This is a genomic window from Microbacterium stercoris, from assembly GCF_017592545.1.
Classification (GTDB): Bacteria; Actinomycetota; Actinomycetes; order Actinomycetales; family Microbacteriaceae; genus Microbacterium; species Microbacterium stercoris.
Genome location: NZ_JAGFOA010000006.1, coordinates 168,949 through 224,986, shown reverse-complemented (window position 1 = coordinate 224,986; position 56,038 = coordinate 168,949). Strand labels below are relative to the sequence as shown.

General features: G+C 69.3%; 56 protein-coding genes (2 of these 56 running past the window's edge). 8 read left to right on the top strand and 48 right to left on the bottom strand.

Annotated features, from left to right (window positions below):
* Window positions 1-376 carry the 3' end of a 5'-3' exonuclease gene (locus J5V96_RS14780; protein WP_208504734.1) on the top strand. It extends 557 nt beyond the left edge of the window, so the window shows 376 of its 933 coding nt (coding positions 558-933); the start codon falls outside the window, past its left edge; it ends in the stop codon at window positions 374-376.
* 6 nt (window positions 377-382) lie between these two features.
* Here J5V96_RS14780 and J5V96_RS14775 read toward each other — a convergent pair whose 3' ends face one another.
* Genes J5V96_RS14775 through trpD form a run of 3 tightly spaced genes read right to left on the bottom strand, consistent with a single transcriptional unit; the run spans window position 383 to window position 3,691 of the window.
* Entirely contained in the window at window positions 383-1,627 is a 1,245-nt protein-coding gene (locus J5V96_RS14775; protein WP_208504732.1) for an MFS transporter, read from the bottom strand.
* Window positions 1,624-2,616: a PHP domain-containing protein gene (locus J5V96_RS14770; protein ID WP_208504730.1), complete on the bottom strand. Its 993-nt coding sequence runs from the start codon at window positions 2,614-2,616 to the stop codon at window positions 1,624-1,626. Before J5V96_RS14770 ends, J5V96_RS14775 begins: the two co-directional genes overlap by 4 nt.
* Before the next feature lie 4 nt (window positions 2,617-2,620).
* The gene (gene trpD / locus J5V96_RS14765; protein ID WP_208504728.1) at window positions 2,621-3,691 is read right to left on the bottom strand and encodes an anthranilate phosphoribosyltransferase; all 1,071 of its coding nucleotides are present in this window, start codon (window positions 3,689-3,691) and stop codon (window positions 2,621-2,623) included.
* Between the two features lie 129 nt (window positions 3,692-3,820).
* On the opposite strand from trpD, the gene ctaE reads away from it, so the two are divergent.
* The 4 genes from ctaE to qcrB are packed head-to-tail and all read left to right on the top strand — an operon-like array spanning window position 3,821 to window position 8,062.
* Window positions 3,821-4,450: an aa3-type cytochrome oxidase subunit III gene (gene ctaE / locus J5V96_RS14760; protein ID WP_208504726.1), complete on the top strand. Its 630-nt coding sequence runs from the start codon at window positions 3,821-3,823 to the stop codon at window positions 4,448-4,450.
* A gap of 21 nt (window positions 4,451-4,471) precedes the next feature.
* Window positions 4,472-5,272 carry a cytochrome bc1 complex diheme cytochrome c subunit gene (gene qcrC, locus J5V96_RS14755; protein WP_208504724.1) on the top strand — a complete coding sequence of 267 codons (801 nt, stop codon included), beginning with the start codon at window positions 4,472-4,474 and terminating at the stop codon, window positions 5,270-5,272.
* A gap of 43 nt (window positions 5,273-5,315) precedes the next feature.
* Window positions 5,316-6,389: a cytochrome bc1 complex Rieske iron-sulfur subunit gene (gene qcrA / locus J5V96_RS14750; protein WP_208504722.1), complete on the top strand. Its 1,074-nt coding sequence runs from the start codon at window positions 5,316-5,318 to the stop codon at window positions 6,387-6,389.
* Window positions 6,389-8,062: a cytochrome bc1 complex cytochrome b subunit gene (qcrB, locus tag J5V96_RS14745; protein WP_208504714.1), complete on the top strand. Its 1,674-nt coding sequence runs from the start codon at window positions 6,389-6,391 to the stop codon at window positions 8,060-8,062. Before qcrA ends, qcrB begins: the two co-directional genes overlap by 1 nt.
* A gap of 77 nt (window positions 8,063-8,139) precedes the next feature.
* On the opposite strand, the gene J5V96_RS14740 is transcribed toward qcrB, so the two are convergent.
* The 9 genes from J5V96_RS14740 to J5V96_RS17435 form a co-directional block, all read right to left on the bottom strand.
* Window positions 8,140-8,586, bottom strand: coding sequence for a hypothetical protein (locus tag J5V96_RS14740; RefSeq protein WP_208504712.1), 447 nt, complete (start codon window positions 8,584-8,586; stop codon window positions 8,140-8,142).
* A 124-nt stretch (window positions 8,587-8,710) separates the two neighbouring features.
* On the bottom strand, window positions 8,711-9,571 hold the full coding sequence (locus J5V96_RS14735) for a hypothetical protein (RefSeq protein ID WP_208504710.1): 861 nt from the start codon (window positions 9,569-9,571) through the stop codon (window positions 8,711-8,713).
* Window positions 9,572-9,627: 56 nt separating this feature from the next.
* A complete protein-coding gene (locus tag J5V96_RS14730; RefSeq protein ID WP_208504708.1) occupies window positions 9,628-10,017 on the bottom strand; it encodes a cupredoxin domain-containing protein in 390 nt (129 codons plus the stop codon).
* A 25-nt stretch (window positions 10,018-10,042) separates the two neighbouring features.
* A complete protein-coding gene (locus J5V96_RS14725; RefSeq protein WP_208504706.1) occupies window positions 10,043-10,420 on the bottom strand; it encodes a cupredoxin domain-containing protein in 378 nt (125 codons plus the stop codon).
* A gap of 11 nt (window positions 10,421-10,431) precedes the next feature.
* A complete protein-coding gene (locus J5V96_RS14720; RefSeq protein ID WP_208504704.1) occupies window positions 10,432-12,045 on the bottom strand; it encodes a multicopper oxidase family protein in 1,614 nt (537 codons plus the stop codon).
* A complete protein-coding gene (locus J5V96_RS14715) occupies window positions 12,042-13,355 on the bottom strand; it encodes a hypothetical protein (protein WP_208504701.1) in 1,314 nt (437 codons plus the stop codon). Before J5V96_RS14715 ends, J5V96_RS14720 begins: the two co-directional genes overlap by 4 nt.
* A complete protein-coding gene (locus J5V96_RS14710; protein WP_208504699.1) occupies window positions 13,352-14,032 on the bottom strand; it encodes a methylamine dehydrogenase light chain in 681 nt (226 codons plus the stop codon). The genes J5V96_RS14715 and J5V96_RS14710 overlap by 4 nt, the downstream gene beginning before the upstream one ends.
* Window positions 14,033-14,088: 56 nt before the next feature.
* Entirely contained in the window at window positions 14,089-14,727 is a 639-nt protein-coding gene (locus J5V96_RS14705; protein ID WP_208504697.1) for a redoxin domain-containing protein, read from the bottom strand.
* A gap of 57 nt (window positions 14,728-14,784) precedes the next feature.
* Window positions 14,785-15,381, bottom strand: a complete 597-nt coding sequence (locus tag J5V96_RS17435; RefSeq protein ID WP_208504695.1) for a MauE/DoxX family redox-associated membrane protein — start codon at window positions 15,379-15,381, stop codon at window positions 14,785-14,787.
* 297 nt (window positions 15,382-15,678) lie between these two features.
* On the opposite strand from J5V96_RS17435, the gene J5V96_RS14695 reads away from it, so the two are divergent.
* Window positions 15,679-17,067, top strand: a complete 1,389-nt coding sequence (locus J5V96_RS14695) for an APC family permease (RefSeq protein WP_208504693.1) — start codon at window positions 15,679-15,681, stop codon at window positions 17,065-17,067.
* Window positions 17,064-17,780, top strand: coding sequence for a helix-turn-helix domain-containing protein (locus J5V96_RS14690; RefSeq protein ID WP_208504691.1), 717 nt, complete (start codon window positions 17,064-17,066; stop codon window positions 17,778-17,780). The genes J5V96_RS14695 and J5V96_RS14690 overlap by 4 nt, the downstream gene beginning before the upstream one ends.
* Window positions 17,781-17,842: 62 nt before the next feature.
* Here the strand turns inward: J5V96_RS14690 and ctaF are convergent, their stop codons facing one another.
* The 5 genes from ctaF to J5V96_RS14665 form a co-directional block, all read right to left on the bottom strand.
* Window positions 17,843-18,262: an aa3-type cytochrome oxidase subunit IV gene (gene ctaF, locus J5V96_RS14685; RefSeq protein ID WP_208504689.1), complete on the bottom strand. Its 420-nt coding sequence runs from the start codon at window positions 18,260-18,262 to the stop codon at window positions 17,843-17,845.
* The gene (ctaD, locus tag J5V96_RS14680) at window positions 18,262-20,007 is read right to left on the bottom strand and encodes an aa3-type cytochrome oxidase subunit I (protein ID WP_208504687.1); all 1,746 of its coding nucleotides are present in this window, start codon (window positions 20,005-20,007) and stop codon (window positions 18,262-18,264) included. The genes ctaF and ctaD overlap by 1 nt, the downstream gene beginning before the upstream one ends.
* Window positions 20,008-20,009: 2 nt before the next feature.
* Window positions 20,010-20,936: an aa3-type cytochrome oxidase subunit II gene (gene ctaC, locus J5V96_RS14675; protein WP_208504685.1), complete on the bottom strand. Its 927-nt coding sequence runs from the start codon at window positions 20,934-20,936 to the stop codon at window positions 20,010-20,012.
* Between the two features lie 192 nt (window positions 20,937-21,128).
* On the bottom strand, window positions 21,129-21,500 hold the full coding sequence (gene erpA / locus J5V96_RS14670) for an iron-sulfur cluster insertion protein ErpA (protein ID WP_208504683.1): 372 nt from the start codon (window positions 21,498-21,500) through the stop codon (window positions 21,129-21,131).
* Between the two features lie 83 nt (window positions 21,501-21,583).
* Window positions 21,584-22,993 (bottom strand): dipeptidase, encoded by a 1,410-nt coding sequence (locus J5V96_RS14665; RefSeq protein WP_208504681.1) that lies wholly within the window; start codon window positions 22,991-22,993, stop codon window positions 21,584-21,586.
* 92 nt (window positions 22,994-23,085) lie between these two features.
* On the opposite strand from J5V96_RS14665, the gene J5V96_RS14660 reads away from it, so the two are divergent.
* Window positions 23,086-23,664 carry a DUF3043 domain-containing protein gene (locus tag J5V96_RS14660; RefSeq protein ID WP_208504679.1) on the top strand — a complete coding sequence of 193 codons (579 nt, stop codon included), beginning with the start codon at window positions 23,086-23,088 and terminating at the stop codon, window positions 23,662-23,664.
* A 94-nt stretch (window positions 23,665-23,758) separates the two neighbouring features.
* Here J5V96_RS14660 and J5V96_RS14655 read toward each other — a convergent pair whose 3' ends face one another.
* From J5V96_RS14655 to J5V96_RS14505, 31 genes are all read right to left on the bottom strand, one after another.
* Complete coding sequence (locus tag J5V96_RS14655) at window positions 23,759-24,802, bottom strand: quinone-dependent dihydroorotate dehydrogenase (RefSeq protein ID WP_208504677.1); 1,044 nt, start codon at window positions 24,800-24,802, stop codon at window positions 23,759-23,761.
* Between the two features lie 42 nt (window positions 24,803-24,844).
* On the bottom strand, window positions 24,845-25,339 hold the full coding sequence (gene nrdR / locus J5V96_RS14650) for a transcriptional regulator NrdR (protein WP_208504675.1): 495 nt from the start codon (window positions 25,337-25,339) through the stop codon (window positions 24,845-24,847).
* A gap of 11 nt (window positions 25,340-25,350) precedes the next feature.
* On the bottom strand, window positions 25,351-26,655 hold the full coding sequence (gene hisD, locus J5V96_RS14645; protein WP_208504674.1) for a histidinol dehydrogenase: 1,305 nt from the start codon (window positions 26,653-26,655) through the stop codon (window positions 25,351-25,353).
* 46 nt (window positions 26,656-26,701) lie between these two features.
* On the bottom strand, window positions 26,702-28,237 hold the full coding sequence (locus J5V96_RS17125; protein WP_307793671.1) for a hypothetical protein: 1,536 nt from the start codon (window positions 28,235-28,237) through the stop codon (window positions 26,702-26,704).
* A 94-nt stretch (window positions 28,238-28,331) separates the two neighbouring features.
* Window positions 28,332-31,844 carry a DNA polymerase III subunit alpha gene (dnaE, locus tag J5V96_RS14635; RefSeq protein WP_208504672.1) on the bottom strand — a complete coding sequence of 1,171 codons (3,513 nt, stop codon included), beginning with the start codon at window positions 31,842-31,844 and terminating at the stop codon, window positions 28,332-28,334.
* A gap of 77 nt (window positions 31,845-31,921) precedes the next feature.
* Window positions 31,922-32,542, bottom strand: a complete 621-nt coding sequence (locus J5V96_RS14630) for a cyclodeaminase/cyclohydrolase family protein (RefSeq protein ID WP_208504669.1) — start codon at window positions 32,540-32,542, stop codon at window positions 31,922-31,924.
* 49 nt (window positions 32,543-32,591) lie between these two features.
* Entirely contained in the window at window positions 32,592-33,164 is a 573-nt protein-coding gene (locus J5V96_RS14625) for a GNAT family N-acetyltransferase (RefSeq protein ID WP_208504667.1), read from the bottom strand.
* Between the two features lie 37 nt (window positions 33,165-33,201).
* A complete protein-coding gene (locus tag J5V96_RS14620) occupies window positions 33,202-34,122 on the bottom strand; it encodes an RluA family pseudouridine synthase (protein ID WP_208504665.1) in 921 nt (306 codons plus the stop codon).
* A complete protein-coding gene (locus J5V96_RS14615; protein WP_208504663.1) occupies window positions 34,122-34,682 on the bottom strand; it encodes a signal peptidase II in 561 nt (186 codons plus the stop codon). Before J5V96_RS14615 ends, J5V96_RS14620 begins: the two co-directional genes overlap by 1 nt.
* A gap of 7 nt (window positions 34,683-34,689) precedes the next feature.
* Complete coding sequence (locus J5V96_RS14610; protein ID WP_208504661.1) at window positions 34,690-35,322, bottom strand: DivIVA domain-containing protein; 633 nt, start codon at window positions 35,320-35,322, stop codon at window positions 34,690-34,692.
* Between the two features lie 102 nt (window positions 35,323-35,424).
* Window positions 35,425-35,727, bottom strand: a complete 303-nt coding sequence (locus J5V96_RS14605; RefSeq protein WP_208504658.1) for a YggT family protein — start codon at window positions 35,725-35,727, stop codon at window positions 35,425-35,427.
* 19 nt (window positions 35,728-35,746) lie between these two features.
* The gene (locus tag J5V96_RS14600; protein WP_208504656.1) at window positions 35,747-36,223 is read right to left on the bottom strand and encodes a cell division protein SepF; all 477 of its coding nucleotides are present in this window, start codon (window positions 36,221-36,223) and stop codon (window positions 35,747-35,749) included.
* A 34-nt stretch (window positions 36,224-36,257) separates the two neighbouring features.
* Window positions 36,258-36,944, bottom strand: a complete 687-nt coding sequence (locus J5V96_RS14595; RefSeq protein ID WP_208504654.1) for a YggS family pyridoxal phosphate-dependent enzyme — start codon at window positions 36,942-36,944, stop codon at window positions 36,258-36,260.
* Between the two features lie 4 nt (window positions 36,945-36,948).
* A complete protein-coding gene (gene ftsZ, locus J5V96_RS14590; RefSeq protein WP_208504652.1) occupies window positions 36,949-38,115 on the bottom strand; it encodes a cell division protein FtsZ in 1,167 nt (388 codons plus the stop codon).
* A 184-nt stretch (window positions 38,116-38,299) separates the two neighbouring features.
* Entirely contained in the window at window positions 38,300-39,256 is a 957-nt protein-coding gene (locus tag J5V96_RS14585; RefSeq protein ID WP_208504650.1) for a cell division protein FtsQ/DivIB, read from the bottom strand.
* Complete coding sequence (gene murC, locus J5V96_RS14580) at window positions 39,256-40,662, bottom strand: UDP-N-acetylmuramate--L-alanine ligase (RefSeq protein ID WP_208504648.1); 1,407 nt, start codon at window positions 40,660-40,662, stop codon at window positions 39,256-39,258. Before murC ends, J5V96_RS14585 begins: the two co-directional genes overlap by 1 nt.
* A gap of 50 nt (window positions 40,663-40,712) precedes the next feature.
* Window positions 40,713-41,786 (bottom strand): UDP-N-acetylglucosamine--N-acetylmuramyl-(pentapeptide) pyrophosphoryl-undecaprenol N-acetylglucosamine transferase, encoded by a 1,074-nt coding sequence (locus J5V96_RS14575; RefSeq protein WP_208504646.1) that lies wholly within the window; start codon window positions 41,784-41,786, stop codon window positions 40,713-40,715.
* Window positions 41,783-43,111, bottom strand: coding sequence for a putative lipid II flippase FtsW (gene ftsW / locus J5V96_RS14570; protein WP_208504644.1), 1,329 nt, complete (start codon window positions 43,109-43,111; stop codon window positions 41,783-41,785). Before ftsW ends, J5V96_RS14575 begins: the two co-directional genes overlap by 4 nt.
* Window positions 43,059-44,606, bottom strand: a complete 1,548-nt coding sequence (murD, locus tag J5V96_RS14565; RefSeq protein WP_372439947.1) for a UDP-N-acetylmuramoyl-L-alanine--D-glutamate ligase — start codon at window positions 44,604-44,606, stop codon at window positions 43,059-43,061. Before murD ends, ftsW begins: the two co-directional genes overlap by 53 nt.
* 14 nt (window positions 44,607-44,620) lie before the next feature.
* On the bottom strand, window positions 44,621-45,733 hold the full coding sequence (mraY, locus tag J5V96_RS14560) for a phospho-N-acetylmuramoyl-pentapeptide-transferase (RefSeq protein WP_208504640.1): 1,113 nt from the start codon (window positions 45,731-45,733) through the stop codon (window positions 44,621-44,623).
* Entirely contained in the window at window positions 45,730-47,142 is a 1,413-nt protein-coding gene (locus tag J5V96_RS14555; protein ID WP_208504637.1) for a UDP-N-acetylmuramoyl-tripeptide--D-alanyl-D-alanine ligase, read from the bottom strand. The genes mraY and J5V96_RS14555 overlap by 4 nt, the downstream gene beginning before the upstream one ends.
* Window positions 47,143-47,194: 52 nt before the next feature.
* On the bottom strand, window positions 47,195-48,982 hold the full coding sequence (locus J5V96_RS14550) for a peptidoglycan D,D-transpeptidase FtsI family protein (RefSeq protein ID WP_208504636.1): 1,788 nt from the start codon (window positions 48,980-48,982) through the stop codon (window positions 47,195-47,197).
* Window positions 48,983-49,040: 58 nt separating this feature from the next.
* Window positions 49,041-49,646 (bottom strand): cell division protein FtsL, encoded by a 606-nt coding sequence (gene ftsL, locus J5V96_RS14545; RefSeq protein ID WP_236014828.1) that lies wholly within the window; start codon window positions 49,644-49,646, stop codon window positions 49,041-49,043.
* Window positions 49,643-50,596, bottom strand: coding sequence for a 16S rRNA (cytosine(1402)-N(4))-methyltransferase RsmH (rsmH, locus tag J5V96_RS14540; protein WP_208504860.1), 954 nt, complete (start codon window positions 50,594-50,596; stop codon window positions 49,643-49,645). The genes ftsL and rsmH overlap by 4 nt, the downstream gene beginning before the upstream one ends.
* A 122-nt stretch (window positions 50,597-50,718) precedes the next feature.
* Window positions 50,719-51,150, bottom strand: coding sequence for a division/cell wall cluster transcriptional repressor MraZ (gene mraZ, locus J5V96_RS14535; RefSeq protein ID WP_208504634.1), 432 nt, complete (start codon window positions 51,148-51,150; stop codon window positions 50,719-50,721).
* 241 nt (window positions 51,151-51,391) lie between these two features.
* Window positions 51,392-52,288 (bottom strand): prenyltransferase, encoded by an 897-nt coding sequence (locus J5V96_RS14530; RefSeq protein ID WP_208504632.1) that lies wholly within the window; start codon window positions 52,286-52,288, stop codon window positions 51,392-51,394.
* Complete coding sequence (locus J5V96_RS14525; protein WP_208504630.1) at window positions 52,249-52,572, bottom strand: lycopene cyclase domain-containing protein; 324 nt, start codon at window positions 52,570-52,572, stop codon at window positions 52,249-52,251. Before J5V96_RS14525 ends, J5V96_RS14530 begins: the two co-directional genes overlap by 40 nt.
* Window positions 52,569-52,898, bottom strand: coding sequence for a lycopene cyclase domain-containing protein (locus tag J5V96_RS14520; RefSeq protein ID WP_208504628.1), 330 nt, complete (start codon window positions 52,896-52,898; stop codon window positions 52,569-52,571). Before J5V96_RS14520 ends, J5V96_RS14525 begins: the two co-directional genes overlap by 4 nt.
* Window positions 52,895-54,439: a phytoene desaturase family protein gene (gene crtI, locus J5V96_RS14515; protein ID WP_208504626.1), complete on the bottom strand. Its 1,545-nt coding sequence runs from the start codon at window positions 54,437-54,439 to the stop codon at window positions 52,895-52,897. Before crtI ends, J5V96_RS14520 begins: the two co-directional genes overlap by 4 nt.
* Window positions 54,436-55,308, bottom strand: a complete 873-nt coding sequence (locus J5V96_RS14510; RefSeq protein WP_208504624.1) for a phytoene/squalene synthase family protein — start codon at window positions 55,306-55,308, stop codon at window positions 54,436-54,438. Before J5V96_RS14510 ends, crtI begins: the two co-directional genes overlap by 4 nt.
* Window positions 55,305-56,038: the 3' portion of a polyprenyl synthetase family protein gene (locus J5V96_RS14505; protein WP_208504622.1), read on the bottom strand. The gene runs 316 nt beyond the window's last position; the window shows 734 of its 1,050 coding nt (coding positions 317-1,050); its start codon lies off the right edge, out of view; the stop codon is at window positions 55,305-55,307. Before J5V96_RS14505 ends, J5V96_RS14510 begins: the two co-directional genes overlap by 4 nt.

Genomic DNA, 56,038 nt, shown 5'->3' with positions numbered 1-56,038 from the left:
GCAATACGCCGACTTCGCCACCATGCGCGGTGACGCCTCAGACGGTCTTCCGGGCGTCAAGGGCGTCGGCGAGAAGAGCGCCGCCAGCCTCCTCGCCGCCCACGGCGACCTGGCGGGCATCCGCGCCGCCGCCGTTGCCGGAGAGGGGATGTCCGCAGGCGTACGGGCCAAGTTCGCCGAGGCGGCCGATTACCTCGACGTGGCGCCGAAGGTGGTCGCCGTCGCGACCGATCTCGCCCTCGGGGAGATCGCCGACGCGATCCCCGCACTCGATGAGGCCGCGGTCGACCGCGCGCGCGAGTTCGCCGAGCGCTGGAACCTCGGCAGCGCCATGGAGCGCGCCCTCACCGCTCTGGCGAGCGCTTCGCACGGCTGATCCCGGTCAGCGCCGGACGCGCGCCACCGCCGTCATCAGGCAGATGGTGAACCCCAGCGCAAGCGACAGCGTGATGGTCAGCGGCGCGGTCCACGCGCCGGTCGCGTCGTGCACCGCACCCAGCACGGGTCCGCTCGCCGCACCCACCAGGTAGGCGGCGCCCTGCACCAGCGCCGACATCGCGGCGGCCTCGGCGTCCGACCGGGCGATGCCCACCATCACGGTGAAGATCACCACGAAGCCGCCCGCGTGCGCGACACCTCCGAGCGACACCCACAGCGGGAAGAGCTCCGGTGCGAGCAGCATGCCCGTCGACAGTGCGATCCAGCAGGCCGCCACCACGCCGGCGGGCACCGCCAGCGGCAGCCACCGCGCCAGGGCCGGCACGATGAACGCCCCGACGATCGCGACACCCTGGAAGATCGACGCCAGCGCCCCCGCCCCGGCGGGCCCGGATCCGGTCATGTCGCCGAGCATCGCCGGAAGCCAGGTCGACATCCCGTAGTAGCCCGCCGACTGGCAGCCGAACGCGGCCACCAGCAGCCACACGGTCGGATTGCGGACGACGTCGCCGCGGCGGCCCATCACCGGAACCGGACCCGTCAGCATCACCGCCTCGGATCGCACCACGCCGCCGGACGCGCGCTCGTCCCAGCGCACGCCGGGGATCCGGTCACGCCACAGGTGAAGCGCCCAGAGCCCGATCCCGAGCAGCGTGAGCACGCCCCACAGCAGCAGCGCGACAGACCAGCCGGTGGCCTCCGCGATACCCGCGGTGGTGAGCGTCGTCAGCAGGGACCCGCCGTTCAGCGCAGCCGTGTATGCCGCCGTCACCGTCGCGACGCGCGGCGCCGGCACATCGCGGCCGATGATCACCGGGATGACCACGTTGCCGATCGTGATGCTCGCGCCGATCACGATCATCCCGGTGATCATCCATCCGAAGCCGGGGACGGCCCGGATGAGCGTGCCGACGGCGACGCCGATGAGACAGGCCAGCAGCGCCAGCTCGGCACCGGCACGCCGGATCGCGATTGCCGCGAGCGGTGTGATGGCCGCGAACATCAGTACGGGGAACGTGGTCAGCAGCGAGGCCGTCGCCCCGTCGAGCTCGTAGTCGCGGGCGATGTCCCTCAGCACCGGTGTGACTGACAGGATCGGCCCACGCAGGCTGAGCGCGGCCACGAGAACACCCGACACGACCAGCCATGGGAGCGCCCGGCCCGCCGCTGCGGTTCCCGCTCGCGTCATGCTCCCCACGCCCAGGCGCGCAGCCGAGCGAGGGGCCAGGTGGTGACGATGCGCTCGACCGGCACGCCGAGCCGCTCGGCCCGCTCGGCGCCGTGGTCGATCAGCGAGAGCTGCCCCGGCGCGTGAGCATCGCTGTCGATCGCGAAGAGGCATCCGATCTCCATCGCCAGCGCGATGAGCTCGTCCGGCGGATCCATGCGCTCGGGGCGGGAGTTGATCTCGACGGCCACGCCGTGTTCTGCGCACGCCTTGAACACCGCTCGGGGGTCGAAGGTCGACTGCGGGCGCGTGCCGCGCGATCCGGAGACGAGCTGGCCCGTCACGTGCCCGAGCACCGTCACGTGCGGGTTCGACACGGCTGCCACCAGTCGCCGCGTCATCGCCGCCGACTCCATACGCAGCTCGGAATGGGCCGATGCCACGACGATGTCGAGTTCATCCAGCAGGGCCGGCTCCTGGTCGAGCGAGCCGTCGCTGAGGATGTCGACCTCGATGCCGCTGAGCAGCGAGAAGTCGTTGAACTCGAACTGCGGCACGATCTCCAGCTGCTGCCGCAGTCGCTCGGGTGAGAGCCCGCGTGCGACCTTCAATCGCGGCGAGTGATCGGTGAGCGCGAGGTACTCGTGCCCCAGCGCCCGGGCTGCGGCGACCATCTGGTCGATCGGCGTTGTGCCGTCCGACCACTCGCTGTGGGAGTGCAGGTCGCCGCGCAGCAGCCCTCGCAACTCGGACTTCCTCTCGTCGCCCAGGCGCTCGCGCAGATCCCGCAGGTAGTCGGGGACCTGCCCCGCCAGCGCCTGCTCGATCACGGCGAACGTCGAATCGCCGATGCCCTTCGCCCTCCGCAGGCGGTCCGGATCCGTCCGGGCATCCTCGTCGAGCACCGCCACCGCCGCAGCGGCCGTGCGGAAGGCCTTCGCCTTGAACTTCGACGCGCGCTCGCGCTCGAGGAGGAATGCGATCTCGTTCAGCGCCTCGATCGGATCCATGGCATCAGGCCCCGGCCGTGGCGCCCAGCTCGCGGGAGGCCGAGATCCAGGCCTCGAGCTTCGCCGTCGCACGACCGTCGTCGATCGCGGCCGCCGCGTCGCCGAGTGCCTCGACGAGGCGCTCGACCATACCGCGCTGCATCTGCATCGGATCCTGCGCGAGACGATAGGCCACCATGCCCGCCGCGGCGTTCAGAAGCACGATGTCGCGCACGGGGCCCTGCTCACCCGAGAGCGTGCGGCGCAGCACGTCCGCGTTGTGGTCCGGGTCGCCGCCGAGCAGATCGTCCATCTTCGATGCGGGCAGACCCACATCGCGCGGATGGATGTCGAACTCGTGCACGTCTCCGCGCGAGACCTCCCAGATGCGGCTGTAGCCGGTGGTGGTGAGCTCGTCGAGACCGTCCTCGCCCCGGAACACCAGCGCCGTCGCGCCGCGCGTGCGGAACACACCCGTGATGAGCGGCACCACATCGGGATTGGCCACACCGACCGCATTGGCCTCGGCGCGGGCCGGGTTCACGAGGGGCCCGAGGAAGTTGAAGACCGTGGGCACGCCGAGCTCGGCGCGCACGGTGCCGGCGTGGCGGAAGCCCGGGTGGAACGCCGCCGCCCACGCGAACGTGATGCCGGCGCGGTCGAGCACCTCGGCAACCGCGCCGGACGGGAGGCGCAGATCGATGCCCAGAGCGCTGAGCACGTCGGACGAGCCCGACTTCGAGCTCGCCGCCTTGTTGCCGTGCTTGACGACCGGGACTCCCGTCGCGGCGATGACGATCGACGCGGTGGAGGAGATGTTGACGGTGCCGAAGCGATCGCCGCCGGTGCCGACGATATCGAGCACGTTCGGGTCGACATCGAGCGGAACGGCCGCATCGAGGATCGCGTCGCGGAACCCGATGACCTCTTCGACCGACTCGCCCTTGGCGCGCAGGGCGAGCAGGAAGCCGCCCAGCTGCGCCGGCGTCGCACGGCCCTCCATCACCTCGCGCATGGCCCAGGTGGCTTCCGACACGCTGAGATTCGTGCGAGAGAGAAGAGTCGTGAGCACATCCGCCCAGGTGGGTTCCGCCATACGAGCGATCCTAGTCAGGCGGATTCACGGGGCTTTCATCACCCCCGCTCAGCCGGATCCGAGCGAGACAATTTCGACGCGGTGTCGAAGTTGCCGAAAACCCGCCGCGAGATCGGCAATAATGGTCGGGTGACTGCACCAGCTACGTTCGCCCCGGCTCCCAGAACAGTGAAGCGACCCGACACCGTCGCCGTCGGCACGATCGTCTGGCTCGGCAGCGAGGTCATGTTCTTCGCGGGCCTGTTCGCCATCTACTTCACGCTCCGCAGCACGTCGCCGGAGCTGTGGGCTGAGCGAAGCGCCCTCCTGAACGTGCCCTTCGCGCTGGTCAACACGATCATCCTGGTGCTGTCGAGTGTGACCTGCCAGCTCGGCGTCTTCTCGGCCGAGGGCGTGCGCTTCAAGAACGCCTTCGTGCAGCGCCTCATCGACTGGGGCGTTGTGCCGTGGTTCTGGGTGTCCTTCGCCCTGGGCGCGTTCTTCGTCTCCGGCCAGGTGTGGGAGTACACCACCCTGGTGTCGGAGGGCATGCCGATCAGCTCCGACTCGTACGCGTCGGCCTTCTACCTCACGACGGGCTTCCACGCCCTGCACGTGACCGGTGGCCTGGTCGCGTTCCTCCTCACGATCGGCCGTTTCTACGCGGTCAAGCGCGCCCGTCACAAGGAAGCCGTCACCGCCATCGTCGTGTCCTACTACTGGCACTTCGTCGATGTCGTGTGGATCGCGCTGTTCTTTGTCATCTACTTCCTCAAGTAAGAGCGGAGCTACATCACCCTTATGGCACGAGAGAAGAAGAGCCGCTCCAACGGCCGACGCTCCCCCCTTGCCGCCGCTGCCCTCATCGGCATCGGCCTGCTCATCTCCGGCGGCGTGTACGCCGGCGCGACGGCCGCGGTGGCAGCCACCAGCGAGACCAAGGTGCAGACCGCGCTGACGGCGGAGGACGGCGAGAAGCTGTTCCAGGCCAACTGCGCCACCTGCCATGGCATGAACCTCGAGGGCACCCCGAACGGTCCGTCACTCGACGGCGTGGGCGAGCTCGCGGTGCACTTCCAGATGGCCACCGGCCGCATGCCGATGCAGCGTCAGGATGTCCAGGCTCCGCAGAAGCCCGTCCAGTTCACGGAGGAGCAGATCCTCGCGATCGGCGAGTTCGTGCAGGACTCGGCTCCCGGCCCTGAGTTCCCCGACGAGCACTACCTGGACGGCGAAGGCGACATCGCTCGAGGCGCCGAGCTCTTCCGCATCAACTGCGCGATGTGCCACAACGTGGCCGCCGCCGGTGGCGCGCTCACCGAGGGCAAGTACGCCCCGGACATCCAGGACACCAGCGCGCTGCACATGTACGCGGCGATGGTCACCGGTCCCCAGAACATGCCCGTGTTCAGCGACATGAACCTCACCCCCGAGGACAAGCGCGACATCATCTCGGCACTGCTCTACCAGCAGGAGCAGCCCGCGACCGGCGGATTCACCATCGGCTCGCTCGGCCCCGTGTCGGAAGGTCTCTTCGTGTGGATCTTCGGCATCGGCGCGCTGATCGCGATCACCGTGTGGATCACGGCGAAGTCGAACTGAGCCGCTGAGCATGACCAACGAAGAAGACGTGACGAGGAACCCCATGGCTCACGACACCGACGCGCACGAGGTGGAGGCCTACAAGGCCCACCCCGGCCTGGCCGTCTCGGTCGCCGACCCGGTGCAGAACCCCGGTCTGCCGCCGCACCGCACCCGCATCACCGACAAGGACCCCCGTGCCGAGCGCATGGCGAACCGCGTGGTCTACACGCTGTTCTACGTGTCGGTCGCTGCGAGCCTGTGGGCCGTCGCCGCCTACATGCTGTTCCCGATCGAGGACGGATCCGCCTCGTCGATCCGCTACAACAACCTCTGGATCGGTCTCGGCATCGCCGCCGCCCTCCTCGCCATCGGCGTGGGCGCGATCCACTGGTCCAAGGCGCTGATGAGCGACAAGGAGTACGTCGAGGAGCGTCACGGCACTCGAGGCTCCGAGGAGACGCGCACCGCCGTCGTCGACTCGCTGCGTCTCGCCAACGAGGAGTCGGGCTTCGGTCGTCGCAAGATGATCCGCAACTCGCTCTTCGCGGCAGTCGGCGCGTCGATCCTCCCCGGCATCACGCTGTTCCGCGGCCTGGCCCCGCATTCCACGCCCGACAACCCCATCGCGGGCGACCCGGTGGCGCTGCTCAACCAGACTCTGTGGGACAAGGATGTGCGCCTGGTGCGCGACCCCACAGGCGTCCCGATCAAGGCCTCGGACGTCACCATCGGCTCGGCGTTCCACGTCATCCCCGAGAACCTCCTCGAGCTCGGCCACAACGAGGGCATGCTCAATGAGAAGGCCAAGGCGATCGTCCTCCTCATGCGTCTGCTCCCCGAGCAGCTCAAGGAGGAAGAGGACCGCAAGTCCTGGTCGTACGACGGCATCGTCGCCTACTCCAAGGTCTGCACCCACGTCGGCTGCCCCGTCGCCCTGTACGAGCAGCAGACGCACCACCTGCTGTGCCCCTGCCACCAGTCGCAGTTCGACGTGACGGAGCACGCCAAGGTCATCTTCGGCCCGGCGGCCCGCCCGCTGCCGCAGCTGCCGATCACCGTCGACGCTGAGGGCTACCTCATCGCCCAGAGCGACTTCCACGAACCCGTCGGCCCGAGCTTCTGGGAGCGTCATTGATGAGCACCACTACTGCCCCTGAGAAGACCGAGGCGGAGGCACCGCTCGGCGGCAAGTTCGTCTCCGCCGCAGCCAACTACCTCGACGAGCGCACGAGCATCTCCGGCTTCGTGAAGGCTCTCGGCCGCAAGGTCTTCCCCGACCACTGGTCGTTTATGCTCGGCGAGATCGCGCTCTGGTCGTTCGTCGTCGTGCTGCTGTCCGGCACCTTCCTGACGTTCTTCTTCCAGGCGTCGATGGCCGAGACCCACTACACGGGCGCGTTCGAGCCCATGCGCGGCATCGCGATGTCGTCGGCGCTCGAGTCGACCCTGCGCATCTCCTTCGACGTGCGAGGCGGCCTCCTGGTCCGCCAGATCCACCACTGGGCCGCCCTGGTCTTCGTGGCCGGCATCGGCGTGCACATGCTCCGCGTGTTCTTCACCGGCGCGTTCCGCAAGCCGCGCGAGCTCAACTGGGTGATCGGCTTCGTGCTTTTCATCCTCGTGATGGCCGAGGGCTTCACGGGCTACTCGCTCCCCGACGACCTGCTGTCGGGCAACGGCCTCCGCATCATCGACGGCCTCATCAAGGGTCTGCCGATCATCGGCACCTGGACCTCGTTCCTGTTCTTCGGTGGCGAGTTCCCGGGCAACGCGATCGTCGGCCGCCTCTACACGCTGCACATCCTGATCCTGCCGCTGCTGGTCATCGCGCTCGTCGCCGTGCACCTGCTGCTCATGATCGTGAACAAGCACACCCAGTTCGCCGGCCCCGGCCGCACGAACGGCAACGTCGTCGGCTACCCGATGGTGCCCGTCTACATGGCCAAGATGGGTGGCTTCTTCTTCATCGTGTTCGGCACCGTCGTGCTGATCGCGTCGCTGGTGCAGATCAACCCGATCTGGGCGTACGGTCCCTACGACCCGTCCCCCGTGTCGGCCGGCACCCAGCCCGACTGGTACATCGGCTTCGCGGATGGCGCGCTGCGTCTGGCTCCCTCGAACTGGGACATCCAGCTCGGAAACTTCACGCTGTCGCTCGGCATCCTGATCCCGGTCATCGTGCTCGGTCTGTTCATCGTGCTCGTCGCGATCTACCCCTTCATCGAGGCGTGGATCACGGGCGACAAGCGCGAGCACCACATCGCCCAGCGTCCGCGCAACGCCGCGACCCGCACCGCGATCGGCGCCGCCGGCGTCGTCTTCTACGCGATCCTGTGGGCCGCTGCCTCGTCGGACATCATCGCGACGCACTTCATGCTCACGATGGAGGGCGTGATCCGCTTCCTGCAGATCTCGCTCATCCTGATGCCGGTGGTCGTGTACTTCATCACGAAGCGCATCGCCCTGGCACTGCAGAAGAAGGATCGCGAGATCGCCCTGCACGGATACGAGTCGGGTCGCATCGTGCGCATGCCCGGCGGCGAGTACCGCGAGGTGCACCGCCCGGTGAACGTGTACGACCGCTGGAAGCTGGTCGACGTGGAGAACTACGCTCCGCTCGTCCTGCGTCCCAACGACCAGGGCAAGATCCCCTTCGGCGAGAAGCTGCGTGCCGGTCTGTCGCGCTGGTTCTTCGAGGACCGCCTCACGCCGCTGACGCAGACTGAGCTCGACTCGGCCGTGGCCCACCAGAACCACGAGCTGCACGAGTACGGCCCCAGCCCGCGTGAACTCGAGTCGGGTCACTGACTCTGATCGCCTCCCAGCGCCCCCGGTCTTCGGACCGGGGGCGCTGTCGTCTTCGGGCCTGGGTCTCGGCGCAGCGCCTATGACGGATCGGGCGCAACGCGCTCGGCGCGCCAGATTCCCTCGGCCTCCGAGAACATCACGGTGTCGGTCTCGCCGGCGATGATCGGCGGCGTGACCGACGACAGGGCACACAGATCGAGGGCGGTCCGTGCGAGCGGCAGCTGCCGCACCACCTCTCCCCCGTCGAGCAGCAGCACCACCTGCCGCGAATCATCGTCCGAGAGGTCAGGGACGGAGGCGGAATCGACACCGAGCGCGGCGGCGGTGGTCTCGCGCGATTGGTACGGGCACACCACGTAGAGCGACTCCCAGGCGACGTCGTCGAAGACCTCCGAGAGCGTGACCGACTTCGTGTGCACGGCCGCCAGCAGCCGGTCCTCGGCATCCGGAGCGGCGGCACACCCCGCGAGAAGCCCGCACAGGATCATCACCGTCGCCGGAGCAAGGCCCCTTGTCTTCCGCATACGAACATGGTCGTCGCCCCGCGCGTGGCGGACATCCGCCGCGAGATGTATGTCGCGCACACGGAGATGCCCGGTGGACACAGGTCCACCGGGCATCCATCCGGCCTGGCGCCGGGCGCCGCGGTCAGGAGATGAGCGCCACCAGTGCGAAAGCAGCCAGCCCGATGAGGCCGGCGCCGGTGATGGCCTGCACGCGCCGGTCGACGAGGCACATCGCGGACAGGAAACCGGGCATCGTGCCACCCGCACGCGTGTGCAGGATGGCGGCGACGCTGGGCAGGCAGCGGCCGAGCGACACCACCGTGAACAGCGTGGCTCCGAGCAGCGGACTGCCCGCGAGGATCACGCCCGCCACGAGCAGGTAGTACGCGCTGGACCGGATGAAGATCAGGAAGCCGGGGCCGATGATCGCGCCATACAGGAACGAGACCGCCCGCGGCGCCATCGTGCGCCGCAGGTGACGGGGCAGCTGCCGGCGCCGCATCGGAGTGGGCATGCGCAGCGCTCCGAGCTCGTGCAGACCGTACAGCACGGCCACGAGCGCCCACACGACGAGTGCCCAGCCGGGAGCGATCACCGCGGACAGCGCCATTCCGATCGCCCCGATCGCGGCCCCGGTCGGGGCGCCGGTGAGCACCGATCCGAGCGCGTGCCAACCGAGCCGACGCACCGGTGTCGATCCGCCCGCGCGGTCGGGCTGCTTCGGTGCCGCCACAACGCCGGCAACCGACATGCCGCACGTCGACCAGTTCGCCGCGATCGCCGTGAGCAGCGCCGTGCCGACGACGGAGGCGGTCAGTGCCGTCCCGGCGCCCGGCGCGACCGCGAGGGCGGCACCGGCTCCCGCGAGGGCGGCGGTGATCGGCAGAATCGCGCGCACACGGATCGGCACGCTCTGGCGCACCGTCGGCCGCAAGGCGGGGAGGTCGGTCTGCAGCACGGGGTGCGACAGGCCGGAGAGCAGCGATGTCTCGATGGTCGTCATTGGTTCCTCCTTCTTTCAGGGGTGGATGCCGGTGCCGTTCGGCCCGGGATGGTTCGTCAGCGGATCCGGACGACGCCGGTCATGTAGGGATGGATCGAGCACACGTAGCGGTGCTCGCCCGGCTCCTCGAAGGTCGCGGAGAAGGAGCCCTCGCCCTGGATGGGACTCTCGAACTCGCCGTCGGTCGCCTCGACGTGATGGAGCATGCCCTCGTCGTCGAAGCTCCACGCGACGGTGTCACCGGCCGCCACCTCGATCTCGGAGGGGGTGAAGGCGAGATCGCGAATCGCGACCGTGTGGGTCGAGGGGGTGTGACCGGCGTGCTCGTGGCTCGCGGCCAGCGCTCCCTCGGTCTGTCCCGCGCCCCCGATCGTGCAGGCGACCAGGCCGGTCGCGGTGAGGAGGGAGACCGCGGCGGCGATGAGGGTCGGCACAGGGCGTCGCATGTTCTCTTCTCGGGGCGAGCGGGACTCAGGGCGCCTCGACGACGACCGTGCCGAGCATCATCGGGTGCGGGGTGCACGTGTAGGTGTAGGTGCCGGCCTCATCGAACGTGAAGGTGAAGGTGCCTTCCGTCATCAGGTCGCTCTGCAGCACCCCCTCCATCTCGTCGAGACCGGAGACGTCGTGCGGCAGACCCCCGTCATCGAAGACCCACTCGACCGTGTCGCCCGGGTGAATGGTGACCTCGGCCGGCTGGTACGACATGTCGGTGACGGTGATGGTGACATCCGCCTCGCTGTCGTCCCCTCCGGCGGCGGCAGGGGTCGCGGCGCACCCGGCGAGGACGAACGTCCCGGCGAGCAGCATCCCGACGGCGGGGCGGAGGAGGGAGCGCGGGTTCGTCATGGGGTGTCCTTTCATCGGATGTAGCGCAGGTTCGTCGTCATGCCTGCTTCGAAGTGGTAGGCGTTGTGGCAGTGGAACATCCACTCGCCCGGGTTGTCGGCATCGAACTCGATGGCGAGCTGCGACCCCGGAAGCGAGATCACGGTGTCCCGCCGGAGGCCCCCGTACTGGGGAACGGCGAAGGTGTGCCCGTGCGTGTGCATCGGATGCCACATCGGCGTCGAGTTCGTCATCGTGATGCGGATCCGCTCGCCCTGCTTCATCACGAGCGCGCCGGCGTCGTCACCTGCGATGCCCCAGGCGTACCGATCGCCCGCCTGGATGAGCTCCACCCGGTAGTCGCGGTCGGGTGGTCGGGTGTCGAGCACACCGGATTCGGCGGGACGCAGCTCGCTCTCCATCACGAGGTGGCGGCTGTGCTCGTCGAGTCGCGTGGGAAGCGGCCCCGAGAAGGGCATCGCGTCGTTCGTCTTCAGGATCGTGGCCGCATGCCCCGGCCGTCCCTCGACGCTCGCCACCACCGGCCAGGCGCCCGAACGGACCGTCACGATCACGTCGACGCGCTGCGCCATCCCCACGATCACGGTGTCCGCCTTCTGGGGCCGGGTGTCGAAGCCGTCCACGGCCACCACCGTGAGCTCGTGACCGCCGACGGCGAGACGATACGGGGTCTCGGCGGCGGCGTTGATCACGCGCAGACGCAGCCTCTGACCGGCGACAGCGTCGATCACCGCCGGGTCCTCGGGTGGGCGCCCGTTGATCAGGTGCAGCGGATAGGAGATGTGCTGAGTCATTCCGCCGAGCGCCCCCGAGTCGCCGTGCCCCTGCGACACGAGATCGGCGGCCAACGTGAGGGCCGCCCCCTCGGGAGTCGGCGCGGGCGAGGCGGTCTGGGCGGCATGGCCGCCGTGTCCGCCGTGCGCACCCGCCAACGCCGGGTTGAGCGCGGCCAGCACGGCATCCGGTGTTGTGCCGAGGCCGTCGACCCAGTCGTCGATCACGATCACGGCGTCCGCATCCACCCCGGTCCGGTCGTCCGGGTCCTCGACGATCAGCGCGCCGAACAGACCGCGGTCCGCCTGCAGTCCGCTGTGCGAGTGGTACCAGTGGGTGCCCGGATCCGGGACCACGAAGTCGTAGTCGAAGGTGCCGCCGTTCGCGGCGATCGGATCCTGCGTGGTGGGTGCGGCGCCGTCCATGTCGTTGCGGATGCGGATCCCGTGCCAGTGCAGCGTGGTCTCCTCCGGCAGCGCGTTCGTCACCGCGACGTGCATCCGGTCGCCGCGCGAGGCGCGCAGCACGGGCGCGACCGCTTCACCGCCATAGGCCCACGTGGTGGCCTTGCGTCCTGCGAGATCGACGACCGCAGCGCCCGCTGCGAGAGCGAAGGCCGCGGTGCGGCCGCTGCTCGTCCGGGCGGCCTCGGCCGCCGCCACCTCGGGGTCATGCGGGAGGATGAAGTCGTATCCGGAACCGGCCGCCGGTGCAGGGGTCTGCGGCGCGCATCCTGTCAGGCCCAGTCCCAGCGACCCGAGTCCCCATGCTCCGACGCCGAGGGCGCCCAGGCGGAGGACTCCGCGACGACTCGTCCGCACATCCAGCAGACCGGCTCCGGAGCGGTTCATCCCATCACCCGCGGGGTGATGATGCGCGACGGCGAATCGGTGAAGTTGTCGATCGTCGAGCGCGACTTCTCCGCGCCGGTGAGCGCATCGAAGCCCACGATCTCGAGCTTCTCATCGGCCGTCGACCCGACGACATACAGCGTCGCGCCGTCTACCGAGTACCCGAAGGCATCGAGCGATGCGAGCTTCATCGATTCCAGGCTCAGGTCGGCCAGGGGCGCGAACGTCTCGGGGTCCGACACGATCAGACGCACCTCGTCGCCGCCGTTGACGGAGTCGGGGTGGATCTCGGAGTCCGTGTAACTGATCACCATGCTCGTGGCGTCGACGTTGAGCACGAACTGGTCGAAGCGCCCCGAGTCCTGGCCCGCGTTGCCGATCGGCTTCTGCTGAGCGGTGGGAAGGCCGTCGCCGAAGTCGAACACGAAGACGTCTCCGTTGGCGGAGACCAGCAGAGCCTTGCCGGCGTCATGAGCGATGCTGGCATGGCGGTTGCTGACGAAGTCGGCGGGCAGCACCTTCTCGCGCCCCGCCTCCGCGAGGGATCCGTCCTTTTTGATCGTGAGCTCGATCAGCTCCCGGTCGCGCTCGCACACGGAGTAGACGGTGCGCTCGACGACCCAGGCGAAGGGTCCGCATTCCGGGATCGCCAGCGCTCCGGTCTCCTCTCCCTCTTCCAGGTCGTAGATGCGCGGGCCGTAGAGGGCGTCATCCCAGAACACGAGGTACCGACCGTCCTGCGTGAGGTCGCTCGACCCCCAGCGCGAGTGCGATCGCGTGTAGTCGGGCATCACGATCTCGTCGGGTGTGAGGAGGTCACCGGAGTACGTCGAAATCGTGAACTCCGCCGCGCCCCGCGATCCGCGCGGTCGCCAGACCTCCTGCGCGAGCACCGCCGGGTCATCGGGATCCTCCCCGACGAACGCGTGGATCACGGGATCCCAGATACCCGGTCCCGTCGTGAACTTCGCCGTCGCCTCCCCGGTCGCCGGGTCGATCACCTGAGAGCTGATCTCCAGCCCCCATCCCTCGCCCATCAGCAGGATCTCGTCCTCGCCGATCGGATCGATCTTGCTCACGTGCAGCTTCTCGGGGATCGCATCGGCCGAGGGGATCTCCTCGTCCTCGCCGCCGAGAGGGGTGTCCTCGTCCGCGGGGGTCCAGGGCTGGTCCGGGAGTTCCACGTAACCCGCCGGCTTCTCCTTCGACTCCCCCTCGGATGCGCCCGCGGTCGCGATGCATCCCGTGAGGGCGACGGTCGTGCCGAGCAGCACGACGGCGGGAAGGACGACGGTGCGACGCGCGCTCATCGCGACCCCGCTCCGACCTTGGGGCGCGCGGAGGGCGCCACTTGGCAGTCGGTGCCGATGATCGGCGCCATGGTGCAGGTGTAGGCCTGCGATTCGTCCGAGACGCACCAGATGATCTCCTGGTCGAACGAGCCGGCGACGGGGTTGTACATGATCGCCTGGTTGTCGGGCTCGCCGCAGAACGTGTTGGAGCACCCCGGAGCGCCACAGCAGTCGTAGTAGGCGATGAGGTATGTCTTGCCGTCGTCAGGATTGGTGCAGCAGCCCACCCAGAACTCCGCGCCCGGCTTCGACCCCGGCGCGCACGTGGTCAGGCCGCCTCCGGCACAGGAGGTGCACGGGGTGCCGTCCATGTTGCACCAGCGCCAGTACTCGCAGGTCGATGTGTCGCCCGTCTCGTCGAACGCCGGGAAGAGCTCGTCGCCACCGGCCGCCGGTCGGTGGGACGGTATGGCGGCGGCCGCGAGGTCGGCGCGCGTCACCGGGAGGCTCGCGATGAGAGCCACTCCGGCGGCCCCGATCCCCCACCGGCCCAGGGCCCCGAGCATCGAGCGGCGCGACGTCGTCTCGGACATCCTGCGCCCGACGCGGCCGATCATGCTGCCGCCCCGGCCTGCCATCCAGTCGATCTGCTCTTGCATGGCCGATTCATCGATCGGGTACTGGTTCTCCGTCATGTCGGTCGATCTCCTTTCTCACGTTCGGTGGTGCGAGGTCTACGTGATCGTCGCGCTCAGCGCGCGATCAGCTCGGATGCGGGCGCCGCGGCAGCGCGCGCCTTCGCGTGCTCGTGCAGGTGCTGCAGGGACGGGGTGCCCGTCTCGAGCGCGTTGAGCAGGCTCTCGACATGCGCCATCTGGTTGCACAGCCCCTTGGCCCGGATCTTGCCGTGCTCGTCGAGGACAACGCCGTAGGGCGTGGTGCCGACCTGATAGGCGATACCCACATCGCGCGCGTCGACGTACGAGAACTCGTCTCGGATGCCGGCCGCGGCAAGGAACGCCTCGTGCTCCTCGGGTGTGCCATCCGAGATCAGCACAACCTCCAGCTCCTTGCGCTCGGCCTTCGCGAGCGCCTTGAGGCCGGGGAGCAGGCTCTTGCACGTCGAGCATTTGGGCCCCGTGAACATCAGCAGCTGGGCACGGTCGCGGTGCCCGGCGACGCTGACGCTGCGGCCGAGATGATCCGTCAGCCCGGCGAACGCGGGGCCGGCCTCCGCGACACGCGGGCCGTTGTCCATCATCCGCGCGCCCAGCGGACCGAGGCGCACCTGCACACGCCCGATCTCTCGGGCGAGCGCGAGATTCATCAGAAAGAGGAAGGCCACGGCGAGTGCCAGGACGACGACGGCGATCAGCAGGAAGAGCGTCATGATGCTCCTTCGGTCGAGAGTGGATGCAGACAGTAGGGAACGGATCCGGGGGCGGCGTCAGGATCGGGAGAGCGACGACGCGGCACGCAGTTCCGTCCGCGCCGCCGCCAGATGGGAGTCGACCGTGCGGCGGCCGGGATGGATCACGCGACGCAGCGACATCGCCGCCAGCCCGCCCGCGAACACCACCGCCGCGATCGCCGTGCCGACGAGCTGCTCGGCGGGCGGGGTGAAGCCCAGACCGACGCGGCCTGGTGCAACGGCGAGCACGCCGCCGGCGAACGCCAGCAGCAAGGCGCGGAACGCGTGGAACCACCCGATGCGCGGTGTCTCTTCCGAGCCCGCGAATCCGAAGCAGCCGCAGTCGAGATCGCGCCGGCCCCGAAGGAGGTTGATCGCGAGTGCGGCGAAGAAGACGAGGAACAGTCCCGTCGCCGCCAGGGGGACGATGCGCAGCGGGATGCCGAGCACAAGCGCCGCGCCCAGGATCACCTGCGCCGTCGGCAGGACCCGGGCGACCAGCCGCTCGAGCGTGGCGGGGAGAAGCCGATACCCGCGCACAACGGTGAGCATCGCGGCGGACTCACGGAGCTTCGGGACACCGGAGAGCAGCAGGATCCCTCCCAGCACTGTCGAAAGCAGCGACCAGATCACGCCTGTCTCCTCTCGTCCACCGCCCCTCCGGTGAGCCCGGCGGCGGTGATCCGAGACTCCCAGCCAGGTCTTTCGTCGCCGTAGCGGCCCGGAGACGATCTCCGCACGGCGATTGGGACGCGACAGGGGGCGGGTGCCCCGTGTGTCCCGGGTCACGTGATGTGCCGGTAACACCGGGGATCCGGCCAGGCAACGCGCCCGCCCTAGGGTCGAGCCAGCTGGAGGCGCAGGATGCAGGCACTCGGACGCGCGATCGTCGAACGGACCCCTGTCGAGGGACTCGCACAGGAATCCCCCTTGGGCGGATTGCGCCGCCGCGATGCCACACGCGTCGATGTGATCGCGCAATCGGTCGCGGCGGTCGCACCCGCGGGCGTCGCCCTCGTCAATCCGGACGAGCTCCAGACCCAAGCCGGATCGTTCACGATGCTCGCGGCGCTGACAACCGTGATCGTCGTTGTGCTGCTCGCCGTGACGCTGAATCTCTTCGCGCGTCGTGTGACCAGCGCGGGATCTCTCTACACCTTCACCGTGCTCGGGTTGGGCTCGCGGGTCGGCATCGTCGCCGGTGCCGCTCTCGCGATCGGCTACCTGTCCATCGCGGCTGTCTGCCTCGTCGGCGCCGCGAGCCGCATCGCGACGCTGATCGGCGCCGACGAGCGCACCTCCCCCGCGATCGGGGCGGGCATCGTCCTCGCAATGGGCGTGCTCGTCGCACTCGTCATCGCCCGCGGTGTGCGCCTGTCGACGCGCATCCTTCTCGTCATCGAGATCATCGCGCTGGCCGCCGTCACCACCGCCGCCGTCATCACCTTCGCCGACGCCGGATGGGACCTGACTCCCGTGCTCCCTCGAGCCGTCGAGGCCGATTCCGGTTTCGACGCGGTGCTCGCGGGCGTCGCGGTGGGTCTCGTGGGCTTCATCGGCTTCGAATCGGGAACCGCCCTCGGGGCGGAGGTGCGGCGGCCGCTCGCCGCCATCCCGCAGTCTCTCATCACCACGGTGATCGTTGTGGGCGTCTGCTACCTCCTGGGGGCCGGAGCGAACACGGTCGGGGGTGCGGCAGCCGGCATGGGCGGCGCCGGAGCGCTTGTGGATCTGATCGTGGCGCTGTCGTTCCTCGCGTGCGCGCTCGCCACGGCGACGGCGCTCGCGCGTCTCTGCTTCGTGATGAGCCGTGAGGGAGTGCTCCCGACGTCACTGGGCGCGATCAGCCGGCGCGGCACCCCCGCGGTGGCCGCGGTCGTCGCGGCGACCGGCGTGGCCGCTCCGGCCCTGCTGATCGTCGCCCTGGGCGGTGCGGGATCCCCTGCCGAGGACACCGCCGACTCCGCGGCCGTTCTGGGGTTCCTGGTCGCCTACCTGCTGGCGGCGGCCGCCGCGCCCGCCTTCCTTGCGCGGATCGGCGAGTTCCGCGGCATCTCGGCCCTCCCCTCGACGATTGTCATCATCGCCCTGGCCGCGACCCTGATCCACTTCCTGTTCGTGATCTCGCCGGAGCGCGCAGGGCCCGTCTGGGCGGGCGCGGTTCTCCTCGTCGTCGTCATCGTTGTGCTGCTCCATCGGGCGCATCGCGACCGCGCGGTCGCCGCACGGATCGGCATCTACGACGTGCCGACCGCGTCCGACTCCATCGGCGGCGCACCCGGTCCGGCGCCCGACACCGTCCCGCGGCGGTCCCGGTGACGGGCGGGCGGGCATCCGCAGACGGCGATCGGGTCTCTCTCGCCCTGCAGGTGCTCGAGCTCGTCGCACGGCACCGCAGCGGGATCTCGGCGAATGACCTCGCGCGCGCCCTGCAGGTGCCGCGGTCCACGATGTATCGCACCGTGAACTCCCTGGTGCAGAGCGAGTTCCTCCTTCGCCACCCCGACCTGACCGGGTTCATCCTCGGAGTGCGGGTGCTGGAGCTGGCGCAGACCGTGTCATCGGTGGTCCCCTCCCCTGAGTCGGCCATTCTCGCCGACCTGCGGCGCACGACCTCGGCGGCGATCCACTTGGCGCGATTCGATGGCGCACGCATCGAGCTCATCGATGAGGACGCTCATCATCCCATCTCGGATGTCGACGCCTTCGCCGCGCACCCCACGCACTCAGCGATCGGCCAGGTGCTGCTCGCGGAACTCCCCGCGCCACGGGCGCGCGCCCTGTGGGGAGTCGCCGAAGAGGAGATCCACGACCTGCGAGAAGCCACGGCGCTGCGCGGATACGCCCAGCAGGTCGGGATGCTCACGCCGAACGGCGCCTGCCTCGCCATCCCCGTGCACGTCGCCGGAGCGGTCGTCGGGGCCGTTGCGCTCTCGGCCCCGCCGACGCACATCTCCACGGCAGCGCGCCACGTCGCCCGCCTGCGCGATGCGGCCGTGGGCATCGGCGCGGTCTGGTCGACGCGCACCTGAGGCAGGCGGACAGCAAGACGCCCCGGTCGGAAGGCATCCGGCCGGGGCGTCTCAGTACTGAATCAGCGAGCGAAGTATCCGCGGTAGTACTCGTACACCCAACCCACGATCGCGATCGCGAAGATGCCGAGTGCCACGGGGATCAGGAACTGACCGACCGCGAGGCCCAGGATCATCAGCGCCGCCGAAGCCGCGAGCACCAGGGGCCACCACGACCAGGGGCTGAACTCGCCCAGCTCCGCGTCGCCGTCGTCGATGTCGGCGTCGTCACGGTCCTCGGGAAGGTTCACCCCGTGCTGACCCTTGTGGATCACCTGGATGTAGAACGCGATCATCGCGGACATGAAGAAGCCGAACGAGAGGGCGACCGTGCCGACCCACTCGATCTCGCCGTGGTCGATGAGAGCCCAGACGGAGTAGACCACAGCCGTGACGGCGAAGAAGCCGGCGAGGAGCCACCAGATTCCGATGTGGGAGCGCATTACTTGACCTTTCCGTCCGCGACGTCGATCACGGGCGCGTCGGGGGCGTCCTTCGCCGGACCCACGCCGACCGGGATCCCGGCCTCAGGGTGGTTCAGGTCGAAGGCCGGACGCTCACTGCGGATGCGCGGAATCGACGTGAAGTTGTGGCGCGGGGGCGGGCACGACGTGGCCCACTCGAGCGATCCGCCGTAGCCCCACGGGTCGTTGACCGTGACCTTCGGCGCGGTGCGCGCGGTGATCCAGACGTTGAGGAAGAACGGCAGCAGCGAGGCGCCCAGGATGACGGCACCGATCGTCGAGAGCTGGTTCTGCCAGGTCCAGCCGTCAGCAGCCGAGTAGTCGGCGTAACGACGGACCATGCCATCCACACCCAGCCAGTGCTGGATGAGGAACGTCATGTGGAAGCCGATGAAGAGCATCCAGAAGTGCACGAAGCCGAGACGCTCGTTGAGCATGCGACCCGTCCACTTCGGCCACCAGAAGTAGAAGCCCGCGAACATCGCGAAGACGACCGTTCCGAAGACGACGTAGTGGAAGTGCGCCACGACGAAGTACGAGTCGGACAGGTGGAAGTCGAGCGGCGGCGAGGACAGGATCACGCCCGTGAGACCGCCGAACACGAACGACACGAGGAAGCCGAGTGCGAAGACCATCGGCGTCTCGAACGTCAGCGATCCGCGCCACATCGTGCCGATCCAGTTGAAGATCTTCACACCGGTCGGAACGGCGATGAGCATCGTCATCAGCGCGAAGAACGGAAGCAGCACGCCGCCCGTCACGTACATGTGGTGCGCCCACACGGCCACCGACAGCGCCGCGATCGCGATGGTCGCGTAGACGAGCGTCTTGTATCCGAAGATCGGCTTGCGGCTGAAGACGGGGAAGATCTCCGAGACGATGCCGAAGAACGGCAGCGCGATGATGTACACCTCGGGGTGACCGAAGAACCAGAACAGGTGCTGCCAGAGGAGCACACCGCCGTTGGCCGGGTCGTAGATGTGAGCGCCGAGCACGCGGTCCGCACCGGCGGCGAAGATAGCCGCCGCGAGCACCGGGAACGCCACGAGAATCAGGATGCTCGTGATGAGCGTGTTCCAGGTGAAGATCGGCATGCGCCACATCGTCAGGCCGGGGGCGCGCATCGTGATGATCGTCGTGATGAAGTTCACCGCGCCGAGGATCGTGCCGAATCCGGAGAGGCCCAGGCCGAGCATCCAGAGGTTTCCTCCGACACCCGGTGAGAACGTCGCGTTCGCGAGGGGCTGGTACGCGAACCATCCGAAGGAGGCGGCACCCGACGGGGTCAGGAAGCCCGCGACGGCGATGGTCGATCCGAAGATGAACAGCCACAGCGCGAACGCGTTCAGACGCGGGAAGGCCACATCCGGGGCGCCCAGCTGCAGCGGCAGGATCGCGTTGGCGAAGCCCGCGAACAGCGGCGTCGCGAACATCAGCAGCATGATCGTGCCGTGCATCGTGAACAGCTGGTTGTACTGCTCCTTGGTGGGCAGCACCTGCATGCCCGGAGCGAACAGCTCGGCGCGGATGATCAGCGCCATGACGCCGCCGATCGCGAAGAAGATCACCGAGGCGATCAGGTACATGTAGCCGATGGTCTTGTGGTCGGTGGACGTCAGCCACTTGACCACGATGTTGCCCTTCTGCTCAGTGCGCGATGCGCTGAGCAGAGCGGCCTGCCGCGGCGGGAGCGTGGTGCGGTGCTCCTGGAGTGTGGTCGCCATGATCAGTGGCCCTCTTCCTCGGATTCGGTGGTCGCGGGGGCGTCGGTGCCGGGGTAGTTCTGCAGTCGGTCGAGCGCATCGTTGATGTCGCCCGTCTGACCGTCGGCCTTCAGCTCGGCGAGGTAGTCCTCGTACTCGGCCTCGGAGACCACCTCGACGTTGAACAGCATCATCGAGTGGTACTCGCCGCAGAGCTCGGCGCACTTGCCGGCGTACGTGCCCTCACGCGTGGGGATGAACGACCACGAGTTGTCGCGGCCGATGTACATGTCCTTCTTGTAAAGGAAGTCGATGATCCAGAACGAGTGGATGACGTCGCGCGACTCGAGGTCGATCGTCACCTTCTTGTCGACCGGCAGCACCAGCGTCGGGAGCTGCGACTGGTCGATGTTGCCGTCCTTGTCGGGCTGAGCCTGGATGCCCATGGTCCACACGGCGTCGGAGTTGTCCTCCTCCTCGCCGTTGTACTGGAAGTCCCAGGCCCACTGCTTCGCGATCGCGGTGATGTTGACGTCGACCTCGTCGGCCGTCCACTGGTGCTCGATGGCCGCCTGGTCGCGCGCCGTGAAGGCGAACATGCCGAGGACCAGGATGAGCGGCACCGTCGTGAAGAAGATCTCGATGGGCATGTTGTAGCGCAGCTGCACCGGCAGGCCGGTCTGGCCCTTGCGGCGGCGGTAGACCACCATCGCCCAGAGCATGAGGCCCCAGGTGATGATGCCCACGGCCAGCAGGACGATCCACGACGAGGTCCAGAGAGCGGCGACGCGCTCGGTCTGGTTGGTGGCGGCTTCGAGGGCAGCGCCGTCGTCGCCCTCGAATCCGGGCAGGTACCCGTGCAGCTCCGTGGGAGTGCAACCGGCGAGGGCGGCGGCTGCGGCGATGGCGACGGGGATCGCGGCCCAGCGAAGGGAGCGTTTCGACGGCACGAATTCACCTTTCGAACGTGGATGAGGCAAAGGCCAGTCTAGGGCAACCTCTCACCCGGTTCAGGACAAGCGCACAGCCGGAGGGCGTGTCCCGGCACCTTTTTCTACAACTTGTCGAGAAACATGCAGGACACGCCCGGAAACGACGAAGAGCCCCGCAGCCAGAGGGTGCGGGGCTCTTCGTCGGAGGACTCAGTGGAAGCTGTCGCCGCAGGCGCAGCTGCCCGAGGCGTTGGGGTTGTCGATCGTGAAACCCTGCTCCGAGATGGTGTCCTTGAAGTCGATCGTCGCGCCGTCGAGGTACGGCACCGACATGTTGTCGACGATGACCTCGACGCCGTCGAAGTCGACCGTCACGTCCTCCTCGAGGAAGCGCTCGTCGAAATAGAGCTGGTAGATCAGGCCCGAGCAGCCGCCGGGCTGCACGGCGACGCGCAGGCGCAGGTCGTCGCGGCCCTCCTGCTCCAGGAGGTTCTTCACCTTGGTGGCCGCCGCGTCGGTGAGGCTCACGCCGTGAGCGCGCGTGTCGGCGACGGTGGTGTCGGCGATGGTCGTGTCGGTCATGACGCTCCTTACGAAGGCGGCCGTCCGATCCGGTCGATCGGACGATGTCGCCACGATTCTACCGCCGCGAGCCGGGGAAGGGCTCAGAGCGCGCGGGCGTTGATCCGACCCAGCAGGAGGGTCTCCGCGCGCACCGCGTTGCGGAACGTCTCGAGGTGGAGCGACTCGTTCGGGCTGTGCGCACGCGAGTGCGGATCCTCGACGCCGGTGACCAGGATCTGGGCGCCGGGGAACTGCCGGACGAGATCCGAGATGAAGGGGATGGATCCGCCGATGCCGAGGTCGACGGGATCCTTGCCGTAGCCGTCGCGCATGGCGCCGCGTGCCTCCTCGACTGCCCATCCCGAGGTGTCGACGAGGAAGCCGTCCCCCAGGTCGATCTCGCTGAAGGCGAGCTCCGCCCCGAAGGGCGCATGCGCCCGCAGGTGCGCCTCGAGGGCGGCGTAGGCCTCCGACGCGGCCTGACCCGGCGCGACGCGCGCGCTCACGACCACGGTCACCTCCGGGGACAGCGTGTTCGAGGCGGCGGCCACGGAGGTGAAGTCGATGCCGGTCACGGTGATCGACGGCTTGTTCCAGATGCGGGACAGGATCTCGCCGCCGCCGATCGGAGACGTGCCCTCGGGGAGCCCGGCCTCGGCGCGCAGCGTCGCCTCCGCGTAGTCCGGCGTCGCGGCGTCACGCGAGGCGAGGCCCTCGACCGCCACGGCCCCCGTCTCGTCCCACAGCGTGGCGAGCAGCTTGATCGTGGCGAGCATGGCGTCCGGCACCGCTCCCCCGAACATCCCCGAGTGCGACGCGTGCTCGAGCGTGCGCACCGTGAGGTGGAACTTCGCGTTTCCGCGCAGGGACACCGTGACGGCCGGCGTCTCGGAGTCCCAGTTGCCCGAGTCGGCGACCACGATCACATCGCTGCGCATCGCGTCGGCGTTCTCCGCGAGGAACGAGCCGAAGGAGCGCGAGCCGAACTCCTCCTCGCCCTCCACGAACAGCACCAGGCCCAGTTCCAGATCGTCGCCGAGCACCTCGTGCAGTGCGCGGAGCGAGGCGATGTGCGCCATCACACCGGCCTTGTCGTCGGCCGCGCCGCGGCCGTACAGACGGCCGTCGCGCACGGTGGGCTCGAAGGGCGGCGTCGCCCAGAGCGACTCGTCCCCCGGGGGCTGCACGTCATGGTGCGCGTAGAGCATGACCGTGGGCTTGCCGTTGCGAGCCGCACGCGTCGCGAGGACGGCGGGCTGGCCCTGCTCGTCCGTGTCCGGGATCGGCGCCGTGAGGATGCGGACGTCCTCGAACACGCCGGTGCCCTCGGCGAGAGCCGCGATGCGGCGTGCACTGATCTGGAGCTGCTCCTGGTCGAACGCGGGCCACGCGATGCCCTGCACGCGCACCAGCTCGCCGAGATCGCCGAGCGCGGCCGGGATGCCGCCTTCGGCCGCATCCAGCAAGTGCTGATCCTGTACGTTCTCGAACTCAGTCGGCTCCGAAGTCATGCGGGTAATCTTAGGTCGACCCCCACACGTGATCCGGGCGTTTCCCGACGTCTGCGCGCGAATCGCGATCCGGACGATCAAGAGGTGCAACTGTGAGCAAGACCCCCGCCGTGAACGACGGCGCATCCGAGGGAACCGTGCTGGGCGGCGGGCCGGTCAGCGGCAAGGGCCGCCCCACTCCCAGCCGCGCCGAGCGGGAGGCCGCGCGCAAGCGCCCTCTCGTCGCCGACTCCAAGGAGGCCAAGGCACGCGCCAAGGCCGAGCTGCGCGAGCGACAGGATCGTGCACGGATCGGCATGGCCAACGGCGAGGAGAAGTTCCTTCCTGCCCGCGACAAGGGCCCGCAGAAGCGCTTCGCGCGCGACTACACGGATGCTGGCTGGCACCTCGGCGAGTTCCTCATGCCCGCGATGATCGTCGTGATCATCACCACGGCGATCCCGAGCGAGGCCGTCACCTTCTACGCCTTCGTCGCCCTGTGGGGCTACATCCTCTTCACCGTGGGCGACATGTTCATCCTGTCCACGACGGTCAAGCGGAAGGCCGCTGCGAAGTTCGGCAAGGACAAGCTCGAGCGCGGGCTCGGATGGTACGCCGCGATGCGATCGGTGCAGATGCGCTTTATGCGCCTGCCCAAGCCGCAGGTCAAGCGCGGCCAGCACCCCGCCTGAACGACCCTCGCGCACGAAGGACGCCCCGGCTCTCCTCGGAGATCCGGGGCGTTCTTCGTGAATCGCGCCGTGGCGCCCCGCCGGTGCCCCCGGCTCAGCGGCCGATCTGGGCGCGCACGGCTCGCAGCTTCACCAGGCCGTCGTTGATCTGCTTCGCCCAGAGCGGGCCGAGGTAGAGGAACGCGGTGTAGCCCTGCACGAGCGTGGCCCCGTTGTCGAGGCGCTCCTGCACCTCTTCGGCCGTCTCGACGCCGCCGACCGAGATCACGCAGAAGTCGTCGGGAACGGCGGCGCGCACCGTGCGCAGCACGGCGAGAGAGCGCTCCTTGAGGGGTGCGCCGGACAGCCCGCCGTCGCCCATCTCCTCGACCTTCCCGGCGTCGGTGGCAAGGCCCTCGCGCGAGATCGTGGTGTTGTTCGCGATGATGCCGGCGAGGCCCTCGTCCACCGCCAGCCGCGCGATGGCGGTGATCTCGTCATCCGGAAGATCCGGGGCGATCTTCACGAGCAGCGGAGTGGATCCGGCCGCCTCCTTCACGGCCCGCAGCAGCGGCGCGAGCGTCTCGACCGCCTGCAGACCGCGCAGCCCCGGGGTGTTCGGCGACGACACGTTGACCGCCAGGTAGTCCGACAGCGGGGCGAGCATACGGGCGCTCGTGACGTAGTCGGCCGTCGCATTCTCGACCTCGACCACGCGGCTCTTGCCGATGTTGGCGCCGACGACGGCACCCGAACGACGCAGCTTCGCGAGTCGACGCGCGGCTGCCTCGGCGCCGCGGTTGTTGAAGCCCATGCGGTTGATGACCGCTCGATCGGCCACGAGGCGGAACAGTCGCGGCTTGGGGTTTCCGTCCTGCGGGATCGCCGTGACCGTGCCGATCTCGACGTGGCCGAAGCCCAGCGCCTCGAGTCCCTTCACGCCGACGGCGTTCTTGTCGAAGCCGGCTGCCACGCCGAACGGCGACGGGAACGTGTGGCCGAGGGCCTCGACCGCGAGCTCCGGAGCGGGACGCGCGAAGGCGCGGACGGCCCGTGCGAAGGGCCAGGAGCCCGCGACCCGGATCACGGCCATGCCCAGGTGGTGCGCCGTCTCGGGATCGAACCGCGTGAGGACGTGCGTGAAGAGAAGGGGATACATCCCCTTCAGGGTATCGGTCGGGCCTGAGGCCGACCGACCGCGTCAGTCCTGGTCGTCGTCGCCCGCGGGCGCGCCCGAGAAGTGGGCGCGTGCGTGGTCGGCGCGCAGCTCGGCGATCGACGTCTCGAAGTCCTCAAGCGACTCGAACGCCTGGTACACGCTGGCGTAGCGCAGGTAGGCGACCTCGTCGAGCTCACGGAGCGGGCCGAGGATCGCCAGACCGATCTCGTTCGCATCGATCTGGCTGAGCCCGGTCTGGCGCACGATCTCCTCGACGCGCTGGGCGAGGATCGCCAGATCCGCATCCGTGACCGGACGCCCCTGGCAGGCCTTTCGCACGCCCGAGATCACCTTGTCGCGGGTGAACGGCTCGACGGCGCCCGAACGCTTGATGACGTTGAGGCTGGCGGTCTCGATGGTCGAGAACCGCCCGCCGCACTCGGGGCACTGCCGTCGCCGACGGATGGAGAGTCCGTCATCGCTCGTGCGCGAGTCGATGACGCGGGAGTCGCCGTGGCGGCAGAAGGGGCAGTGCATAAGGCGAGATCCTACGCGTCGAACCGCGCCGTGACGGCCTCGCCGTGCGCCGGCAGCGCCTCGGCCTCCGCAAGGGCCACGATCGCGCTCCTCACGGCGTCCAGGGCTCCGCGGTCGTACTCGATGACCTGCTGCGGACGAAGGAACGTGTGCGACCCGAGGCCCGCGGCGTACCGCGACTGTCCCCCGGTCGGGAGCACGTGGTTGGATCCGGCCAGGTAGTCGCCGAGGCTGACGGGCGTGTACGAGCCGACGAAGACGGCGCCGGCGCTTGTGCAGCGCGCTGCGGAGGCCGTCGCGTCGGCGACGTGGATCTCGAGGTGCTCGGGGGCGTACGCGTTGCTGAAGGCCTCCGCGGCGGCGAGGTCGTCGACGAGGACGATCGCCGACTGCTCTCCCCCCAGAGCGGCGGCCACGCGGTCAGCGTGACGGGTGGCGGTGCTCACGAGCGCGACCTGCGCCGCGACATCCTCGGCCAGGACCTGCGACGGCGTGACGAGAACGGCCGACGCCTGCTCGTCGTGCTCGGCCTGGCTCACCAGGTCGTAGGCGATGAGGCGCGGGTCGGCGGTCTCATCGGCGATGATCAGGATCTCCGTCGCGCCGGCTTCCGAGTCGGTGCCGACGACCCCGGCCACGGCGCGCTTGGCCGCGGCGACGAAGTTGTTGCCCGGGCCGGAGACGACATCGACCGGATCGAGCGCCAATGAGGCGACTCCGTGCGCGAGAGCTCCGATCGCGCCGGCACCGCCCATCGCGTAGACCTCGTCGACGCCGAGCAGCCCTGCGGCGGCGAGGATCGTCGGGTGCACCCGGCCGTTGTGGTCGCGCTGCGGCGGGGAGGCGAGGGCGACGCTCTGCACGCCCGCGACCTGCGCCGGAACGACGTTCATGACCACGCTCGACGGGTAGACCGCCTTGCCCCCGGGCACGTAGACGCCCACGCGGGAAACCGGCTGCCAACGCTGCGTGACGCGCGCGCCGGGACCGAGCTCGGTGGTGCGCGGCTCCGGAACCTGCGCGGCGGACGCAGCCCGGACGCGACGGATCGCCTCCTCGAGCGCTGCGCGCACCTGCGGGTCGAGCGTCGCGACAGCATCGGCGATGTGCTCGGCCGGCACGCGGATCGCGTGATCGATCGCGCCGTCGAATCGCTCGGCCTGCTCGCGCAGGGCCACCTCTCCGCGGACGCGCACGTCGTCGACGATCTCCGCCGCGACATGCAGGGCCGTCGCCCTCGCCTCCGCGGCTCGGGGGACGACGGCGAGCAGTTCCGCGACCTGGAGCGCCCGGCCGCGGAGATCGATGGTGCGCATGACCCTATTCTGGCAGGCGCCCTTCGCCGTGTCGGACGGCGAAGGGTCAGCCCCGCGTGATCCCGGAGACGTTGTGCAGGAAGCCGATGCGTCCGTCATCGTGGCGCACCACGAAGACGCTGCCACGGTCTTCGACGACGAGCGCCCACGCCGTCGGACCGATGCGGAACAGCGGCGAGCCATACGCGTCGACCACATCGCGCTCCTCCGGCGCCAGCGCCCAGAAGGGCTGCTGGACCGCGGCAGGCGCTGCCTGATCGGTCGCCGCTCCCGACTCGGGCTGCGCACCCGAGTGGAGTTCGGGCGACGGAGCGTCGGTCTGCTGCGCGTCGGACTGCCGCTGCGCGTCGGACTGCTGCGCGTCGGACTTCACCGCATCGGACTGCACCGGGATGATCGAGGTCGCGATGTCGCCAGGATCGGTCGATTGCTCGGGAGCGAGGTTCAGCTGCGCGAAGGGATCGGCGGGCTCGGGCTCGGGCTCGGGCTCGGGCTCGGGCTCGGGCTCAGGCTCGACGATCTCGCTCGGGGCGAACTCCGGCTCGTCCGCGGGCACCTCGGCCGTTACCGCAGTGGTCGGCGCCGGCACAACGTCCTCCAGCGGGGCGTCGGACTCGACGGCCGCGGTGTGCTCCACGACCTCGGCAGGGGACTCCGCGGCCTGTCCCGTGCCGGACGGGTCGAATGGCAGCGGGTGCTGCTCGCCGTAGGCGGGGATGGGGGCGCCCGGTGCAGGGAACTGCGGCTGGCCGTAGGCCGGCTGACCGGGTGCGTGCTGACCGTACGGCTGCTGACCGTACGGCGCCTGCCCGTAGGGCTGCTGCCCATACGGCGCCTGGCCATGGGGCTGCTGGCCGTACGGAGCCTGGCCGTAACCGGGCTGACCGAACGGAGCCTGTCCGTAGTGCTGCTGCCCGTGGGGTGCCGGATGCGGGGCCTGCGGGTGCCAGCCCGCTGCGGGTGCCTGCTGCTGCCACGCCTGGGGCTCGGGGCGCGGACGCGCCACGATCTCGCGAGCGTCACGGGCCACGGGGTGCGCGAGCGACTCGGTGCGACCGACGAAGTCGTCCTTGAACGGCGGCACCAACGGCGCGAGCACGGTGAAGAAGACACCGGCGAGGCTCGCGAGCACACCGACCCAGACGACCCAGGTGATGCCGAAGCCGTAGCCGAAGCTGTTGACGAGGTTCTGGATGCCGTACCCGAAGGTGGCCAGCCACTGCACGGCCGCGATCGAGAAGGCGACCGAGGCGAACTGATCGACGGAGAGCGATCCGACTCGCAGACGCGTCGCGCGAGACACGCGGCGGATCAAGATGAGCGCGCCGGCCGCGACCGGCAGGCCGACGCCGAGCACCCAGTACAGGGAATCGCCCCAGATCGTCGCATAGGTGCCGACGTACAGCGAGAAGAAGGAGATGAGCAGGATCAGCGCGGACAGACCCAGCAGGATCACCTCACGCACCGTGAAGGGTCCGACGCCGTGCAATGGCCTCTGCCCGGCGGGCGGGGCGGTGTCTTCGGCCGGTGCCGAAGACGCAGAAGGCTCGGGTGCGGGCGAGGCCGGATGGAAGTCGGTCACGCTGATCCTCTCGGGTGCGGGTGTGGAGCGATCTTATCTTCGGGGCGGAGGCGGCCTTCGGGGCAGTTCAGCCCAGGCCGTGACGCCCGGTGCATCAGCCCAGGCATTGCGGGCCGAGCAGCGACTTGAGGTCGCCGAACAGGTCGGCCGTGATCTGAACGGGCATGGGGATCTCGAACACCTTGGCGCTGCGACCCCTGTGCATCTTGAGGCGCACCTCGGTGTCACCGGCATGGCGACGGAGGGTGTCCGCGAGATCCTGGACGATCTGCTCCGTGGCGCGCTGCTCCGGGATGACCAGGGTGAGCGGACCCGCCTCGTCGAAGGATCCGACATCGGGGGTGAACGCCGACTGCGCGTGCAGATTGAGACCGTCGTCGCGTCGCGACACGCGACCGCGCACGACCATGATCGCGTCCTGCTGCAGCACGGGCTGGAACTCGGTGTAGGTCTTGCCCATGAACATGGCCGTGACCTCGCCCTCGAAGTCCTCGATCGTGATCATGCCGTAGGGGTTGCCGCTCGATTTGGCGACGCGGTGCTGGGCGCTCGTGACGAGCCCCGCGACAGTGACCTGGTCGCCGTCCTGCAGGTCCTCGGAGGCGAGCAGCGCGCTGATGGTGATCGTGCGATGCTTCGCGAGCGGCACCTCGAGCCCGGCGAGAGGGTGATCGGACACGTAGAGCCCGAGCATCTCGCGCTCGAACGCGAGCTTGTCCTTCTTGGTCCACTCGGGGCGCTCGGGAACCTTCTGCACCGACTGCGGCTCATCCCAGAGACTGTCGAAGTCGAAGCCGATGGCACCGCCGGCGGCGTTTCGCTTGTCGGTCACGGCGACCTCGACCGCGCTCTCGTGGATCTCGATGAGCGCGCGGCGTGTGGATCCAGTCGAGTCGAAGGCCCCCGCTTTGATGAGCGATTCGACGGTGCGCTTGTTCGCGACGTGCAGCGGGACCCGGGCGAGGAAGTCGTGGAACGACGTGTAGGGCCCGTCTGCGCGTCCCGCGATGATGCCGTCGACCACGTTGGAGCCGACGTTGCGCACGGCGCCGAGGCCGAAGCGGATGTCCTCGCCGACGGCCGCGAAGAAGTTGATCGACTCGGAGACGTCCGGCGGCAGCACCTTGATGCCCATACGACGGCACTCGTTGAGATAGAGAGCCATCTTGTCCTTCGAGTCGCCGACGCTGGTGAGCAGCGCAGCCATGTACTCGGCGGGGTAATGCGCCTTCAGATAGGCGGTCCAGTAGGACACCAGGCCGTACGCGGCCGAGTGCGCCTTGTTGAACGCGTAGTCGGAGAAGGGCAGCAGGATGTCCCACAGCGCCTGGATCGCGCCCTCGCCGAAGCCGCGTTCCTTCATGCCGCCGGCGAAGCCCTCGTACTGCTTGTCGAGCTCGGACTTCTTCTTCTTGCCCATCGCGCGACGGAGGATGTCGGCCTGTCCCAGGCTGAACCCTGCGACCTTCTGCGCGATCGCCATCACCTGCTCCTGATAGATGATCAGGCCGTAGCTGGTGTCGAGGATGTCGCGCAGCGGCTCCTCGAGCTCGGGATGGATCGGCGTGATGGGCTGCAGGCCGTTCTTGCGAAGGGCGTAGTTGGTGTGCGAGTTCGCGCCCATGGGGCCGGGTCGGTACAGCGCGATGACGGCCGAGATGTCCTCGAAGTTGTCGGGCTTCATCAGGCGCAGCAGAGATCGCATCGGCCCGCCATCGAGCTGGAACACACCCAGGGTGTCACCGCGCGAGAGCAGGTCGTAGGCGGCGCGGTCGTCGAGGGCGAGGTGCTCGAGGTCGAGTTCCTCACCCCGGTTCATACGGATGTTGTCCAGCGCATCCGAGATGATCGTCAGGTTGCGCAGGCCCAGGAAGTCCATCTTGATGAGACCGAGGGACTCGCAGGCCGGGTAGTCGAACTGCGTGACGATCTGGCCGTCCTGCTCGCGGCGCATGATGGGGATGATGTCGAGCAGCGGCTCGCTCGACATGATGACGCCCGCGGCGTGCACGCCCCACTGGCGCTTCAGACCCTCGAGGCCCACGGCGCGGTCATAGACCGTCTTGGCCTCAGGGTCGGTCTCGATGAGCGTGCGGAACTCGCTCGCCTCCTTGTACCGCGGGTGCTCGGGATTGAACATGCCGTCGAGCGGCATGTCCTTGCCCATCACCGCAGGCGGCATCGCCTTGGTGAGGCGGTCGCCCATCGAGAACGGGAAGCCGAGCACACGGCCCGCGTCCTTGAGGGCCTGCTTCGACTTGATGGTGCCGTACGTGACGATCTGCGCCACGCGCTCGGACCCGTACTTGCGCGTCACGTACTCGATCACCTCGCCGCGTCGACGATCGTCGAAGTCGACGTCGAAGTCGGGCATGGAGACGCGGTCGGGGTTGAGGAAGCGCTCGAAGATGAGGCCGTGCTCGAGCGGGTCGAGGTCGGTGATCTTCATCGCGTACGCGACCATGGAGCCGGCGCCGGAGCCGCGGCCCGGCCCGACGCGGATGCCGTTGTCCTTGGCCCAGTTGATGAAGTCGGCGACCACGAGGAAGTAGCCCGGGAAGCCCATCTGCAGGATGATCCCGGTCTCGTACTCCGCCTGCTTGCGCACCTTGTCGGGGATGCCGTTCGGATACCGGTAGTGCAGGCCCGCCTCGACCTCCTTGACCAGCCAGCTGTCCTCCGTCTCGCCCTCGGGTACGGGGAACCGCGGCATGTAGTTGGCCGAGGTGTTGAACTCGACCTCGCAGCGCTCGGCGATGAGGAGGGTGTTGTCGCACGCCTCGGGGTTGTCGCGGAACAGATGCCGCATCTCTGCGGCCGACTTCACGTAGTAGCCGTCGCCGTCGAACTTGAAGCGGTTGGGGTCGTCGAGCGTGGAGCCGGACTGCACGCACAGGAGCGCGGCGTGCGCGTCGGCCTCGTGCTGGTGTGTGTAGTGCGAGTCGTTCGTGGCCACGAGCGGGATGCCGAGGTCTTTCGAGATCGCGAGCAGGTCGGTGATGACCCGCCGTTCGATCGACAGGCCGTGATCCATCAGCTCGGCGAAGTAGTTCTCCTTGCCGAAGATGTCCTGGAACTCCGCGGCCGCCTGGCGTGCCTCCTTGTACTGCCCGAGGCGCAGACGCGTCTGGATCTCGCCCGAGGGGCAGCCGGTCGTCGCGATGAGGCCCTTGCCGTAGGTCTGCAGCAGCTCGCGGTCCATACGCGGCTTGAAGTAGTAGCCCTCCATGCTCGACAGCGAGCTGAGGCGGAAGAGGTTGTGCATGCCCTCGGTCGTCTGCGACCACATGGTCATGTGCGTGTAAGCGCCCGAGCCGGAGACGTCATCCGACTTCTGGTCGGCCGTTCCCCACTGGATGCGCGACTTGTCGCTACGGTGCGTGCCCGGGGTCACATAGGCCTCGAGCCCGATGATCGGCTTGACCCCCGACGCCTGCGCCGCCTTGTAGAACTCGAAGGCCGCGAACGTGTTGCCGTGGTCGGTGACCGCGATCGCCGGCATGCCGTACTCGGCCGCCGCCTGCGTCATGGCGCCGATCTTCGCGGCGCCGTCGAGCATCGAGTACTCGCTGTGCACATGCAGATGGACGAAAGAGTCGGATGCCATGGATCGAGTCTACGGAGGGCCACCGACAGCGGCGCCTCCCCCGCGATGCGCCCGGGCGCGTCCCCGGGCCGCCGTGATCAGTCGGTCGGCGCGACGCGATGGTCGATGCGGGCTGTCAGGCCATCGAGGCGCGCGATCGCGTCGTCGAGGCCGGCAACGGCGGCCCAGAGATCCGGATGCAGCGCCCGCACCTCCGCCAGGGAGAGCCCCACGGAACGCAGCAGCCCGAGGTCGCTGCTGAGGTTCGCGCGTGCGCCCGACATCGCCGCGCGAAGGGCCGCGGCGGCGACCGCGACATCGGCCACGAGGGCGGCATCGGCGCCCGCGGCGAGATGCTCGAGGTCGGGAACCGCCCCGCGGGCGTGCTCGCCGAGACGCGCGGACGATCGAGCCGCCTCGAGCGACGCCTCTCGGATCGCCTCCGGTCGTCCCTCGTCGTCCCGGCGCATGGCCGCCCCGAGTGCGGCCGAGACGGCCGCATCCGCATCCGCGGCCTCCAGCGCGGCGCCGCGGAGGGCGTCCGCGCGGTCGAGCGCCGCGGCGTCGTCCGCGTACCGGGCGACCATCGACATCAGCGCCGCCGCGATCGCGAGCGTCACGCCCGCCGCCGATCCCCCTCCGGGATCTCCGCCCGCGCCCGCAAGGGCTTCGGTCCATCGCCCGATGGTCGTGTCGCGTGTCGTCCTGCCGTCGGCCATGCGCTCATCCTCTCGATGTCCCCCGGGTGGCGCGCAGGGGTTGACAGGCTCAGCGCAGCTCGCGTCGCATCACCACTCGGGGGAATCCTCCCGAGACCGACGCGGTCTCGGCGACCATCGTGAAGCCCGCGCGCTCGAACTGCGAGCGGAAGCCGACGAATGCCATCGTCTGATCGACCTTTGCCCCGCGGTTGTCGACGGGATAACCCTCGATCGCGGGGGCGCCGCGGTCGCGCGCGAAGGCCACCGCCCCCTCGAGCAGCCGGTCGAGGATGCCCTGCTTGCGATGACCGGGTCGCACGCGGAAGCACCACACGCTCCACACGTCGAGGTCGTCGACCCGCGGCACCTTGCGGCTTCGTGCGTACTGCGTCTCGGAGCGCGGTGCGACGCCCGCCCATCCGACCGGCTCGAGGCCGTCGTAGGCGAGCACTCCTGGTGGGATGTCCGATGCGCACATCGCCCTCACGAACTCCGCCCGTTCCGGTCCCTTGAGCGAGGAGTTGACACTGCCCGGCACACGATGGCTCAGGCACCAGCACACGTTCGAATCCGGATTCTTCGGCCCCACGAGCGTGCGCACGCCCTCGAAGTCGGTCGCCGGACGCACCTCGATGCTCATGGGGTCAGCGTGCCACCGGCCACCGACATCCGCGAGGTCACTCCCCGCGCAGCACCGCCAGCGCGTGGGCGAGGTCGGCAGGGTACTCCGACCTGAACGTGACGCGATCACCCGTGGCGGGGTGCGCGAACGAGAGCTCGTGCGCATGCAGCCACTGCCGCGTGAGACCGAGGCGGGCCGACATCGTCGGGTCGGCGCCGTAGAGCGGATCGCCCACGCACGGATGCCGGTGAGCGGCCATGTGGACGCGGATCTGGTGGGTGCGGCCCGTCTCGAGGTGGATCTCCAGCAGCGAGGCGCCGGGGAATGCCTCGATGGTCTCGTAGTGCGTGACGGAGTCCTTCCCCTCGGGGGTCACCGCGAACTTCCAGGAGTGGCTGTGGTGACGTCCGATGGGCGCGTCGATCGTTCCGGACAGCGGATCCGGATGACCCTGCACGACCGCGTGGTAGATCTTCTCCACGGTGCGCTCCTTGAAGGCGCGCTTGAGCACCGTGTACGCGTGCTCGGTCTTGGCGACGACCATCAGGCCGCTCGTGCCGACGTCGAGGCGATGCACGATGCCCTGCCGCTCGGCGGCACCCGTGGTGGCGACCCGGACGCCCGCGCCGGCCAGGGCGCCGAGCACGGTCGGCCCTTCCCAGCCGAGCGAGGGATGCGCCGCGACGCCGACCGGCTTGTCCACCACGACGATGTGGTCGTCCTGGTACACGATGCCGAGGTCCGGGACGTCCACGGGAACGATCCGGGGCTCCTCCTTCGGTCTCCACGACACATCCAGCCAGGCTCCCCCGACGAGGCGGTCGGACTTCCCCAGGGTGACGCCATCGAGCTCGACGCCCCCCGCCTCGGCGACCTCGGCCGCGAACGTGCGCGAGAACCCGAGCATCTTGGCGAGCGCGGCGTCCACCCGGACGCCGTCCATCCCGTCCGGAACGGGCATACGACGAAACTCCATCAGTCCTCCAGCGAGGCTTCGGGCTCGTCGACCGGGGCGGCGCTCTTCGCGCGACCGGACCCGTCCAGCGGCACGCCGAACAGGACCAGTGCGGCGACCGCGATCATGCTGCAGACGATGAAGATGTCGGCGACGTTGTAGATGGCGGGCATCATCCAGGGCGTCGAGATGAAGTCGACGACGTGGCCGACGGCGAAGCCGGGTTCGCGGAACAGCCGATCACCGAGGTTTCCCAGGACGCCGCCGAGCAGCAGTCCGAGCACCACGCTCCAGACACGCGAGCGCACGCGGGTGATGCCGGTGTAGACGATGGCGACGGCGACGACGCCGAGGGCGATGCTGAAGAGCCAGGTGACGCCCTCGCCGATCGAGAAGGCGGCGCCCGGATTCTTCACCAGGTACCACTGGAGGAACTCACCCAGCACCGGGACCGGGGTCTGCAGCGGCAGCGAGGTGAGAGCGACGTGCTTGGCGAACTGGTCGGCGGCCAGCACCAGGACCGCGAGGATCGCGATCGTGATGCTGGCCGCCGCCGTACGCAGGGGTGCGCGGTCCGTCAAAACCGGCTCAGAGGCCGATCGCCGAGACCGGCGTTTCGCCCGAGTTCGAACCCGTGGCGTCGAGATCCTTCAGCTTGCCCTCGAAGTAGCTGCGCAGCTGTGAGCGGTAGTCGCGCTCGAACTGGCGCAGCTCCGTGATGCGGCCCTCGAGCGTCGTGCGCTCGCGCTCGTACTTCTCGGTGAGCTCGCGCTGCTTCGTCTCGGCCTCGGCCTTGATGCGGTCCGACTCGGCCTTGGCCTCGTCGACCAGCTGCTCGGCGAGCTGCTTGCCCTCGGCGACGTGCTCGTCGTGCAGACGCTGCGCGCGCTCGATGATGCTGGCGGCGCTGGTGGCCGTGGCGGAGAAGTCCGCGGCAGGAGCGGCCGGAGCCTGCTCCACCTGGGGCTCGGGCTCGACGACCGGCTCGGGCTCGGCCGGAACAGGCGCCTCGGCGGTGGGAGCGGCGGCCTCGGCGGGCGCGAGCTCGCCGGACTCGTACTTGGCGAGCTTGGCCTTCAGCTCGTTGTTCTCCTCGATCGTCTTGCGCCACTCGACGACGATCTCGTCCAGGAAGTCATCGACCTCATCCGGGTCGAAGCCCTCCTTGAACCGGACGTGCTGGAACTGCTTGGTGACGACGTCATCCGGCGTCAATGCCATGAGTGGCTCCTATCCGTGGGTGTCTGTGGCCTTGGGATGGACCCCCGGGCACTTCTCCGTTTGCAAGCATAACCGCCGCGGCATTCGGCGCGAACGGAAGGGTCACGCCATGAAGGCGCGTGTCACCTGCAGCAGCACGAAGCAGATCAGCATCGTGAGCGCGAAGGCGAAGTCGATCGCGATGCCGCCGAAGCGCAACGGCGGGATGAACCGGCGCAGGAAGCGGATCGGCGGATCCGTGACCGTGTAGGTCACCTCTGCCACCACGAGCAGCGCGCCCTTGGGGCGCCACTCGCGATTGAACATCGGGATGTACTCGAGCACCAGCCTCGCGAACAGCACGAGGATGTAGAGCAGGACGACGAGGTTGAGAATCGACGCGATCAGGCCGACGACGGAGCCCACGACGAGCGAAGGGCGGCCGTCAGGCCTGGGCGAAGGGGGCCGCGTCGGGGTCCGCGTGCGCGATTCCCCCGTCACCCGAGACCGCGATGTTCTCCGGCGAGAGCAGGAAGACCTTGCTCGTCACACGCTCGATCCGGCCGTAGAGGCCCAGCGAGAGACCGCTCGCGAAGTCGATGAGGCGACGCGCGTCGGCGTCGCTCATCTGCGAGAGGTTGATGATCACGGGGATGCCGTCACGGAAGTGCTCGGCGATCGCCTGGGCGTCGCGATACTGCTTCGGGTGGACGGTGACGATCTCGTTCACGGCACCTGCTGCGGGCTGGCGGACGACGGCCGGGCGGCGCAGCGGCGTGATCGGAGCAGGCTTGACGTCGTCGTGCTGCAGCTCCTCCCGGTGCGACTCACGCGGGGCGCGCTGAGGCTCCTGCGCATCGTCGTACTCCTCCTCGTCGGCAAGGCCGAGGTAGACCATCGTCTTCTTGAGCGGGTTCGCCATGGCGTCCTCCGTAGTCTGCTCGTCTGGTTCGAGGCTACGCCCGGGGCGGGCGCGGTCCCGTGATTGCGGAACCGATCCGCAGGTGTGTCGCGCCATGGGCGATCGCCTCGGCGAAATCAGCGGTCATGCCGGCGGAGATCCAGTCCGCTTCGGGCACGACGGAGCGCACGCGGGCAGCACAACCCGCGAGACGCTCGAAGGCGGCGGCGGGTTCCTCATCGAGAGGTGCGACCGCCATGACCCCGCGCAGTCGCAGGGTCGATGCGGTGGCGATGCGCTCCGCGAGGGCTTCGACTCCAGCGGGATCGACTCCCCCGCGCGCCGGGTCCGCCGTGAGGTTGATCTGCATCAGGACGTCCAGGACCGGATCCGTCGGCTCCGCCGCGGCGTCGAGCGCGTCCACGAGGCGCTCGCGATCCACCGAGTGGACGACGTGCGCGGCGCGGCGGATCTGCCGAGCCTTGTTCGTCTGCGCCTGCCCGATGAAGTGCCAGGTGAGATCCGTGAGGTCCGCGGTCTCCGCCGCCTTGGAGCTCAGCTCCTGCTGGCGGTTCTCCCCGAGCTCACGCACGCCCAGGTCATGGAGTTCGCGCACCAGGGAGGCGGGGTGGAACTTCGTGACGACGATGCGCGTCAGCTCTCCCACATCTCGCCCCACGGCACGCGCGGCCTCGCCGATGCGGGAGTCCACATCGGCGAGGCGCTGCGCGAGATCCGTCACCGGATCACTTCAGGAAGTCGGGGATGTCGAGGTCGTCGTCGCCGAACGCGGAGTCGAAACCGGAGTCGGGCAGCACCGGCACCTGCGCCGCCACGGCGACGGGCTCGCGCTCAGCCGGTGCCGCTGCCTCCGTGGGGGCAGGCGCCGACGCCGCGACGTTCGAGGCCGCGGGGGCGGACGAGCGGGTCGCGACGTGGGACGGGATCTCGATGCGCTGCTGCGGCTCTCCCCCGTCGAAGCCCGCCGCGATGACCGTCACACGCACCTCGTCGCCGAGGGTGTCGTCGATGACCGTGCCGAAGATGATGTTGGCCTCGGGGTGCGCGGCCTCCTTGACCAGCTGCGCGGCGTCATTGATCTCGAAGATGCCGAGGTTCGATCCACCCTGGATCGACAGGAGGACACCGTGCGCGCCCTCGATCGAGGCCTCCAGCAGCGGCGACTCGACGGCGAGCTCCGCGGCCTTGATGGCACGATCGGCGCCGCGCGCCGATCCGATGCCCATCAGGGCCGACCCCGCGCCCTGCATCACGGACTTCACGTCGGCGAAGTCGAGGTTGATGAGTCCGGGGGTGGTGATGAGATCGGTGATGCCCTGGACACCGGCGAGGAGCACCTGGTCGGCCGTGGCGAAGGCCTCGACCATGGAGATGCCGCGGTCGCTGATCTCGAGGAGGCGGTCGTTCGGCACCACGATGAGGGTGTCGACCTCTTCCTTGAGGGCTGCGACGCCCATCTCGGCCTGGTTCTGGCGGCGACGGCCCTCGAAGGAGAAGGGCTTGGTGACCACGCCGATGGTGAGGGCGCCGATCGACTTGGCGATGCGCGCCACAACCGGAGCTCCGCCCGTGCCGGTGCCGCCGCCCTCGCCCGCGGTGACGAAGACCATGTCGGCGCCCGCGAGGGCCTGCTCGATCTCCTCGGCGTGATCCTCTGCGGCGCGTCGCCCGACCTCGGGATCGGCACCGGCGCCGAGACCGCGAGTGAGCTCGCGGCCCACGTCGAGCTTGACGTCGGCGTCGCTCATCAGCAGCGCCTGCGCGTCGGTGTTGACGGCGATGAACTCGACCCCACGGAGGCCGAGCTCGATCATGCGGTTGACGGCGTTCACGCCACCGCCGCCGACGCCGACGACCTTGATCACGGCGAGGTAGTTCTGGTTCTGGCTCATGCCGGCCTCCGATGCTTGCGAACCTTCGGGTGTCATCCCCGGTCCCTCAACCTTCATGCTCAACATGAGGGTTAAAGTATTGCCCGGTATGCATTTCCTTCACTGAAGGTAAGCGCGCAACGGCACCACGCCCGGATTGGGCGCGGGCGTGTCGCCGGATCGGGCGCGTCAGAGCCTGAACAGGTCAGCGCACGATGACGGAGCGCGGCGAGGACACGTCGTAGTACCCGTATCCGTCGGGGGCCGCCAGGAATGCCCGGGTCTTGGCCGAGGAGTTCTCGGCGCTCCCCCACAGCACCTCGGTGCCGTCGCCGAGGATGAGCGTGACGTCGTCGGGCGTGGTGGCGCGGACCAATCCGACGAGGCCGTGCACCTCGGAGGAGAGAGAGCGCAGCACTTGTCCCGCCGCGGCGAAGGCCGGCGAGGTGAGTCCGCCCGCGGCGTCGATCTGCGGCAGGCCCGCGGGCTTGTCGCCCGCAGTCGACAGCACAACGCCCGCCGCGTCGACGACGGTGAAGCCGGCATCGGATGCGACCACGCCGATCGGCGTGCGTTCGACGATCCGCAGCAGCAGATCATGCGGCGGGCGGGCCTCGAGGGCATAGGTCTCGATCAGAGGGAAGCCCACGAGAGCGGCCTTGATCTCGCTCTGGTCGACGAGCGGCAGCGGGCGGCCCATCTGTCCGGCGAGCGCCTGCTGCAGGGCGTTCTGGTCCAGCGTCACCGTGCCTTCGATGGCGATCCGCTCGACGGCGAACAGCGGGCTGTAGGCCGCGCCGACGCTGCCCGCGATCAGCAGGACGATCGAAGAGAGGGAGATGACCCAGGTCATGCGACGCCGGCGCGATCGCGCCGTGAATCGCCGGATCTCCGCCCGCAGCGCCCGCCGACGCGCGCGCGATGCCCGCCACACGTCCTTCCAGCCGGCCGCCCGCTCCCCCGTTGCGATCGCGATCTGCTCGGCGGAGACCACCGGCTCGTCGGCCGCGGCCGATTCATCGGCGTCATCCGGGCGGCGGAAGGGCAGCAGCGAGGCGCGGCGGCGCGGCTCCTCAGGGAGCGGCGCGAGCCCCTCGGGGTCCGCGAGCGGGCTCGCGGCCGGCCGCTCCTGCGGAGCGGGAAGCGCGCCGGGTCGCCGCATCAGGCCTGGTGCTCGCCTTCGCGCAGGGCCTCGAGCACCTGCGGGATGATCTGGTACACGTTGCCGCAGCCGAGCGTGATGATGTAGTCGCCCTCACGCGCGACCGAGGCCGTGTAGTCGGCGGCCTCCTGCCAGTCGGCGACGAAGTGCACGCGGTCGGCGTCGTCGAAGGCACCGCTCACGAGCTCACCCGTGACACCCGGGATCGGATCCTCGCGAGCGCCGTAGACGTCAAGCACGATCGTGTGATCGGCCAGCTGCTCGAGCACGTGCGCGAACTCTCCAGCCATCAGCTGGGTGCGCGAGTAGGTGTGCGGCTGGTGCAGGGCGATGATGCGTCCCCCGCCCACAACCGTGCGCGCGGCGGACAGCGCCGCGGCGACCTCGGTCGGGTGGTGGGCGTAGTCGTCATAGACGCGCACGCCTCGTTCGGTGCCGTGAAGCTCGAAGCGGCGGACCGTGCCCGAGAAGCCTGCGGTGACGGCCTCCAGGGCCGGCGCCAGCTCGTATCCGAGCGAGACGAGCACGGCGACGGCGCCGGCGGCGTTGATCGCGTTGTGCTCTCCCGGCACGGCGAGGCGGCCCGAGACCGACTCGCCGTCGCGGGTCAGCGTGAACGCGACCGGTCCCTCGGTGACGATGTCGGTGATCCGGACGTCTGCGTGCTCGGCCTTGCCGAAGGTGACGACGTTCGGGTGGCTGAGTCCCGCGGTGACGCGTCGCGCGCCCTCGTCGTCGGACGAGATGACCACGGCTTCACTCGCGGCGTCCGCGAAGCGCACGAACGCTGCGTCGAAGGCGTCGTGCGAGCCGTAGTGGTCGAGGTGGTCGGCGTCGACGTTCGTGATGAGCACGATCGACGTGTCGTAGAGCAGGAACGAACCGTCGGACTCGTCGGCCTCGATCACGAACAGCGGATCCTCTCCGCTGCCGCTCGAGACGCCGAGGCCGGCGATCACGCCGCCGTTGACGAAGCTCGGGTCGGCACCGAGTCCGCGCAGACCGGTGACGACCATACCCGTCGACGTGGTCTTGCCGTGCGCGCCGGCGACCGCGACGAGACGCTTGCCGCCGATGAGCCAGTGCAGCGCCTGCGAGCGGTGGATGATCGGCAGGCCCCGCTCCTTCGCGAGAAGGTACTCCGGGTTCTCGGGCCAGATCGCGCCGGTGAAGATCACGGTGTCTGCCTCGCCGAGGTTCTCGGCCGCGTGGCCCACGTGCACAGTGGCCCCCAGCGCCTCGAGCTCGCGCAGGCTGACGCTGTCGGAGCGATCCGATCCGGAGACCTTCACCCCCGCCTTCAGGAACATTCGGGCGAGGCCGGACATGCCCGATCCGCCGATGCCGATGAAGTGCGCGGCGCCGATGTGGGACGGGATCGGGGTGCTGAGGTCAGGTCTGATCATGGCCCTGCAAGTCTAGGCGGGGCGTCCGACACCGGCTCCCCGGCACGCGGTCAGCGCGCCAGCGCGCGGTCGATCATCGCGATGACGTTCTCGGTGCCTCGGCGCTCGCCGACCTCGTCGGCAGCGGCGGCCATCGCGGCGAGCCGTTCCCCGTCGCGGAGCAGGGGCAGGATGTCGGACCGGACGCGGTCGGCGCTGAACTCCGCGTCCTCGATCAGGATCGCAGCCCCCGCCTCGAGCGACGACGCCGCGTTGAGGCGCTGCTCGCCGTTGCCGACCGCGTAGGGCACGTACACGGCGGGGATGCCGAGCGCCGCGACCTCGCTGACCGTCGACGATCCGGCGCGGCACACCATCAGGTCCGCGAGAGCGAAGGCGAGATCCATCCGGTCGATGTACCGCACCATCGCGTAGCCCGGCGCCTCGGGATCGGCCAGCTCGGAGCGCTCGCCCGTGGCATGGAGCAGCTGCCAGCCGGCTGCGATCACGTCCTGCCACGATCCGGCGAAGGCCTCGTTGAGGCGACGCGCACCGAGCGATCCGCCGATCGTGACGAGCGTCTTCTTCTCCGGGTCGAGCCCGAAGTGGGCCGCCGCCTCGGCGCGCAGGGCCGCGCGATCGAGCTCGACGATCTCGCGACGCAGGGGCATCCCGACCACCTCGGCGTTGCGGATGGGCGTACCCGCGAACGTCACGCCGACACCGGCGGCGCTGCGAGCACCGAGCGCGTTCGCGAGCCCCGGGCGCGCGTTCGCCTCGTGCACGATGGAGGGGATGCCCTCGCGCTTCGCCGCGACGTAGGCCGGCGTGGATGCGTACCCGCCGAAGCCCACCACCACGTCGACCTGTCGGTCGCGGAGGTAGCCGCGCACGCGCTTCACCGCGCGGACGAACGCCGCGGGGAACCGCAGCGCGGCCGCGTTCGGGCGACGCGGGAAGGGCACCTTCTCGACGATGAGCAACTCGTAGCCGCGCTCGGGCACGAGGCGAGACTCGAGCCCCTCCGCCGTGCCGAGCACCAGCACCTCGGCATCGGGGTCGCGGCGGCGCAGGCCGTCGGCGACCGCGAGCAGGGGATTCACGTGCCCGGCGGTGCCTCCGCCGGCGAGAAGGTAGGTCGTCACTTCTTCAGTCTCGCAGGGCGACCTGCGGGCGCCGTCTCCGCGGCGCGCCCCGGGCGCGCCCTCGCGACGGCGTTCTGTGCACGCACGGTCGCCGGATCCGGCAGCGTGCGGCAGAACGCGAGCAGGACGCCGCAGCCCGTGAGCACCGCGACCAGCGACGACCCACCAGAGGACATAAACGGAAGCGGCACACCGAGCACCGGGAACACCCGCAGCACCACGCCGATGTTGATGAGCGCCTGGCCGAGGATCCAGACCGTGATCCCGCCAGCCGCGATCCGCACGAAGGGATCCTCGCTGTTGCGGACGATGCGGAACGCACCGACGGCGAAGGTCGCGAACAGCACCAGCACGACGATGCAGCCGATGAGGCCGAGCTCCTCGCCGACGATGGAGAAGATGTAGTCGTCGGCCGCCGCGGGCAGCCAGTTGTACTTCTCGATCGAGTTTCCGAGCCCCCGGCCGAAGATCCCCCCGCCCGCGAGGCCCCAGATGCCGTGCAGCGGCTGGTAGCAGTCGTCGAGGTAGTCGCAGTTCTCGTCCATGAAGCTGAAGATGCGCTTCATGCGGTTGGAGCTGGTGAGGGCGAGAACGACGACCCCGACCACGCCGAGGATCACCGGAATGGCGAAGATGCGCAGCTTCACCCCGGAGAAGAACAGGCACGCCAGCACGATGAGCACCAGCACCATCGAGGTGCCGAGGTCCTTGCCCGCGAGCACGGTGCCGATCGCGAGGAGCGCCACGGGCACGAGCGGGATGTACACGTGCTGCCACTTGGTGAGCAGGTTGCGCTTGCGGTACAGGATCATCGCGACCCACAGGGCGAGCGCGAGCTTGATCAGCTCCGACGGCTGGAGGGAGAGGGTGGCGATCTCGATCCAGTTGCGGTTTCCACCGCGCTCGATGCCGAGAGGCGTGAACACGAGCAGCTGCACGGCGACCGCGACTCCGAGGGCGATCCACCCGATCCTGCGGAAGAACGTGACCGGCAGCCGGCTCACCACGAACATCGACGAGACACCCAAAAGGGCGAACAGCCCCTGACGCAGACCGTCGCTGTAGGGGCTGAGACCATGACCGAGCGCGGTCGCCATGGTCGCCGAGATGACCATCACCACGCCGAAGCCCGTCAGCAGCAGCGCGGAGGAGACGATCAGGAGGAACTCCAGCGGAACCGTCGAGTAGACCCGTCCGAGGGTGACCCGTGCGGTCAGGGCGCCGGAGCGCTTCGTCGTCCCGCCCGAGCCCGTGGGGCCATCGGCCGGCTGGTCAGAGTCCCTCGGGGGCCGCGTCGTCGTTGTGCTCACGCTCTGCTCCCCCATCGATCCGTGCGCGAACCGCGGCGGCGAACTTCGCACCGCGGTCGTCATATCCGGTGAACTGGTCGAACGAGGCGGCGGCCGGTGCCAGCAGCACCACGTCGCCGTCCTGCGCGACCGAGGCCGCAAGTGCGACGGCCCGGTCCATGACCGTCCCAGTCTCCGCGTGGTCGACCTCGAACACCGGGACCTCCGGGGCGTGTCGCGCGAACGCCGCGACCACCGCGGCGCGCTCGACGCCGAGCACGATCGCCGCGCGCGAACCGGGCCCTCGCAGGGCGACCAGGTCGGAGATGTCGACGCCCTTGAGCTGCCCGCCCACGACCCAGACGGCGCCCGGGTACGCGGCCAGCGACGACGCGGCCGCGTGGGGGTTGGTGGCCTTGGAGTCATCCACCCAGGTCACACCCTGCGCGACGGCGACGACCTCGATGCGGTGCGGATCGAGACGGAAGCGCTCGAGCGCCGACCGGATCGCCGCCGGCTCGACGCCCAGCGAACGCGCGAGAGCCGCGGCCGCGAGGGCGTTGGCCACGATGTGCGGGGCGCCCAGGCCGGCCTCCGCGAGGGCCTGCACCGTGGTGAGCTCGAGGGCCGACGTGCGGCGCTCTTCGAGGAAGGCGCGATCGACGAGGATGCCGTCGACGATGCCCAGGTCGCTCGGTCCGGGCGTTCCGAGATCGAAGCCGATCGCGCGGGCGCCCTCGACGACGTCTGCGTCTTCGACCATGCCGCGGGTGGCGGCGTCGGCCTTGTTGTAGACGCAGGCGTTCTGCACGTGGCGATAGACGACCGCCTTCGCGTCGCGATAGGCGTCGAAGGATCCGTGCCAGATGAGGTGATCGTCTGCGAGGTTGAGGCACACGGCCGACCACGGCGAGGGCGATCCGGGGCCGTCGTTCAGACCCAGGTACCAGAGCTGGTGGCTGGAGAGCTCGACCACGAGCACGTCGAACCCCGCGGGGTCGCGCACGGCGTCGAGGATCGGGACGCCGATGTTGCCGCACGGCGCCGCCCGCAGACCGCCCTCGACGAGCATCGTGGCCGTGAGGCGGGTCGTGGTGGTCTTGCCGTTCGTTCCCGTGATGAGCACCCAGTCGGCCGGTGTGCCGTCGGCGCGCACGACCTTGTCGCGCACGCGCCACGCGAGCTCGATGTCTCCCCACAGCGGAACCGCGTTGTCGCGTGCCCACGCGACGACGGGATGCGTCGGCGGGAAGCCGGGCGACGCGACGACGACCTCGGGCGCGAACGCCAACAGCTCATCCGGCACCGAGGCCAGCGACCCCTCCCAGAGGCGGGCGCCGATGACGGGGAGCAGGCGCGCGTACTCCTCCGTCGCGGTCTCGGTCACCACGAGCACGTCAGCACCCAGTTCGGCGAGGGTATCGGCCACGGAGAAGCCGGTGGAGGCGAGGCCCAACACCGCCACGCGCAGACCCTTCCAGTCGGCATTCCAGCTGACGAGCGAGTCGAGGCGGACGGGGGAAGAGGTCACAGGGGACTCCTCGGTCATGTGCGGCTGAGCCACTCGACGTAGAACAGGCCGATGCCGCTGACGGACAGCAGGCCCGCGATGATCCAGAAGCGCGCGACGATGGTCACTTCGGCCCATCCGCGCATCTCGAAGTGATGATGCAGGGGGCTCATGAGGAACAGGCGCTTGCCGCGCGTGGCCTTGAAGTAGAGACGCTGCAGGATGACCGAGGCGGACGACAGCACGAAGAGGCCGGCGATCAGGATGCCCAGCAGCTCGGTGCGGGTGAGCACCGCCATCGCGGTCACAACGCCGCCGATCGCCATGGATCCGACGTCTCCCATGAACACGTGAGCCTTCGGGGCGTTCCACCAGAGGAAGCCGACCAGGCCTCCGACCAGTGCTGCGGACACGATCGCGAGGTCGAGCGGGTCGCGGGTGTTGTAGCAGGCCTGCTCGAGCCCCGGCTCGACGACCAGGCGCATGCAGCTCTGGTTGAACTGCCAGAAGGCGATGAGGCTGTAGGCGCCGACCACGAACACCCCGGCTCCGGCGGCGAGGCCGTCGAGCCCGTCGGTGAGGTTGACCGAGTTGGAGAAGCCGGTGCCGAGCAGCGCCAGCCAGGCCATGTACAGCAGCCAGCCGAGCACGGGACCGAGCGCGAACAGCGACAGCACGGGGATGTCGCGGAAGAGCGAGATGAAATGCGTGCCGGGCGTCTGGCCGTAGTCGTTCGGGAAGTTCAGGGCGACGATGCCGAAGGGGATGATCGCGAGCACCTGGCCGACGATCTTCCGCCAGCCGCTCAGGCCGTCGGAGTGGTCGTGCTTGACCTTGAGGTAGTCGTCGATGAATCCGACCGCGCCGAACGCGAGCATCATCCAGATCACAAGCAGCCCGGAGGGCGTCGGGGTGTTGCCACCCGCCCAGCAGCCGACGAGATAGCCGAGCACCGTGCCGGCGATGAAGATCGTGCCGCCCATGGTCGGTGTGCCGCGCTTGATCTCGTGATCGGGGGCGAGCACGTTCGCGCTCGCGACGCGGATGGGCTGCGCCCAGCCCCACCGCTTGAAGAGGCGGAGGAAGACCGGAGTCAGGAAAAGCGCGAAGGCCAGCGAGATCGCTGCCGCCGTCAGGAGAGATCTCACGAGAACGATTCTCCCAGACGATCCCCGAGGAACCGCAGTCCCGCGGCATTGGACGATTTCACGAGCACCGAGTCGCCCGGTCGCAGTTCGCCCGTCAGGTACTCGAATGCGGCATCGGCGTCCTCGAAGAACACGGCCTCGTCATTCCAGGATCCCTCCGCGATCGCCGCGAGGTAGAGGGCGCGGGCCTCCGAGCCGACCACGACGATGCGCGGAATGCGCAGACGCACGGCGAGCAGACCGATCTTCTGGTGCTCCTCGACGGCCTGCTCCCCCAGTTCGCTCATCGCGCCGAGCACCGCGACCATGCGCTCATCCGGTCCTGTGATCTGGGCGAGGGTGCGCAGTGCGGCCGCGACCGCATCCGGGCTGGCGTTGTACGCGTCGTTGATGATGCGGATCGGCGATTCGGTGAGCACCTGCATCCGCCAGCGCTCCGCGAGCTGCATGCTCTCCAGGCGCCGCACCGCGACTTCGGGATCGATGCCGAGGGCTGCGGCGGCCGTGACCGCCGCCATCGCGTTCTTCACGTGATGACCGCCGAGCACCTTCAGGTGCAGCGGGATCTCGACACCGTCGACCGTGAGCGTGGTGCGCGTGCCCTGTGCCGTGACCTCGAGAGCTCCCGAGCGCACGTCCGCGCTGTCGGCCTCCCCGAACCACCGCACGGACAGTCCGCGTTCGTCGGCGATCGCGGCCATGCCTGCCACCCGGTGGTCGTCGGCGTTGAGCACCGCGACGCCGCCCGGGCGCACGGCGCGGATGAGCTCGGACTTCTCGCGCACCGTCACCTCGATGCCGCCGAAGCCGCCCGCGTGCGCCAGGCCGACCATCAGCACCACGCCCACGTCGGGTGTCACGAGGGCCGCGAGCCGGCCGATCTGGCCGGGGGCGTCGGCGCCGAGCTCGCACACGAGGAAGCGTGTGTGATCGGTGAGGCGCAGCATCGTGAGCGGGGCGCCCACGGCGTTGTTGTACGACCCCTTCGGCGCGACGGTCTCCCCCTCGGGGCCCAGGATCGTCGCGAGCATGTTCTTCGTGGTCGTCTTGCCGTTCGACCCCGTGACGCCGACGATCTTCAGCGCGCCGCGCGCGCGGACGCGGGCGACGACCTCGCGCGCGAGGTCAGCGATCGCGAGCACGACATCCGGCACGACGATCTGCGTGACCGGCTCGTCGACGATCCGCTCCACGATCGCGAGCACGGCGCCGGCCTCCACGGCCCGGCCGACGAACAGGTGGCCGTCGGTGACCTCACCGGGCTTGGCGACGAAGATCGCGCCGGGCTCCATGGCGCGCGAGTCGGTGTCGACGACTCCCGAGACGACGGTCTCAGGAGTGTCGGCCCCATGCGTGTTCAAGGTGCCGGAGACCGCTTCCGCGATCTCGGCGAGGGACAGGGCGATCATGCGAAGGGGTACCTCCGTGATGAGGGCCCGCCCTCGCGGGCGAGCTCTTGCATCACTTGAACTCGGGGAGCACGGTCTCGGGCTCGGAACGGCCCGGGACGATGCGGTAGGACTGCAGAACGTGGGTCATCGCCTTCTGCATGGCGGGTGCTGTGGCCGCAGACGAGGTTACCCGCTTCGGCTCGTCGAGAGTGATCATCACGACGTACTGGGGGTCGTCCGCGGGGGCGAATCCGACCATCGACGTGAAGTAGAGGCCCGCTTTGTAGCCGCCGTTTCCGTTGGTCTTCTGCGCCGTTCCGGTCTTCGTGGCGATGCTGTAGCCGGGAACGCGGATCGCGTCGGCGACAGACGACTGGAACGCGACGTTCTCGAGCATCAGCTGCAGGTCTGCCGCTGTGCTCTCGCTGATGATCCGCTCCGACTTCTCCTGCTTCGCCTTCTCGACCTTGCCGTCGGGCGTGGTGCAGGACTCGACGAGCGTGAGCGGCACGCGCACCCCGTCGTTGGCGATCGTCTGGTAAGCGCTGACGACCTGAGGGATCGTGGCGGTGAAGCCCTGACCGAACGTCGTTGTGTAGTGGGTCTGGCTGTCCCAGGTGTCCCAGTCGCGCAGCACGCCGTTCTCCTCGCCCGGGAAGCCCACGACCTTGCCCTCGCCGATGCCGAACTTCTTCAGCCACTCCCAGCGCGTCTTGTCGTCGAGCATGTCGCCGTAGTGGGACAGCGCGACGTTCGACGAGTCGATCAGCGCACCGGCCAGCGTGTAGGTCTGCACGGGGTGGCTGTGCGAGTCGCCGAGCGCGGCACCATTGGGGAACTTCTCCCAGTCCCCCGCCGTCACGGGGGTCATCGGTGTCGCCACGCCCTCCTCGATCAGCGAGGCCGCCGTGATCGCCTTGAACGTCGAACCCGGCTCGAAGGTCGTGCCGAACACCAGCGATCCGCGATACGCCGGATCCGTCGCGAGAACGTCGTTGGGGTCCATGGACGGGTACTGCGCCGCCGCTCGGATCGCGCCCGTCTTCACGTCGGCCACCATGACCGTGCCGGAGATGGCGTTCTGGTTCTGCGCCTCTTCGGCGATCATCTGCTCCATGTACCACTGCAGATCCGAGTCGAGCGTCAGCCGCACCTCGCCGCCGTCCACCGCGGGGGTGACCTTCTCGGATCCGGGGATCCGGATGTTGTCGGTCGCGCCGATCTGGTAGGTCTCCTCGCCGTTCTTCGACTCGAGGCAGCTGTCCTGCCAGCGCTCGATGCCGGCGAGGGCGTCGCCGTCGGTCGACTCGAAGCCGAGGAGGTTGCCCGCCACCGCGCCGTTCGGATAGGACCGCGAGGGCCGGGGCTCATACGAGAGGTACGGCACCTCCAGCGCGCGAAGCGCGGTGAACTGCGCCGTCGACAGATGCTTGGCGAGCTGCGCCCATCGCGCATCCGGGTCGGCGGTCTTCGCGTCGGCGACGATCTTCTTCACCTCGTCCGCCGTGCGTCCGATGATCGGGGCGATGAGCCGCGCCTGCTCATCCCACGTCTGCGTGTACTTCTTCCCGTCCTCGGAGAGCCGCTTGATGTCCCCGACGAGCGCCGGATCGATGCCCACGTCGTACTGCATCGTCGAACTCGCCATCACAACGCCGTGCTGGTCGACGATGGTGCCTCGGGTGCCCCAGAGGGTCTGACTCCCGGTCATCTTGCTGCCCGCGTCGGACACGTGCTCCGCCGCGTGCACCACCTGGATGTCGATCAGTCGCAGGACGAATCCGCCGAGGACGAGCAGCACGATCCCGGAGGCGACCATGGTGCGCCGTCGTGACGTGCGCTTGGCGATCGGATTCATCGTGCTCCCTGGATCTCGGCGAATCTCTGCGGTGAGTGGTCGACAGGCGGATCGTGGTTCAGTGCGTGGTCGGGCTCGGCAGCCCCTCGGTCACGGGCGGCGGCGGCGCCACCTCGACCGGCTTCTGCTCAGCGCCCTCGGTGGTGGCGGGCTTGTCCTTCTCGCCCTCGAGGGTCGCGTCAGGGTCGGTGGTCAGGGGACGCTTGTTCAGCAGCGCGTTGCCCACGGCTCCGCGCCCCTTGGCATCGACCGAGGAGACGGATCCGGCGGCCCCGCCGCCCCCGATGATCGCCCCGTCCGACAGACGCAGATAGCTCGGCGCGCCGTCGATCACCATGCCGAGACCGGCCGCGTTCGCGGCGAGGTACTGCGGTGAGCTGAGCCCTGCGACCTCGTCGCGCAGCTCCTGCGCCTGCAGCGACGCCGTGCGCTTCTCCTGGTTGAGCTGCGCCAGCTCATACGACGACTGGGTGGTGAGCACCGAGAGGCTCATCTGCGCGACGGCGATCGTCACCGCGCCGGCGAACGCGACGATCGCGTAGCCCACCTTCGGGCGCCGAGCCCGCCGCGCGTCGGGCAGCGCCTGGAGGCGCCGCGGCGGCGCGTGCTCCGGGCGGACATCTGGCCGCGGCTCTGCGATGACCGCGGTGCTCGCCAGGCTCATGACGCCTCCCTCACTCGCTCGATGGCGCGAAGACGCACCGGCTTGGCGCGCGGATTGCGCGCCGCTTCCTCGTCGCTCGCGAGTTCCGCGCCCTTGACGAGCAGGCGGAACTGCGGCGCGTGCTCAGGCAGCTCGAAGGGCAGCCCCTTCGGCGCCGTCGACGTGGTGGCCTCCACGAAGAGCCGCTTGACGAAGCGGTCTTCGAGCGACTGGTAGGACAGGACGACGAGGCGCCCGCCCACGGCGAGCGTCTCGAGCGCGGCCGGGATGGCGCGCTCCAGCGCCGCCAGCTCGCCGTTCACTTCGATCCGCAGCGCCTGGAAGACGCGCTTCGCGGGGTGACCGGCGTTCTTGAGGGCCGCGGGCGTCGCCGCCTGCAGGATGTCGACAAGCTGTCCCGAACGCTCGATCCGCCCGTTCTGGCGGGCCGCGATGATGGCACGGGCGTACCGCCCGGCGAGCTTCTCCTCGCCGTATCGCTCGAAGATGCGGCGCAGGTCGCCCTCGCCGTAGGTGTCGACGACATCGGCGGCGGTGATGCCCTGCGTCGCGTCCATGCGCATGTCGAGCGGGGCGTCCTGCGCGTAGGCGAAGCCGCGGGAGGCGTCATCGAGCTGGAGCGATGACACTCCGATGTCGTACAGGATCGCGTCGGCGTGGTCGTATCCCGACGACGACAGCGCGTCGGCGATGCCGTCGTACACGGTGTGCACGAGCGTGATGCGATCGGCGAACGGTGCCAGACGCTCCCCCGCGATGCGGAGGGCGTCGGTGTCGCGGTCGAGTCCGACCTGCCGGATGTGCGGGAAACGCTCGAGGAAGGCCTCCGAGTGGCCGCCCATGCCCAGGGTGCCATCGACGTAGACGGCGCCGTCCTTCTGCAGGGCGGGGCCGAGGAGCTCGAGGCAGCGCTCGAGCATAACGGGGATGTGGATGTCGCGGATGTTCATGATCTTCATCTCGGGCTCGAAGAGTCTGGGGGTGCCTTCCCCGGCTCTGATCCCCATCCGCTGGACCTGGCGCAGGGGAAGGGCGTCAGGGCTGCGGCTGGGGGTCACAACCGGGGAGGCGACTAGAACAGGCCCGGGATCACCTCCTGCTCCATCTCCGAATACGTGTCCTCATTGCTCTCGAGGTAGGCGTTCCAGGCGGCCGCATCCCAGATCTCGGCATGTGCTCCCACACCGGTCACGATGAGCTCCTTCTCGAGTCCTGCGTAGGTGCGCAGGTGCTGCGGGATGGTGATGCGGTTCTGGCCGTCAGGGGTCTCGGCGCTGGCTCCCGAAAGGAACATGCGCAGGAAGTCGCGCGCCTGCTTGTTGCTGAGCGGGGCCTGGCGGATCCGCTCGTGCACCTGCTCGAACTCGGACGTGCTGAACACGTACAGGCATCGCTCCTGACCACGCGTGATCACGATGCCGCCCGCGAGCTCCTCCCGGAACTTCGCCGGCAGGATGACGCGGCCCTTGTCGTCGAGCTTGGGGGTATGGGTACCCAACAGCACTGGCCATTCACCCCCCTTGTCCGGCCGGTTCCGAGGTGTGCCCCACTTTACTCCACTTCCCCCCACTTACAAGAGCGAAACGGCACCTCTTTTACCCGATCCGCGCGCGGCAACGGCCGCACTCCCTTGATATTCCGCGGGACGCGGCAGGTGGAGCGCGGTGGAGGACGAGTGGAGGGAGTGGAGGGAGCGGAGGGCACACAAAAAGCGCCGACCCGGAGGTCGGCGCCTGAGCGTGAGGTCAGCCTCGGCCGATCACGAAGACGATCAGCAGCATCGTCACCGCGAAGCCGCACGCGTAGTTGATCCAGAGGAAGTGACGCCAGCCGCGGTTCGCCCGAGCCGAGTCCTCATCGGACACCCGCGCGAAGGGGGCTGCGGCGCAGAGATACGGGATCGCGAGGAGAGCGGTCAGGGCCCCGGGCCATCCGGTCGTGAGCATCAGCAGACCGGCGGCCGTCCAGGCGGCGAGCGCCAGGCGGACGGTGCGGCCCGCGCCCAGCGCGGTGGCGATCGAGGAGATGCCCGCGGTGCGATCCGGGACGACATCCTGCACCGCCCCGAACGCGTGGCTCGCGACGCCCCAGAGGAAGAACGCTCCGAGCACGGCGAGCAGCCCCGCATCGACAGATCCGCCGGCGAGAGCGACGCCAAACGCCGCCGGGCTCACGAAGTGCACGCTGGACGTGACCGAGTCGAGCCCGGGGATCTCCTTGAACCGGAAGGGCGGGGCCGAGTAGGCGACGACCGCGAAGAGGCTCACGGCGAGAACCAGCCACGAGACCGGAGGCCCCCACAGCACGAGCAGCACGACGAACGGAAGGCAGGAGAGCGCCGCGGCGAGGAGCACCGTTCGGTGCCGCTCGGGCGTGAGAAGCGCGCCCTCCACGCCGCCCTTGCGCGGATTGGCGAAGTCAGACGCATAGTCGAACACGTCGTTCACGCCGTACATCGCGAGGTTGTAGGGCACGAGGAAGAAGAGCGTGCCGACGATCAGCGCGGCGTTCAGCTCGCCTGAGGTGAGGAGGTAGGCCGCGGCGAAGGGATACGCGGTGTTGATCCAGCTGAGTGGCCGCGAGGCGGCCAGCAGGTCACGGATCACGTCATCTCCTTCGCGCGGGACTCCCGCCACGACCATATGGCCGGGAGCAGGATCACCGCGGCCAGCGGGTAGGTGAAGTCCTCGATGGGGGCGGCGCCGATCCTGATGCCCGAGATGTGCGCATCGTCGTAGGCGAACAGTCCCGCGGCGATCATGACGTTGTCGAACACGGCCGTCAGCAGCATCAGCACGATCGCGGCGAGCGCGGTCGCACGCAGGGAGAGGGGGGCTCCCCCGCGACGGCGAGCGGCGCGGCGAAGCAGTCCCGCCGCGGCGAGCGCGGTGCCGAGGAAGATCGCGCACAGCAGCAGATAGGTCATGTGCTCTCCCCCGATCTCCGGGCGAGGAGGCGCTCGGCCCCGTTGACCAGCACCATCGTGAGCTCGCACAGGAAGAGCAGGAAGACGGGCTCCTCGAGCGGCAGCTCGGGCGCGAGCAGGATGCCCGTCATGATCTCGGTCTCGGCGCGGAAGAAGATGCCCAGGCCGATGCCGAGCAGGTCCCACGCGAGAAAGAACGCCACTCCGATCGCCAGCACCATCAGAGCCCGGCGCGGCGCCCGGCCGAGGAAGAGCCGGTGGCGGATGTCGAGGAGAACCACCCCCGCCAGCGAGACGAGGAGGCACACGAGATACACCGCGCTCACCGAGGCTCCTGCAGGGGCCCCGCCGAGAGGTCGCCGCGCAGGCGCTTAACGATGAGCTCGGCGCTGATCAGGCACATCGGCAGCCCGATGCCCGGGATGGTCGTCGCGCCGGCGTAGAGCAGTCCACGCACGCGTGAGGATGCGTTCGAGCCACGCAGCACCGCGCTTTGACGCAGAGTGTGCGCCGGTCCCAGGGCACCGCCTCGCCACGCGCCGAAGTCGCGCTCGAAGTCCGCCGGTCCGATCGTGCGGCGCACCACGACGCGCTCGGCGAGATCCGGGACGCCCGCCCACGTGCCGATCTGCGCGATGGCGGCGTCCACGGTGGCCTCGACGATCGGGGAGCCCTCACCGTCGACGCCACCCGCACCGATCCCGGTGTCGGCTGGCACCGGGATCAGCACAAACAGGTTCTCGTGTCCGTCGGGTGCGACCTCGTCGGTCGCGCTGGGACGACACACGTACAGCGAGGCGGGATCGGGGATCCGGGGATCCTTGCCGTAGATGGCGTCGAAACCGCGTTCCCACTCCCGCGTGAAGAAGAGCGTGTGGTGGGCGAGCTCCGGCAGCTCGCCGCGCACGCCGAGGAGGGCCAGAACGGCCCCCGGCCCCGGATCGCGCGTCTTCCACCACGACTCGGAGCGCGATCGGTGCGGCGGGTTGAGCAGCTGCTGTTCGGTGACGTGCAGATCGGCGCTGGAGACCACCACGTCCGCTGGCAGCATCGCGTCGCCGTCGGCGGTCTCGACCTCGACGCCGGCGACCGCGCCGTCCTCCACCACGATGCGGCGTGCACGATGCGACGTGAGCACCCGCGCTCCCCGCTGCCTCGCGAGGCGGGCGATCGACTCGATCACCGCGCTGAACCCGCCACGCGGATAGAGCACCCCCTGCGCGATGTCCAGGTGGCTCATGAGGTGGTACATGCTGGGGGCGGCCGCGGGAGAGGTCCCCAGGAAGACCGCCGGATAGCCCAGCACCTGCTGCACGCGCAGATCACTCGAATGACGCCGGATGAAGCGGTCGAGCGGCTCGGCGAGCAGTCGCGCCAGCCGCGGGAGCCGGGCGAGCAGGTCGCGGTCAAGGAACGGCCGAAGCGACTCGTACGTGCTGTAGAGGAATCGCGACGTCGCCAGCTCGTAGGTCTCGGCAGCCGACGCCAGGTACGCATCCAGAGCCTTCGCGGCTTCCGGATCGAGCGACACGAGAGCGTCCCGCGCTCCGGAGGCAGGCAGGTCGAATCCGTCTGCGCTCCCCTCGAAGTAGACGCGGTAGCCGGGATCGAGCCGGATGAGATCGAGCTGTTCGGCGGCCGACGTGCCCAGGAGCCGGAAGAAGTGGTCGAACACCTCGGGCATCAGGTACCACGACGGACCGGTGTCGAACACGAAGCCCTCGGACTCCCAGCGTCCCGCTCGCCCTCCGAGCTCGTCCCGGGCCTCCACGAGCGTGACGTCGTCGCCCTCCGCGGCCAGCAGCGCCGCCGTCGCGAGCCCCGAGATCCCTCCCCCGATCACGACCACCCTTCTGCGGGCGGTCACCGCGGCACCCGCCCGAGGGCCGCGCCGCCGAGCACCCGCAGCTTCACCGTGGTCGGCACCGAGATCCGCCTACGTCGGAGTTCCTGTGCGGGCGTCCGTCGCAGCTCGTCGTTCAGACGGGCGAACAGGGCGGCCGCGGCCGCGGTCGCGCGACGCGAGCGCGGCGGGAGTCGCACGATCGCGCGGCGCGCGACCGCGAGATCCGCGTCGATCTCGCGCACGAACTGCTCCTTGTCGCTCTCCGAGAAGAGTGCCGGATCGATCCCCGGCAGGTAGGCGCGCCCCAATCGGTCGACGTCGTCGCCGAGGTCGCGCAGGAAGTTCACCTTCTGGAAGGCGGAGCCGAGCCGGCGAGCACCCTCCTCGAGCTCTTCATCGAGCTGCATCCCGGGACGCTCGGTTGCGAACACTCTCAGGCACATCGATCCGACCACCTCCGCGGATCCGTGCACGTAGCGGCGGAAGGCCTCGCGATCGAACACGGTGGCGCCCTCGGCGTCGGTGCGCATCGAGGCGAAGAAGGGGCGCACGAGGTCGGACCCGATTCCCGTCTCGCGCGCCGTGACGGCGAACGCGTGCACCACGACGTTCGCGCTGAATCCGGTCTCAAGGGCGGCGAGCGTCTCGCGTTCGAGGCCATCGAGAAGCGCGAGCCGTGTCTTCGCGTCGATGCCGGCGTCGGCGGCCGGTCCGTCGACGATCTCGTCCGCGACCCGGACCAGGGCGTAGACGTCGGCGATCCGGTCGCGGACGGGGCGGGGCAGAAGCCTGCTCGCCCAGCCGAAGGAGGTCGAGTACGCGCCGATGATGCGCGCGGAGGACGCGCGCGCCGTGCGCGTATAGAGCGGAAGGCCGGTGAGGGGGCTCATGCGTCCCTCTCCGCGCACATCCGCGCGACGTCGCTCAGTTCGCGGTGCAGCGCCTCGGGAAGAGCGGCCGCGACGAGTGCGGCATCGACCTCGTTGACCTGTTCCGCGATCAGCGCCTCCACCGCGACGAGCGCGCCGCTCGTGACGATGGCAGAACGCAGCTGAGCCGCATCGTCCGGCCCCAGCGACCGTCGGCCGAACAGGTGCGCCACTTCTCCCCACGCGGGATGGTCCTGGGCGTAGGCGACCAGCAGCGTGCGCTTGCCCTCGCGCAGATCGCTCATCGAGCTCTTGCCCATGGTCTGCTCATCGCCGAACACACCCAGGACGTCATCACGCAGCTGGTAGAGCAGTCCGAGGCGAGCGCCGATCTCACCGAGCGCCTCCACCGTGCCGCGATCCGCTCGTGCGAGAACCGCTCCCGCGCGCAGCGGTGCCGCGAACGAGTACGCCGCGGTCTTGTGCTCCATCATGTGCCGGATCTCGACGGCGCCGGCGGGCATGACCCCCAGAGAGAACCCGACGTCGGCGTGCTCTCCGACCGCGGTCAGCATCAGCGCGTCGTCGACGATCTCGTTCAGCTCGGCGCGCGCCGGGCTCTCAAGTCCCGCGATCAGCGTGTGGACTCCGCTGAGCAGCAGGTCGCCCGCCAGCAGTCCCGACGCGGATCCCCAGGCCGTCGCGCTGTCCAGGCCCGCGCCCCCTTCGAGCGCGTCGCCCGCGAACTCGC

Bases quoted from the DNA above. Each gene is read 5' to 3' on its own strand.
- ctaF (WP_208504689.1), bottom strand. From the start codon at position 18,262: ATGCGCTCCCACATCGGAATCTGGTGGCTCCTCGCCGGCTTCTTCGCC.
- J5V96_RS14525 (WP_208504630.1), bottom strand. From the start codon at position 52,572: ATGACCTATCTGCTGCTGTGCGCGATCTTCCTCGGCACCGCGCTCGCC.
- J5V96_RS14735 (WP_208504710.1), bottom strand. From the start codon at position 9,571: ATGACGACCATCGAGACATCGCTGCTCTCCGGCCTGTCGCACCCCGTG.
- trpD (WP_208504728.1), bottom strand. From the start codon at position 3,691: ATGGCGGAACCCACCTGGGCGGATGTGCTCACGACTCTTCTCTCTCGC.
- J5V96_RS14730 (WP_208504708.1), bottom strand. From the start codon at position 10,017: ATGCGACGCCCTGTGCCGACCCTCATCGCCGCCGCGGTCTCCCTCCTC.
- J5V96_RS14725 (WP_208504706.1), bottom strand. From the start codon at position 10,420: ATGACGAACCCGCGCTCCCTCCTCCGCCCCGCCGTCGGGATGCTGCTC.
- J5V96_RS14510 (WP_208504624.1), bottom strand. From the start codon at position 55,308: ATGAGCCCCCTCACCGGCCTTCCGCTCTATACGCGCACGGCGCGCGCG.
- nrdR (WP_208504675.1), bottom strand. From the start codon at position 25,339: ATGCACTGCCCCTTCTGCCGCCACGGCGACTCCCGCGTCATCGACTCG.
- J5V96_RS14530 (WP_208504632.1), bottom strand. From the start codon at position 52,288: ATGGTCGTGGCGGGAGTCCCGCGCGAAGGAGATGACGTGATCCGTGAC.
- erpA (WP_208504683.1), bottom strand. From the start codon at position 21,500: ATGACCGACACGACCATCGCCGACACCACCGTCGCCGACACGCGCGCT.
- J5V96_RS14555 (WP_208504637.1), bottom strand. From the start codon at position 47,142: ATGATCGCCCTGTCCCTCGCCGAGATCGCGGAAGCGGTCTCCGGCACC.
- hisD (WP_208504674.1), bottom strand. From the start codon at position 26,655: ATGCGCACCATCGATCTCCGCGGCCGGGCGCTCCAGGTCGCGGAACTG.
- J5V96_RS14705 (WP_208504697.1), bottom strand. From the start codon at position 14,727: ATGACGCTCTTCCTGCTGATCGCCGTCGTCGTCCTGGCACTCGCCGTG.
- J5V96_RS14770 (WP_208504730.1), bottom strand. From the start codon at position 2,616: ATGGATCCGATCGAGGCGCTGAACGAGATCGCATTCCTCCTCGAGCGC.
- J5V96_RS14655 (WP_208504677.1), bottom strand. From the start codon at position 24,802: ATGTATCCCCTTCTCTTCACGCACGTCCTCACGCGGTTCGATCCCGAG.
- rsmH (WP_208504860.1), bottom strand. From the start codon at position 50,596: ATGAACATCCGCGACATCCACATCCCCGTTATGCTCGAGCGCTGCCTC.
- ctaD (WP_208504687.1), bottom strand. From the start codon at position 20,007: ATGGCGACCACACTCCAGGAGCACCGCACCACGCTCCCGCCGCGGCAG.
- J5V96_RS14715 (WP_208504701.1), bottom strand. From the start codon at position 13,355: ATGAGCGCGCGTCGCACCGTCGTCCTTCCCGCCGTCGTGCTGCTCGGC.
- J5V96_RS14625 (WP_208504667.1), bottom strand. From the start codon at position 33,164: ATGAGCATCGAGGTGCGTCCGGCGACCGACTTCGAGGGCGTGCGCACG.
- J5V96_RS14720 (WP_208504704.1), bottom strand. From the start codon at position 12,045: ATGAACCGCTCCGGAGCCGGTCTGCTGGATGTGCGGACGAGTCGTCGC.
- J5V96_RS14710 (WP_208504699.1), bottom strand. From the start codon at position 14,032: ATGACGGAGAACCAGTACCCGATCGATGAATCGGCCATGCAAGAGCAG.
- J5V96_RS14550 (WP_208504636.1), bottom strand. From the start codon at position 48,982: ATGAATCCGATCGCCAAGCGCACGTCACGACGGCGCACCATGGTCGCC.
- J5V96_RS14620 (WP_208504665.1), bottom strand. From the start codon at position 34,122: ATGGAGTTTCGTCGTATGCCCGTTCCGGACGGGATGGACGGCGTCCGG.
- qcrB (WP_208504714.1), top strand. From the start codon at position 6,389: ATGAGCACCACTACTGCCCCTGAGAAGACCGAGGCGGAGGCACCGCTC.
- dnaE (WP_208504672.1), bottom strand. From the start codon at position 31,844: ATGGCATCCGACTCTTTCGTCCATCTGCATGTGCACAGCGAGTACTCG.
- J5V96_RS14630 (WP_208504669.1), bottom strand. From the start codon at position 32,542: ATGGCCGACGGCAGGACGACACGCGACACGACCATCGGGCGATGGACC.
- J5V96_RS14665 (WP_208504681.1), bottom strand. From the start codon at position 22,993: ATGACTTCGGAGCCGACTGAGTTCGAGAACGTACAGGATCAGCACTTG.
- J5V96_RS14585 (WP_208504650.1), bottom strand. From the start codon at position 39,256: ATGCGGCGACCCGGCGCGCTTCCCGCTCCGCAGGAGCGGCCGGCCGCG.
- J5V96_RS14775 (WP_208504732.1), bottom strand. From the start codon at position 1,627: ATGACGCGAGCGGGAACCGCAGCGGCGGGCCGGGCGCTCCCATGGCTG.
- qcrC (WP_208504724.1), top strand. From the start codon at position 4,472: ATGGCACGAGAGAAGAAGAGCCGCTCCAACGGCCGACGCTCCCCCCTT.
- ftsZ (WP_208504652.1), bottom strand. From the start codon at position 38,115: ATGAGCCAGAACCAGAACTACCTCGCCGTGATCAAGGTCGTCGGCGTC.
- murC (WP_208504648.1), bottom strand. From the start codon at position 40,662: ATGATCAGACCTGACCTCAGCACCCCGATCCCGTCCCACATCGGCGCC.
- qcrA (WP_208504722.1), top strand. From the start codon at position 5,316: ATGGCTCACGACACCGACGCGCACGAGGTGGAGGCCTACAAGGCCCAC.
- ftsW (WP_208504644.1), bottom strand. From the start codon at position 43,111: ATGGGGGAGCAGAGCGTGAGCACAACGACGACGCGGCCCCCGAGGGAC.
- ftsL (WP_236014828.1), bottom strand. From the start codon at position 49,646: ATGAGCCTGGCGAGCACCGCGGTCATCGCAGAGCCGCGGCCAGATGTC.
- J5V96_RS14610 (WP_208504661.1), bottom strand. From the start codon at position 35,322: ATGGCATTGACGCCGGATGACGTCGTCACCAAGCAGTTCCAGCACGTC.
- J5V96_RS14740 (WP_208504712.1), bottom strand. From the start codon at position 8,586: ATGCGGAAGACAAGGGGCCTTGCTCCGGCGACGGTGATGATCCTGTGC.
- J5V96_RS14600 (WP_208504656.1), bottom strand. From the start codon at position 36,223: ATGGCGAACCCGCTCAAGAAGACGATGGTCTACCTCGGCCTTGCCGAC.